The 57,671-nt window shown below is 37.5% G+C and carries 58 protein-coding genes and 1 pseudogene (1 of these 59 only partly in view); 9 read left to right on the forward strand and 50 right to left on the reverse strand.

Going from position 1 to position 57,671, the window contains the following annotated elements; genetic code table 11:
• Positions 1-54: 54 nt before the first annotated feature.
• The 8 genes from larE to MKX82_RS20355 form a co-directional block, all read right to left on the reverse strand.
• A complete protein-coding gene (gene larE / locus MKX82_RS20320) occupies positions 55-882 on the reverse strand; it encodes an ATP-dependent sacrificial sulfur transferase LarE (RefSeq protein ID WP_341079710.1) in 828 nt (275 codons plus the stop codon).
• 58 nt (positions 883-940) lie between these two features.
• Positions 941-1,711: an SDR family oxidoreductase gene (locus MKX82_RS20325; protein ID WP_341079712.1), complete on the reverse strand. Its 771-nt coding sequence runs from the start codon at positions 1,709-1,711 to the stop codon at positions 941-943.
• A 19-nt stretch (positions 1,712-1,730) separates the two neighbouring features.
• Positions 1,731-2,999 carry a lactate racemase domain-containing protein gene (locus MKX82_RS20330; protein WP_341079713.1) on the reverse strand — a complete coding sequence of 423 codons (1,269 nt, stop codon included), beginning with the start codon at positions 2,997-2,999 and terminating at the stop codon, positions 1,731-1,733.
• 251 nt (positions 3,000-3,250) lie between these two features.
• Positions 3,251-4,102, reverse strand: a complete 852-nt coding sequence (locus MKX82_RS20335; protein WP_341081561.1) for a sugar phosphate isomerase/epimerase family protein — start codon at positions 4,100-4,102, stop codon at positions 3,251-3,253.
• The gene (locus MKX82_RS20340; RefSeq protein ID WP_341079714.1) at positions 4,102-5,112 is read right to left on the reverse strand and encodes a Gfo/Idh/MocA family protein; all 1,011 of its coding nucleotides are present in this window, start codon (positions 5,110-5,112) and stop codon (positions 4,102-4,104) included. The genes MKX82_RS20335 and MKX82_RS20340 overlap by 1 nt, the downstream gene beginning before the upstream one ends.
• A 26-nt stretch (positions 5,113-5,138) precedes the next feature.
• The gene (locus MKX82_RS20345) at positions 5,139-6,302 is read right to left on the reverse strand and encodes a Gfo/Idh/MocA family protein (RefSeq protein ID WP_341079715.1); all 1,164 of its coding nucleotides are present in this window, start codon (positions 6,300-6,302) and stop codon (positions 5,139-5,141) included.
• Positions 6,302-7,189 carry a sugar phosphate isomerase/epimerase family protein gene (locus MKX82_RS20350; protein WP_341079716.1) on the reverse strand — a complete coding sequence of 296 codons (888 nt, stop codon included), beginning with the start codon at positions 7,187-7,189 and terminating at the stop codon, positions 6,302-6,304. The genes MKX82_RS20345 and MKX82_RS20350 overlap by 1 nt, the downstream gene beginning before the upstream one ends.
• Before the next feature lie 19 nt (positions 7,190-7,208).
• On the reverse strand, positions 7,209-7,985 hold the full coding sequence (locus MKX82_RS20355) for a helix-turn-helix transcriptional regulator (protein WP_251646783.1): 777 nt from the start codon (positions 7,983-7,985) through the stop codon (positions 7,209-7,211).
• On the opposite strand from MKX82_RS20355, the gene MKX82_RS20360 reads away from it, so the two are divergent.
• Positions 7,868-8,305, forward strand: a complete 438-nt coding sequence (locus MKX82_RS20360; protein ID WP_341081670.1) for a hypothetical protein — start codon at positions 7,868-7,870, stop codon at positions 8,303-8,305. The two genes, MKX82_RS20355 and MKX82_RS20360, sit on opposite strands and share 118 nt — an antisense overlap.
• Here MKX82_RS20360 and uxaC read toward each other — a convergent pair.
• Complete coding sequence (uxaC, locus tag MKX82_RS20365) at positions 8,256-9,659, reverse strand: glucuronate isomerase (RefSeq protein ID WP_341079717.1); 1,404 nt, start codon at positions 9,657-9,659, stop codon at positions 8,256-8,258. The two genes, MKX82_RS20360 and uxaC, sit on opposite strands and share 50 nt — an antisense overlap.
• Positions 9,660-9,888: 229 nt before the next feature.
• Here uxaC and MKX82_RS20370 point away from each other — a divergent pair, with 229 nt between their 5' ends.
• Positions 9,889-11,058: an ROK family transcriptional regulator gene (locus tag MKX82_RS20370; RefSeq protein WP_233314838.1), complete on the forward strand. Its 1,170-nt coding sequence runs from the start codon at positions 9,889-9,891 to the stop codon at positions 11,056-11,058.
• Between the two features lie 85 nt (positions 11,059-11,143).
• Here MKX82_RS20370 and MKX82_RS20375 read toward each other — a convergent pair whose 3' ends face one another.
• From MKX82_RS20375 to MKX82_RS20400, 6 genes are all read right to left on the reverse strand, one after another.
• A complete protein-coding gene (locus tag MKX82_RS20375; RefSeq protein WP_445738849.1) occupies positions 11,144-12,550 on the reverse strand; it encodes an MFS transporter in 1,407 nt (468 codons plus the stop codon).
• Between the two features lie 341 nt (positions 12,551-12,891).
• Positions 12,892-13,626, reverse strand: coding sequence for an alpha/beta hydrolase (locus MKX82_RS20380; RefSeq protein ID WP_341079719.1), 735 nt, complete (start codon positions 13,624-13,626; stop codon positions 12,892-12,894).
• Positions 13,627-13,635: 9 nt separating this feature from the next.
• Positions 13,636-14,631, reverse strand: a complete 996-nt coding sequence (locus MKX82_RS20385) for a FecCD family ABC transporter permease (protein ID WP_341081568.1) — start codon at positions 14,629-14,631, stop codon at positions 13,636-13,638.
• A gap of 13 nt (positions 14,632-14,644) precedes the next feature.
• Entirely contained in the window at positions 14,645-15,655 is a 1,011-nt protein-coding gene (locus tag MKX82_RS20390) for a FecCD family ABC transporter permease (RefSeq protein WP_341079721.1), read from the reverse strand.
• A 60-nt stretch (positions 15,656-15,715) separates the two neighbouring features.
• The gene (locus tag MKX82_RS20395; protein WP_341081570.1) at positions 15,716-16,648 is read right to left on the reverse strand and encodes an ABC transporter substrate-binding protein; all 933 of its coding nucleotides are present in this window, start codon (positions 16,646-16,648) and stop codon (positions 15,716-15,718) included.
• 113 nt (positions 16,649-16,761) lie between these two features.
• A complete protein-coding gene (locus MKX82_RS20400; RefSeq protein WP_341079722.1) occupies positions 16,762-18,378 on the reverse strand; it encodes an AraC family transcriptional regulator in 1,617 nt (538 codons plus the stop codon).
• A 121-nt stretch (positions 18,379-18,499) separates the two neighbouring features.
• Here MKX82_RS20400 and MKX82_RS20405 point away from each other — a divergent pair, with 121 nt between their 5' ends.
• Positions 18,500-19,315: an alpha/beta hydrolase gene (locus MKX82_RS20405; RefSeq protein WP_237943231.1), complete on the forward strand. Its 816-nt coding sequence runs from the start codon at positions 18,500-18,502 to the stop codon at positions 19,313-19,315.
• Between the two features lie 143 nt (positions 19,316-19,458).
• Here the strand turns inward: MKX82_RS20405 and MKX82_RS20410 are convergent, their stop codons facing one another.
• The 8 genes from MKX82_RS20410 to MKX82_RS20445 all read right to left on the reverse strand — a co-directional run bounded on the left by MKX82_RS20410 (position 19,459) and on the right by MKX82_RS20445 (position 27,983).
• Positions 19,459-19,611, reverse strand: coding sequence for a hypothetical protein (locus MKX82_RS20410; protein ID WP_233314833.1), 153 nt, complete (start codon positions 19,609-19,611; stop codon positions 19,459-19,461).
• 343 nt (positions 19,612-19,954) lie between these two features.
• A complete protein-coding gene (locus tag MKX82_RS20415; protein WP_341079725.1) occupies positions 19,955-22,036 on the reverse strand; it encodes a TerD family protein in 2,082 nt (693 codons plus the stop codon).
• A gap of 158 nt (positions 22,037-22,194) precedes the next feature.
• On the reverse strand, positions 22,195-23,115 hold the full coding sequence (locus tag MKX82_RS20420) for a hypothetical protein (protein WP_341079727.1): 921 nt from the start codon (positions 23,113-23,115) through the stop codon (positions 22,195-22,197).
• A gap of 148 nt (positions 23,116-23,263) precedes the next feature.
• Positions 23,264-23,938, reverse strand: coding sequence for an aspartate/glutamate racemase family protein (locus MKX82_RS20425; protein WP_341079729.1), 675 nt, complete (start codon positions 23,936-23,938; stop codon positions 23,264-23,266).
• A gap of 25 nt (positions 23,939-23,963) precedes the next feature.
• Positions 23,964-24,845, reverse strand: a complete 882-nt coding sequence (locus tag MKX82_RS20430) for a LysR family transcriptional regulator (RefSeq protein ID WP_341079731.1) — start codon at positions 24,843-24,845, stop codon at positions 23,964-23,966.
• Positions 24,846-24,915: 70 nt separating this feature from the next.
• Positions 24,916-26,193, reverse strand: a complete 1,278-nt coding sequence (locus tag MKX82_RS20435; RefSeq protein WP_341079733.1) for a four-carbon acid sugar kinase family protein — start codon at positions 26,191-26,193, stop codon at positions 24,916-24,918.
• 12 nt (positions 26,194-26,205) lie between these two features.
• The gene (locus MKX82_RS20440; protein WP_341079734.1) at positions 26,206-26,847 is read right to left on the reverse strand and encodes a class II aldolase/adducin family protein; all 642 of its coding nucleotides are present in this window, start codon (positions 26,845-26,847) and stop codon (positions 26,206-26,208) included.
• A 56-nt stretch (positions 26,848-26,903) separates the two neighbouring features.
• The gene (locus MKX82_RS20445) at positions 26,904-27,983 is read right to left on the reverse strand and encodes an isocitrate/isopropylmalate dehydrogenase family protein (RefSeq protein WP_341079736.1); all 1,080 of its coding nucleotides are present in this window, start codon (positions 27,981-27,983) and stop codon (positions 26,904-26,906) included.
• A gap of 354 nt (positions 27,984-28,337) precedes the next feature.
• On the opposite strand from MKX82_RS20445, the gene MKX82_RS20450 reads away from it, so the two are divergent.
• A complete protein-coding gene (locus tag MKX82_RS20450) occupies positions 28,338-28,832 on the forward strand; it encodes a PTS sugar transporter subunit IIA (RefSeq protein WP_341079738.1) in 495 nt (164 codons plus the stop codon).
• A 48-nt stretch (positions 28,833-28,880) separates the two neighbouring features.
• Here MKX82_RS20450 and MKX82_RS20455 read toward each other — a convergent pair whose 3' ends face one another.
• The 3 genes from MKX82_RS20455 to MKX82_RS20465 all read right to left on the reverse strand — a co-directional run bounded on the left by MKX82_RS20455 (position 28,881) and on the right by MKX82_RS20465 (position 32,142).
• The gene (locus MKX82_RS20455) at positions 28,881-29,660 is read right to left on the reverse strand and encodes a TerC family protein (protein ID WP_341079740.1); all 780 of its coding nucleotides are present in this window, start codon (positions 29,658-29,660) and stop codon (positions 28,881-28,883) included.
• A 74-nt stretch (positions 29,661-29,734) separates the two neighbouring features.
• Positions 29,735-31,027, reverse strand: a complete 1,293-nt coding sequence (locus MKX82_RS20460; protein ID WP_341079742.1) for a CitMHS family transporter — start codon at positions 31,025-31,027, stop codon at positions 29,735-29,737.
• A 35-nt stretch (positions 31,028-31,062) separates the two neighbouring features.
• Entirely contained in the window at positions 31,063-32,142 is a 1,080-nt protein-coding gene (locus MKX82_RS20465; protein WP_341081572.1) for an isocitrate/isopropylmalate dehydrogenase family protein, read from the reverse strand.
• Between the two features lie 256 nt (positions 32,143-32,398).
• Between MKX82_RS20465 and MKX82_RS20470 the strand changes: the two genes are divergently transcribed.
• A complete protein-coding gene (locus MKX82_RS20470) occupies positions 32,399-33,022 on the forward strand; it encodes an RraA family protein (protein WP_341079744.1) in 624 nt (207 codons plus the stop codon).
• 53 nt (positions 33,023-33,075) lie between these two features.
• Positions 33,076-34,230, forward strand: a complete 1,155-nt coding sequence (locus tag MKX82_RS20475) for an MFS transporter (RefSeq protein WP_341079746.1) — start codon at positions 33,076-33,078, stop codon at positions 34,228-34,230.
• A 38-nt stretch (positions 34,231-34,268) separates the two neighbouring features.
• Here the strand turns inward: MKX82_RS20475 and MKX82_RS20480 are convergent, their stop codons facing one another.
• Positions 34,269-35,054 (reverse strand): class I SAM-dependent methyltransferase, encoded by a 786-nt coding sequence (locus tag MKX82_RS20480; protein WP_341079748.1) that lies wholly within the window; start codon positions 35,052-35,054, stop codon positions 34,269-34,271.
• 339 nt (positions 35,055-35,393) lie between these two features.
• Between MKX82_RS20480 and MKX82_RS20485 the strand changes: the two genes are divergently transcribed.
• The gene (locus tag MKX82_RS20485; RefSeq protein WP_237943248.1) at positions 35,394-36,272 is read left to right on the forward strand and encodes a VanW family protein; all 879 of its coding nucleotides are present in this window, start codon (positions 35,394-35,396) and stop codon (positions 36,270-36,272) included.
• Positions 36,273-36,432: 160 nt separating this feature from the next.
• On the opposite strand, the gene MKX82_RS20490 is transcribed toward MKX82_RS20485, so the two are convergent.
• From MKX82_RS20490 to MKX82_RS20510, 5 genes and pseudogenes are all read right to left on the reverse strand, one after another.
• On the reverse strand, positions 36,433-36,870 hold the full coding sequence (locus MKX82_RS20490; protein ID WP_233314822.1) for a S1 domain-containing RNA-binding protein: 438 nt from the start codon (positions 36,868-36,870) through the stop codon (positions 36,433-36,435).
• Positions 36,871-37,146: 276 nt separating this feature from the next.
• Positions 37,147-38,025 (reverse strand): DMT family transporter, encoded by an 879-nt coding sequence (locus MKX82_RS20495; protein WP_341081574.1) that lies wholly within the window; start codon positions 38,023-38,025, stop codon positions 37,147-37,149.
• Between the two features lie 102 nt (positions 38,026-38,127).
• Positions 38,128-39,036, reverse strand: a complete 909-nt coding sequence (locus MKX82_RS20500) for a D-alanine--D-alanine ligase (RefSeq protein ID WP_251648079.1) — start codon at positions 39,034-39,036, stop codon at positions 38,128-38,130.
• Between the two features lie 4 nt (positions 39,037-39,040).
• A pseudogene (gene pdxR / locus MKX82_RS20505) lies at positions 39,041-40,485 on the reverse strand (MocR-like pyridoxine biosynthesis transcription factor PdxR).
• A 161-nt stretch (positions 40,486-40,646) separates the two neighbouring features.
• Complete coding sequence (locus MKX82_RS20510; RefSeq protein WP_237943252.1) at positions 40,647-41,177, reverse strand: sugar O-acetyltransferase; 531 nt, start codon at positions 41,175-41,177, stop codon at positions 40,647-40,649.
• 223 nt (positions 41,178-41,400) lie between these two features.
• Here MKX82_RS20510 and MKX82_RS20515 point away from each other — a divergent pair, with 223 nt between their 5' ends.
• Positions 41,401-42,144 (forward strand): SDR family NAD(P)-dependent oxidoreductase, encoded by a 744-nt coding sequence (locus tag MKX82_RS20515; RefSeq protein WP_233314818.1) that lies wholly within the window; start codon positions 41,401-41,403, stop codon positions 42,142-42,144.
• Positions 42,145-42,178: 34 nt separating this feature from the next.
• Here MKX82_RS20515 and MKX82_RS20520 read toward each other — a convergent pair whose 3' ends face one another.
• The 8 genes from MKX82_RS20520 to MKX82_RS20555 all read right to left on the reverse strand — a co-directional run bounded on the left by MKX82_RS20520 (position 42,179) and on the right by MKX82_RS20555 (position 48,316).
• The gene (locus tag MKX82_RS20520; RefSeq protein ID WP_251648080.1) at positions 42,179-42,664 is read right to left on the reverse strand and encodes a PTS sugar transporter subunit IIA; all 486 of its coding nucleotides are present in this window, start codon (positions 42,662-42,664) and stop codon (positions 42,179-42,181) included.
• Entirely contained in the window at positions 42,661-43,449 is a 789-nt protein-coding gene (locus tag MKX82_RS20525) for a MurR/RpiR family transcriptional regulator (RefSeq protein WP_233314816.1), read from the reverse strand. The genes MKX82_RS20520 and MKX82_RS20525 overlap by 4 nt, the downstream gene beginning before the upstream one ends.
• Before the next feature lie 80 nt (positions 43,450-43,529).
• Positions 43,530-44,864, reverse strand: a complete 1,335-nt coding sequence (locus MKX82_RS20530) for a 6-phospho-alpha-glucosidase (protein WP_341079758.1) — start codon at positions 44,862-44,864, stop codon at positions 43,530-43,532.
• A gap of 136 nt (positions 44,865-45,000) precedes the next feature.
• Positions 45,001-45,486, reverse strand: coding sequence for a hypothetical protein (locus MKX82_RS20535; protein WP_233314814.1), 486 nt, complete (start codon positions 45,484-45,486; stop codon positions 45,001-45,003).
• A 125-nt stretch (positions 45,487-45,611) separates the two neighbouring features.
• The gene (locus MKX82_RS20540; RefSeq protein WP_233314813.1) at positions 45,612-46,865 is read right to left on the reverse strand and encodes a DUF445 domain-containing protein; all 1,254 of its coding nucleotides are present in this window, start codon (positions 46,863-46,865) and stop codon (positions 45,612-45,614) included.
• Between the two features lie 150 nt (positions 46,866-47,015).
• Entirely contained in the window at positions 47,016-47,183 is a 168-nt protein-coding gene (locus tag MKX82_RS20545; RefSeq protein ID WP_233314812.1) for a hypothetical protein, read from the reverse strand.
• A gap of 36 nt (positions 47,184-47,219) precedes the next feature.
• On the reverse strand, positions 47,220-48,185 hold the full coding sequence (locus tag MKX82_RS20550; RefSeq protein ID WP_341079761.1) for a hypothetical protein: 966 nt from the start codon (positions 48,183-48,185) through the stop codon (positions 47,220-47,222).
• Between the two features lie 5 nt (positions 48,186-48,190).
• Complete coding sequence (locus MKX82_RS20555) at positions 48,191-48,316, reverse strand: hypothetical protein (protein ID WP_282581443.1); 126 nt, start codon at positions 48,314-48,316, stop codon at positions 48,191-48,193.
• A gap of 118 nt (positions 48,317-48,434) precedes the next feature.
• On the opposite strand from MKX82_RS20555, the gene MKX82_RS20560 reads away from it, so the two are divergent.
• Positions 48,435-48,905, forward strand: a complete 471-nt coding sequence (locus tag MKX82_RS20560) for a DinB family protein (RefSeq protein ID WP_233314810.1) — start codon at positions 48,435-48,437, stop codon at positions 48,903-48,905.
• A gap of 41 nt (positions 48,906-48,946) precedes the next feature.
• Here MKX82_RS20560 and MKX82_RS20565 read toward each other — a convergent pair whose 3' ends face one another.
• The 10 genes from MKX82_RS20565 to MKX82_RS20610 all read right to left on the reverse strand — a co-directional run.
• Positions 48,947-49,591: a hypothetical protein gene (locus tag MKX82_RS20565; RefSeq protein ID WP_341079763.1), complete on the reverse strand. Its 645-nt coding sequence runs from the start codon at positions 49,589-49,591 to the stop codon at positions 48,947-48,949.
• Between the two features lie 25 nt (positions 49,592-49,616).
• On the reverse strand, positions 49,617-50,219 hold the full coding sequence (locus MKX82_RS20570; RefSeq protein ID WP_237943258.1) for a hypothetical protein: 603 nt from the start codon (positions 50,217-50,219) through the stop codon (positions 49,617-49,619).
• A gap of 462 nt (positions 50,220-50,681) precedes the next feature.
• The gene (locus MKX82_RS20575; RefSeq protein ID WP_341079765.1) at positions 50,682-51,188 is read right to left on the reverse strand and encodes a kinase; all 507 of its coding nucleotides are present in this window, start codon (positions 51,186-51,188) and stop codon (positions 50,682-50,684) included.
• A 26-nt stretch (positions 51,189-51,214) separates the two neighbouring features.
• Complete coding sequence (locus tag MKX82_RS20580; RefSeq protein ID WP_233314806.1) at positions 51,215-52,078, reverse strand: MurR/RpiR family transcriptional regulator; 864 nt, start codon at positions 52,076-52,078, stop codon at positions 51,215-51,217.
• 173 nt (positions 52,079-52,251) lie between these two features.
• Positions 52,252-53,337 carry a DUF871 domain-containing protein gene (locus MKX82_RS20585; protein ID WP_341079767.1) on the reverse strand — a complete coding sequence of 362 codons (1,086 nt, stop codon included), beginning with the start codon at positions 53,335-53,337 and terminating at the stop codon, positions 52,252-52,254.
• Between the two features lie 18 nt (positions 53,338-53,355).
• A complete protein-coding gene (gene anmK / locus MKX82_RS20590; RefSeq protein WP_341079769.1) occupies positions 53,356-54,504 on the reverse strand; it encodes an anhydro-N-acetylmuramic acid kinase AnmK in 1,149 nt (382 codons plus the stop codon).
• Between the two features lie 16 nt (positions 54,505-54,520).
• Positions 54,521-54,805: a hypothetical protein gene (locus MKX82_RS20595; protein WP_341079771.1), complete on the reverse strand. Its 285-nt coding sequence runs from the start codon at positions 54,803-54,805 to the stop codon at positions 54,521-54,523.
• Positions 54,806-54,835: 30 nt separating this feature from the next.
• The gene (locus tag MKX82_RS20600; protein ID WP_237943264.1) at positions 54,836-56,107 is read right to left on the reverse strand and encodes a PTS sugar transporter subunit IIC; all 1,272 of its coding nucleotides are present in this window, start codon (positions 56,105-56,107) and stop codon (positions 54,836-54,838) included.
• A gap of 35 nt (positions 56,108-56,142) precedes the next feature.
• Complete coding sequence (locus tag MKX82_RS20605; RefSeq protein WP_233314802.1) at positions 56,143-56,451, reverse strand: PTS sugar transporter subunit IIB; 309 nt, start codon at positions 56,449-56,451, stop codon at positions 56,143-56,145.
• 518 nt (positions 56,452-56,969) lie between these two features.
• Positions 56,970-57,671 carry the 3' portion of a hypothetical protein gene (locus MKX82_RS20610; protein ID WP_341079776.1) on the reverse strand. It continues 558 nt past the right edge of the window, so the window shows 702 of its 1,260 coding nt (coding positions 559-1,260); the start codon falls outside the window, past its right edge; it ends in the stop codon at positions 56,970-56,972.

The following is a 57,671-nucleotide window of genomic DNA, read 5'->3' on the forward strand; positions in this document are numbered from 1 at the left end:
GGTTTTTCGATTTAAATTAGAGATGCATACCTTACACATATTGTGCTATCTTTTCTAAATAGAAAAGTTTGAGTTATCCTTTACTGCTAGTGCCTTGTTCATGCTGCCACTCTGGTAGCCTATTAAATCTAAAGTGATATATTTGTAGCCGAATTCCTGCAATGCACTCACGATAAACTTGTTTTTTTCCAGTACGTTCCTCATATCATCTGGCTCTACCTCAATTCTGGCGATATCCTGATGGGTGCGGACTCGCACTTGACGGATTTGAAGTGTTTTTAGAAATGCTTCTGCTTTTTCTACCTTTGTAAGATTTTCCTTTGTGATCCTATCGCCATAGGCAATTCTTGAGGAAAGACATGCAAAGGATGGTTTATTCCAAGTCGGCAGTCCTTGCTCATACGAAAGCTCGCGGATTTCCGCTTTAAACAAATTTGCTTCTTGAAGCGGTCCCCGAATCCCTTTTTCTTTTGCTGCCTTCATGCCTGGTCTAAATTCATTCCTATCATCAGCGATGACCCCATAGATGACATTGTTAAATCCTGCCTCTTCCATAACTGGAATAAGATGATCAAACAAACTGCTTTTACAAAAATAACATCTGTTTTTTGTATTTTCCGAGTAACCGGGAATTGCTAATTCAGAGGTTTCTATAATGATATGTTTAACACCAATATGTACCGCAAGTGACTTCGCCTCTTCCAACTCGCTTGTCGGGTATGTTTCGGAGTCTGCGGTTACTGCAAGAACATTTTCTGTTCCTAGAGCATCTACCGCTGCTTTTAATAGAAAGGTACTGTCCACACCTCCTGAAAATGCAACAACAACCGTTTTCATTTCCTGAAGTATAGACATTAGAAGTTCATATTTTTTTGCAGGCATGTCTTTAGCACCCTTCCTAATCTAGATTTTTTTACAAAAGCATTGATACTCTCTTTCATTAGATTGTCATACTTCCAAATCCGCCATCTACCCTAATCAAAGCGCCTGTCACAAAACTGGACGCTTTATCAGAGGCAAGCCAAACCGCTGTACCTTGAAGCTCTTCTGCTTCCCCGAATCGTTTCATCGGCGTATGCTTCATTATGTCTTCTATCCTTTCTTGATCAAGAATCTTTTTGTTTTGCTCTGCCGGGAAAAAACCTGGAATAATAGCATTGACACGAATTTCATACGGAGCAAATTCACGAGCTAAAAATTGGGTGACACTATTGAGCCCTGCCTTTGAAACCGAGTATGTGAATACTCTTGAGAGGGGTGTTGTGGAAGAAACAGAAGAGATATTGATAATGCTGCCCTTTTTGCCATGTTTTATCATATTCTCAGCAAAAATCTGACAAGTTAACACAATCCCTTTTAGGTTAACATCCATGATTCGATCCCATTCATCCATGTCAATCTCAAAAAAAGGTGTTGCACTATTAGTGCCAGGTGCATTAAGAAGAATATCCCAACAGCCAGCCCATTGTTCTATTTCGTCTGCTGCTTTTAAGAGTGAGTCCTTTGTTAAAACATCTGCAAAAAATGCTTTTGCCTCGCCGCCGTTTTGGATTATTTCGTGGACTATTTCTTCTGCTTTAGCTAAATTGCGGCCAACAATCGCTACCCTTGCACCATGCTCAGCCAATCCCTTTGCCATCGAGGATCCTAACACACCGTTTCCTCCTACTGCAACCGCCACTTTACCGCTTAAATCAAATAGTGTTGACATCAATTTCTCTCCTCACCGTCTAAAATAAATTGCCTTGCTCATTAAAAGGAACTTCATAAAGGCCAGTAATTTGCTCCATATTAGGATGATTGTTCACATATTCAAGTAAGCTTTCAGATACTTCAATCTCACTTAATACTAAGGTGTTTTTAATGCGAACAAGTTTAACATCGTGAAAGTTTAAGATATTGCATGTTTTCACTGCTGCTTGAAGAGCCATTTTATCGTTTGGCAATGTTGTGGCAATTTTTGTTGGTGCTACAACAGTGGAGGTCAGGCCATTAGCATACGTCCCTTCTCTGTCCATCTTGTTGAGCAAACGTTGTGTGGTGAAATCTGCCGTTCCAACACCATTCGCGTTTCCTTCTGATTGTGGAGTGACATCTAGCACAACCATCTTGTTTACATCTGGGCCGCCTGATGCATATGGCGTAGGATAGCGGCCAGTAATATTGGGATCCATTCCGTCACCGCTAATATTCTTGCCGATTTCATCAATCACAAGGACATCAAGCTGGTCAAAAAAAAGTTTAGGCAATAATGACTTTGCTTTTATCTGCAAGGCAGGCTCCGTTTCAATCACTTCTTCTGGTGTCAGCACTTCCACCGTGGCTATTTTATCGAATGCATTTTCCACTGTCGCTACACCGAACAGAAAGGGGGTTTTCTTCATAATGACCTTTGCCATGGCAGGAACGTTTTCTGCCATATATTTAAATCCCATTTGATGACAGGCCTCAGCACCTTTTTGTTTGCCCAGACCAATGCTTATCATCTTCATAATGCCGCTCTCAACAGGTCCACGAAAGGCTGTGTGTGGCTTGATGCGGTTAATCACCACGATGCCGTCTGCTTGCAAGGCATATTTATCTACATATACTGGTAAACCATTTGCTAATTTGCCGACCTGCTCTACTTCCATGGAGGAACGAATCTCTGCTCCTACTGATTCTTTCGAAATACCAAGATGCTCGAGAACGGCTCTCTGGCCCTCTGCCGTTGCTCCACCATGGCTGCCCATGCTTGGGACTATAAAAGGTTTTGCACCTAAACCTTTGAGAAATTTCACTGTTACAGCAGTAAGCTCGGTGATTCGATCTAGCCCCCTGCTTCCGACAGCAACGGCTATTTCCATGCCTGGTTTAATATTTTTTACTATTTGCTCACTTTGTAACTTCTTCATTAAGACGGAACCGAGATCATCTATTTTACTATCATCAAATGAAACCTTCACTTTTGCCATTTTGGGGACTGGTATGTCTTTTAATAATTCTTCAAGAATACCCATCTACATCACTCCTTAGCCCACTGCGTTGTAAACCCTTCCATTTCTCCTTAAAAATATATTAATTTTAGAATCTATTGGTACGTAAATATTAATTTGTTTAGCAAACTAATTAATTAAATGTATATTATCATTATCGGAAATTTGCGTCAATCATTTATTAGATGCTAAATCCGATGTCTAACTAAAACCAAGAAGAAAGAAGTCCAAGATTTAGGACCTCTAACTATTAATTAAGCATGAGGTTCCGATTATCAGAACAAATCTGCATACCCTAATTGTCTTAAATAGTCTCCTGACTCTTTAAGGCAATCAAATGGATCTCTGCCATATGTGTCGTCTTGTTCAATCAGAAAATATTGAACGCCCGCTTTTTTTCCAATCTCCATAATCGCTTTAATGTCCAGATTGCCTGTGCCAAGCTCAGCAAATTCAATATTACCTGTAAATTTGCTCATGAAATCGGACATATCCCTTAAATCTCCTAAATCAATTGGTCCGATGCGATAATCCTTTAAATGAATGAGTGAGACACGCCCGGCAAAACGATTGATGACATCTATCGGGTTTGCTCCTCCTCTTTGGGCCCAGTGAACATCGAGTTCAAAGCCGAGATTGGACGTTTGCTCTCTCATAATATCCAGCAGGCACTTCCCGTCATATTTCTCAAACTCAATATGATGGTTATGGTAATACAGCTCTATTCCATGCTGTTTGAGCCGTTCGGCCATCTTTTCAGCTTCGGTAATATACTCCATCGCCTTGATTTTATCTCCCATTAAATTAACAGGCATCATACCAATTCTAATAAAATTACAATCTAATGTTATACAATCACTGACAATCTTATCAAAATCTGCTGTTAAAGATTCACCTTGGCTCCCTGGCATTGAATCAAGGGGGGCGCTGATCGCTGCGACTTTGATATTAAAGTCTAAGCTTGCTCTTCTCAATTCAGACACATTTTCCTCTGTCATTTGAACTTGTGTGACTTCTACATAGCGGTAGCCCAGCTCATGAATTTTTTTCATTGTTTCATAGACGCCCAATTCGTCTATTTTATTTTTTAAATTGAACATTTGAACACCTATTTTTCCGCTTTTCATCAATTTAGCTCCTCCATTCTGACACGTCTTTTTTCTTCTGATGATTGCCTGATTGCATCAATCATTTTCATGGACATAAAGGCGTCCTTCACATGGGTATACTTGTCGCTGTCTGATGCAATACATTGATAGAACCGATTAATCAGCTTAGCGTGGCTCGCTCCATAATAGAACTTCGTCCCAGTAAGTCTGTCATCTGTTGCTAATTCTATCTTTTTATTCTCTTCATCAGCTCTTGTTAAAATACTGTCCTTTATCGTAAATTTTTCTTCCTTAAATGTGACTTGCAGCTCTACACTGGAGTTTCGTTCATTTGAAATCGTCGCAAAGAACAACCCTGTGGCACCGTTGGCAAATTGAATATGAGCACTTGCTGTATCCTCCACCTCTATTTCATAATCAAGTAATTGACCGATTGATCCTCTGATTGAATCTATGTCTCCCCCGAGGAGCTGCATTAAATCTAAAGTATGAATCGATTGGTTAATCATCACGCCACCGCCGGCATACTTCATCTTGCCTCGCCACGGTTTTACGTCATAATAAGCCTTTGGCCTATTCCATGTAACCAGCCCCTTTATTCCCAGAACTGGACCATAATGGCCGCTTTCAACCATTTCATTCAGCACTTCAACTGTTTTATTGTACCGATTCTGTAAGCACACACAGATTTTCACATGCTTATGTTTTTTTTCTAGTTCCACTAAGGAATAACCCTCTTTATGAGTCAATGCGATAGGCTTTTCGAGAAAGACATTAACGCCCGCTTCCACACAAGCTACTGTTGCAGGATAGTGAAGATAGTGCGGCAAGCAAATATGTACACAGTCCAGCACTTCCTCTGCCAGCATTGCTTCATAATCTTCGTAAAAATTCACATGAGGCACTATTGCTTTACACTTCGGGTCTACATCACATACTGCCGTTAATTCCACATATGGGTTTGCCTGTATGGCGGCAAGATGAATTTTTGAGATATCACCAAGTCCAATTACCGCTGCTTTCAGCATTCCAATCTCCCCTCCTGCAACCCATGTCAGCTTTTAATTGGGTTTAGTTTTTCCGCTTCTATCTTTTTGTTTAACTCAGCTAGATATACCTCTTCATCAATTGGCAGCTCTACTTCTTTGTCTAACCAGCTCGACAGATGAATGGCATTTGCCAGTGCAACCCCATTTATTCCATCAGAGCCAGGGGCAAGGAGCGGCGTGCCGTCTATAATATTAGCTGCAAAGTTTTCCAAAACAGCGATATGCTGCTCTCCCCAAACACTCTCGAATTCTAGCACCTCTTCTGAATAGAGCTCTTGTGTATTGCCGCCCATAAATATTTTTGTCACCTCATGCATGCTCATAGTAGCACTCATTTCTGACTCTGGTTTAACAAGGCGTTTAATCGTTATTTTCTGACTTTCATCAACAACGATTTTCCCCTTGTCTCCCAATATTTCAAAACGGTCCGTCCCTATTACATCATGTGTACAAGTAATGAACACACCTGTCGCACCATTTCCGTAATCAAGCAATGCAGTTACTTCATCTTCCACAGCAATATTGCGCTGAAATCCATATTTCACATTAGAATAAACTTTCTTTGGCATCCCGCAAATCCATTGCAGCAAATCAATTTGATGGGGCGCCTGATTGACAAGGACACCGCCGCCTTCACCATTCCAAGTGGCTCTCCATGCTCCTTGGTCATAATATCCTTGCGGCCTCCACCATGTTGTTATCATCCAGTTTGTGCGGCGGATGTTGCCAATTTCTCCTGTATCTATTAAACTCTTTAAAGTTTGGTAAAGTGGATTTGTCCGTTGATTAAACATAATCCCAAAGGTTAATTCCGGTTTTGTTGCTGCAAAATCATTCATTTCTTTGACTTGTTTTGTATAAACACCTGCTGGTTTTTCAACAAGTGCATGAATATCTCTTTTTAATGCTTCAATCGCCATTTCAGGATGAAGATAATGAGGAACGCATGTGACGATTGCGTCTATCTCACTTCCTTTAAGCATGTCAATATAGTTATCATAAAAAGGAATACCAGGAAACTTCTCAGCTGCTGCTGTCTTTTTTGCTGGATCAATATCACAAATCGCCCCTAGCACCATATTTGCGACTCGCCCCTCTGCCAAAAAGTCAGCATATGCTCCTCCTTGAGCTCCTAACCCAATAACACCTAATCTCACTTTGCTGCCCATTATACTTCCTCCTTACTTGTAATTTGGTTAAGAATGTCTAGCAATGACTCATATTGCAGCTTGTAGGCACTCGCTCCTGTAAGTGCTTCATTGTTTTCGATAAAGTGAAGCGATTCTTCCAGCTCCAAGTCCTTTAGCGAATCAAATAACACAAGATGCGGTTCCAGTGTCAAAAATCCCTGATAGCCTTCGTCCATTGCCAGTTCCAATATTTCTGGAATTCTGCCTTGCCCAGTACCGCATACTACATTCTGTCCAGTTTCTGATACTGCATCTTTTATATGAATATAGACGATGTCATCCTTCAAAAGGTCATAGCATTTTTTTGGTTCCTCACCACACTGTACAAAATTAGCAAAATCAAAAATTGCTTTAAAAGAAGCTGAGCCTACTTCATGCAAAATCTCTTTACAGCGCCGGCCAATATCCCCATAAATATCCTTCTCATTTTCATGGAGCAAAATAATATCATATGATTTAGCAATTGCAGCAAATTCCTTTAATTTACTAATAACATTCTCTCGATATTTGTCTGCTTCTTCCCCTTTCGGAATATAGAAGCTGAAAATTCGGATATACTTACAATCAAGCAAGCTGCAAATCTTGCATATTGTGTGGAGCATTTGCTTTTGCTCTTCAAAGCCGCTGTCGTCATCAATTAGGATCTTGCCTATTGGAGATCCTATAGACGAAACACCGATTTCTGCTTTTTGCAAACGGGGTAAAACATCATCCCTTATTTCGTCTACCGAAAAATCACCAATATTTCTTCCGTCAATTCCACGCAAGGATATATAATGCATGCCAAGCTTTTTAACTACCTCAAGCTGTGTATTAAAGTCAGCTGAAATCTCATCTGAAAACCCTGAAATCAATAGGTTATTCATCTTTATAAAGCCTCCTTAACTATTTTTGGCCAGTCTTTAGTGCTCGATAATTTCTTGCCGTGTTTCCTACCTTTTCTTTGAAGTACCTGCTAAAATGAGAAATACTTTCAAAGCCTGATTTCTGCGCAATTTGAGATAATGGAAGATGTGGCTCCACTTCTAATAAATATTTGGCATGATTAAGACGACAGCCCATTAAGTACTCCATCACCGTAAACCCCGTAATTTCCTTGAAGACATGAGATGTATAATATTTGCTTAAATTTCGTTCTTTAGCTAATCTGTCTAAACTGACTTTTTCCGTAAAATGCTCATCAATCCACGATGCTATCATCTCGGCATGAATTTCCTTTTCTGGTCTTTTTGCCGGAAACATCTGTAAATCTTTTTTGCTCATTTTGTAAATCTCTACAAGCAGCTGTACAAGTTCTAATTTCACTTCTGCCTCTAATATGTCTGGTTGATTATTTTCCTGTTTATGATGGATTGCAAATAGGCTACTGATTTGACTCATTTTCTCTTCCACCAGCTTTGCTGACTTATCATAGCCTGTTCGAAGGAGGCAGTTGTTTAGTTTTCGAAAGGGGTCCAGCAAAGCTTCCATTCCAAGCACATGCAAAATTTCCTGTAAATAAGCTGGTGAAAAATGAATGACACTTCTAATATAGGGGGTTTCTAATGATGGATTCGGTTTATGCAATGTTAATCCGTCCATCAATAAAATATCTCCCGGCTGCAGTTCATAAATCCGGTTATTTATTAGATATTTGCAGTCTCCCGAGTGAAAAAAATATATCTCGTATTCGTGATGTGAATGAAACTCAAAGCCTGCCGTCTCCATTCCTCGCATCCTGTAATAGGCCATTATCCATTGCTCCAGCTAAAACCACCCCATTTGGTAAGCGTTATCATTTTTTTATTAAAGTAAGAACCTGTTTCTATTGTATTGCTTTCTGGAACATAATACATTCTCTAAAAATGCTGAAATCTGCTGTTTTTTTTACTGAAATTGCTTTTTTAAAAGCAGCTTCAGTAAAATTTCTAGAAACACCCTGCATGCTAACAATTACCTTACTAAAAAGTATCGCTCTGCGTTTTGAAATCCAATGTTTCTAATTGTTTCCTCAAGCAGGTCCATATCGTACGGTACCAAACCGGATTCTGCCCAATTACCGAAAAGATTACATACAATCCTGCGAAAATAATCGTGGCGGGCATATGAGAGAAAACTCCGTGAGTCTGTCAGCATTCCAATAAAATGGCTCAACATCCCTACATTCGCAAGATCCTTCATTTGCCTTTCCATACCATCGATATGATCATTGAACCACCAGCCTGAACCAAATTGAATTTTTCCAGACACACCCTTTTCTGAATAATTTCCAACCATGCCGGCAAGTACGGGATTGTCTTTTGGATTAAGATTGTATAAAACGGTTCTCGGCAAAGCACCCTCCTGGTCAAGGGCATCAAGAAATGCAGCCAGCGCTTGCGCATGATTAGCTTCTCCGACTGAATCAAAACCAGTATCTGGTCCAATAAGCTTCTTCATTTTTGTGTTATTGTTGCGCATCGCCCCTATATGTAATTGCATGACCCATTGTTTTTCCGCATACATTTTCCCTAGCTCTTTTAACAAAAAGGAACGATAGCATCCTGTTTCCTCTTCTGTCAGCTCGATACCTTTCATACCTTTTTGAAAGATGCTGTCAATGTCTTCCTTTTTCGCATCTATATATTCCATCTTAGGGATATCATGATCAGATGCACAGCAGCGATTTTGATGAAAAAAATCAACTCTCTCTTTCAATGCAGCTAATAAGCCGTCTAAATTATCAATCTGAATTCCAGAAGCGTCTGCTAATTTTCTTAACCATTCACTAAATGCTGGTCTTTCTATAAATAGTGCCCCATCAGGCCGGAAAGTAGGAGCAATGATCGTTTTAAATGTCTCATCATTATTCAATAATTGATGGTATGTTAACGGGGAAATGGGGTCATCTGTTGTTCCGATAAATGTAACATTTGATCTTTTTATCAATGCTCTTGCAGTGAATTGCGATGTCTTAAGCAATTGGCTGCACTGTTCATATATCTCAGAGGCTGTTTGTGGACTAAGCAGTTGATCAATACCAAAATACATTTTTAGTTCCATATGTGTCCAGTGATATAAAGGATTGCCAATCAGGTATGGCACTGTTTCAGCCCAAGCCTTAAACTTCTCCCAATCACTGGCATCTCCAGTAATAAAATGTTCATCCACACCATGAATACGCATGACTCTCCATTTATAATGGTCTCCACTAAGCCATAGCTCTGTCAGATTCTCGTATGTTTTATCTTCCCAAACCTCTTGCGGATTTAAATGGCAATGAAAATCAAAAATTGGTAAACTGGTAGCCGCATTTTCATATAACTGTTTTGCCGTATTCGTATCTAATAAGAAATCATTATCTAGAAATTTCTTCATATGCTCCCCTCTCCCATTCATATGTTTTCTCAAGTTATTGTAAGCATTTACATTTTATTATTTATTAATTTGTTCACTAAACAAATTAATTCCACACATAATGTAACATGTTTAAATTTGTTCGTCAATGCAGATTACAGATTTAACAGAGGTTTTGTTAAATGTTGCTGGTATAATAAGGGTAGTCTAATATTAAATATATCAATATATAAAACCAATGGAGGATCACATGATTACTGGTGATGCAGCATACATAAAAAGAATTAATCGCTCCTCAATTATAAGAAATATTATTAAAGAAGGTATGATCTCACGAGCAGATTTGTCTAAGGTTACAGATTTAACGAGAGCGACCATTTCTGTTCAAGTGGCTGATCTTTTAGAGGAAGGTTTAATTGTCGAGACACAGCTTGAGCATAATTCAGTTGGCCGAAAACCAATTATGCTTTCCTTAAATGGAAGTGCAGGTTTTGCTCTTGGTATTGATTTGGATAGCGGCAAAATCTCCTTCATTCTTTCAGACCTTCTCGGCCAGCCAGTTTCCACTAAATCTGTTGAATTGAAAACCAATGATTACGCTAAGATTTTACATATCCTCATAGAGGAGATAAAGAATTTCCAAGAAAATACGCCTGTAAGCGAATATGGAATTGTCGGTATTGTGATTGCTATTCACGGATTAGTATCAAAGGATGAAATTATACATTTCGTCCCTCGGCTTAACTGGAGCAACATCCATCTGAAAGAAGATTTAAAAAAGGAAATAGACATTCCTTTATATATAGAGAACAATGCTAATCTCTGTTCTTTTGCAGAAAGGGTCTATCAGCACCATGAAACTGACTATTTATTGTGTACAACTCTATACTCTGGTATTGGCATCGGTATGATGATGAATGATGAGTTTTTCCGTGGGTATGATGGCTTCGCTGGGGAAGCCGGCCATATGATTATCGTTCCTGGCGGAAAGCCCTGTAATTGTGGAAACAAGGGCTGCTGGGAGAAGTATGCTTCTGAAGCAAGTATATTTGAACAGCTTTCTTCAGCCAGAAATCTGGAGGATTTAACGTATGACCAAATCCAAGCTTGGATTGAAAGCGGCGACCAAGAGGTAATTGACTTAATGGAACAGCTTCTTTACTACCTTTCCATCGGTCTGAATAATTTAATTAACATGTACAATCCTGATACACTTGTGCTGGAAAGTGAATTGCTGCATATCTATCCTGATTCGCTCGAAAAAATTAAAGCGAATCTGACCTCTTCCACCAGCCATTATCAAGGGCTGTTAATCTCCCCATTAGGAAAAGGTGCTGTAGTTTTAGGTGCGTGTGCATTAGCAATTAAAAACTTTCTCGATGTGCCAATGCTCAATTTTTCTCTTGAAAGCAATGCTTAAGACTAAACGAAGCCTCACCTAAGTTGGGGCTTCGTTTGCTTTTGGCAAAAAAAAGATAGCTGCAATCCAGCTATCCTTCCCATATTTATTTAGCAGCATTCCTTCTATCAGCAAGATCCCCTGCAAGCTGTAGCGTTTTCTTTTTGCTGAGCGGGTATAAGAATACAAGCAGCAAGAAAACTAGAAATAAAGAGCTTGCTGTCAACAATGTCGCAAGGGTATGAATGCCCTGCAACGTGCTTTCTGATTGCACGTCTAATGACGCACTATAACCAACTGCAGCAAGTGCAGTTCCACCTAATCCACCTGCAACTGCTTGCCCTACCTTTCGAGCAAATGAATAAATAGAGTAAATCGTCCCATCTTCCTTCATGCCTGTTATGAATTCATGATAATCAATTACATCTGTGACAAATGCCCAAACAACAATCCCAAAGAACGAAAAACCAAACATTCCAACTGCAGAGATTGCAAGGAATTGACTAGCGCTAATATCTGATAAGAAATAGAGCAGCAAATAATCTATTACGGAAAGCAGCAAGCCTGCTGCTGCCACTTCTTTTTTCCCAAATCTTGCAACTAGCGGTTTTGCAATTACTATCGCAATAAACATGGCAGCTGTCGCAATAAGCCCTGAAATACTTAATGCTTTTGCATTATCAAAATAATTTTTGAACAAATATACATCAACAGCTCCCTTTAACATAGAGCTCATAATAAAAACGAGTGAAGCAATAAGGATAATCAGAAGCGGCTTGTTTTTCCCTACCCCTTGCAATGTCCGTTTCAGCGAGGTTTTGCCTTCCTTTCTTGTCTCTGTAATACGTTCCGTTGACATCTTGTAACATGCCATATAACAGGATAGTGAAAGAACTGCAAAAATGATGGCGGCCATAAAAAAACGGCTAGGATCTGCTTTATTATCGACAAATACAATTAACGGTCCTATCACGTTTACAATTAACCCAGCTAAAGTTGCCCCCATTGTTCGGAAACTTGACAGAGACGTACGCTCGACAGGATCACTTGTAATGACAGAAGCCATTGATCCGTAAGGAATGTTTACCGTACTATACAATGTTCCCCATAAAATATATGTCACAAAGGCATATGCTTCATAGAAGCCTGTTGACATGCCGGGAATATGTATAAACATCAACACTCCTGAAAACACGAGAGGAAAAGACATTCTGAAAATCCATGGTTTGAACTTTCCATTTTTACTTGGCTTTCTCGTGTCAATAAAACGGCCCCATGTTACGTCTGCAACTGCATCCCAAAGACGAGCAATAAGGAAAATCGTTCCTACCATTGCAGGACTTAGACCAAAGACATCTGTGTAATACACCATTAAAAACGAACCTACTAGTATAAAAAAGAAATCATTGCCAAAATCACCAAATAAATAACCTAACTGATCTTTAACTCCAAATTTTTGTACTTTCCTGTCTACATCTGGTATTACTAGCTCTCTGTTTGTTTGAGCCATCATTATCCCTCCAACAGAATTGTAATTATAAGACGGAAATTTCAAATAAATCAGTCGGTGCTTATGCAATTATCTTTAGATGTGCTGTAAGCTATGAACATTCAATCCGTTGTTAGCATAGAAAAACATTATTCCTCCCCTCTGCTTCACAATTTGTAACCCCTTACATTTCATAAAACACACTAGACCAAACTAACTGATGATGCCATAATTAATTTGTTTAATGAACTAATTAATTGGTCGTTATTAGATTAACACCCTCTAACTCGTTCGTCAAACACTTTTTGAAAGCGCTTTTTTAAATTTTTATACAAAAAAGAACGATGCTTTTAAAAAGCATCGGTTCATTTCTTATATAGCCAGCGCAATGCCACCATAAATTGCTCAATAAAGTATTCCCGCTGGTGATTAGCAGCTTGCCTTACTTCAAAAAGCAGCTGCTGCTGAGAAAATCCCTTTCGTTCAAGGATGCCATTCGCATTTTGCACAGACTGAACCATTTCCTGCTGTATATTCGTTTTTCCTTTTCCTTCTTCACTGCCAACATATAAATACAGCTTCTTTTTCTCAGGAGAGCACACTTCATTCTCTAAAAATTCGAGCATATTTGGAAACCATAAGGATGGGGATAGTAGACCGTACTTCCCGATTACCTCACTGGTAGAAAACAAGGCAAACAGCGTAATCAGTCCCCCTAAAGAAGCTCCGAGCATACCCGTTTCCTTCATATCAGGTATTGTGCGGAATTGACTATCTATATATGCTTTAATAGACTCTTCCCAAGTATGCAAATATTCCTTTCCTTCCCCCTTAAAATCAGGGAAGGCTGGTACTAAACTCTCCGCAGGCCATGGAGTATATTCATGAAGTCTATCAACAGGCTCCATTCCAATAAGAATCACTTCTTTGATTTCATTTACTTGATAAGACTCTTTTAACTTAGCCAAATTACTGGAGAATAAATAGTGTCCATCATGCACATACACGGCAGGATAATGCTGATCTGTTTGATAGTAGCTTGGAGGCAAGCAGATGTACAGCTTCCTGCCGCCAACTGTTTTTTCAATTAACTCTTCCATTCTTGCCTCCTAAACTTTTGCTTTTACTAATAAAAAGATAAAATATGGTGCTCCGATAATGCTTAGTATAATACCTACAGATATTTCTGCCGGTGCGACAACACTTCTGCCGATATAATCAGCTACTGTCAAAAGCAGCATGCCGACAAGCCCGCAAACTAGCAAGGAATGGCGGTTCTTCAATCCAACTAGAAGCCTAGCGATATGAGGACAGATTAGTCCAATAAATCCAATGCTTCCGGAAACTGCCACACATGAACTTACTAATATAACGGCACCTGCCATCAACAGCCACTTTTCTTTCTCCACTTGTATGCCAAGACCTTTCATGACATTTTCTTGGAGGCGGAATAAATCGAGCTTGTAAGCTTTAAAGAGGATGAAGGGTACGACAAGTAAAAACCATGGAAGTATGGAAATGACATATGTCCATGTAGCATTATAGATGGTCCCATTAAGCCAAACAGTTGCCATTTCAAAGTCCTGTGCTTTCATCTTTAGAGACAGAAACATGGACAGTGATCCAAACCCTGTGCTGATTGCAATTCCTGTTAAGAGCAGACGCTGGGAATCAAGGCCGCTAATTCTGTTCCATGCTAACAGGAATATAATCGTAGCAGCAAACAATCCGCCGATTAAACCAATCAGCGGCATTAACAGCTTCATCAGGAGCTGATCGCCAGAGAAGGTTCCTTGAAAGAGGAGCATATATGCAACAATAAAAGCTCCGGCTCCACTGTTTATACCAAGAATGGCCGGGTCTGCAAGTCCATTTTTTGTAATGCCTTGAAGGACCGCACCGCCAACACCAAGGCCAAAGCCAATCAGCAAGGCAAGCACCAGTCTTGGCAGCCTTAATTCAAATAGTACTAAATCAATATCCTCCTTGGGCTGTATGCGGAACACACTTTCATAAAACTGCGAGAAGGTGATAGGATACACGCCATTTGTGATGCTGTAATAACCGGCTGCTAGGATAAGGACAAGCAGAACAAACACGGTTATGTAAAATCTTTTGTTAAACACGCTGATAGCCTCCTCCCTTTCGCTTAATTAAATAGAGAAAGAAAGGAACACCTATAAAGGATGTAATGATGCCAATCGGTGTTTCAAATGGATAATTGACAAACCTGCTGATCACATCACAGAAAACTAAAAATACTCCGCCTAATATGCCGGCACACGGGATAACGGCCCGATAGTCACTTCCGACAAGATATCTTGTGATATGGGGAATAATCAGTCCGATAAAGCCAATTTTCCCGACTAACGCCACTGATATTCCTGTCATTAAGCCGACAGCTGCCATAGATAACAGCTGAATCCATCTTGTCTTTTGTCCCAATCCTGTCGCGAGATCCTTGCCTAAAGACAGGATTGTCACTGATTTCGATAAAAACATCGATATAATAATTCCAACTAAGGCAAATGGAATAACAAACGTTAATAAAGGTGAATCGATTTGATGAAGCCTCGCATTATACCAAAAGCTCATTGTTTGGGAAACTTGGAAATAGGAGGCGAGACTGGAGGATACACCGCTTAAAAATGTTCCGATAATCGTCCCGATTATCGCAAGCTTGACTGGCGAATAGCCGTTTTTCACGAATGCTGCCAAGCCCATTACAAGTGCCACGCCAAACAGTGATCCAAAAAATGAAAGACATAATAGCTGAAAGGAAGATAAATTAGGCAAAAAGATAAATGAAATGGTAATAAAAAAAGCAGAGCCGTCTGTCACTCCCATTATGGATGGAGATGCTAAATAATTTCTTGTGATGCCTTGCATTAATGCTCCCGAAACAGCTAATAGTATCCCAATCAGTAAGGCACCAACTGCTCTTGGTATTCTTGAACTCCTCACGATTGTCTGCTGCATATTATCTGGATCATAATGGAAAACAGCTGCAAAAATATCCTTAAAGGATGTGTCTGTTGCACCATATCGGATGGAAAGAAGCGTAACGAGCGCAAACAAGATTGGAGATAATATAATAATTAAATAGGTTGCCAGTTTTTTTTGATACATACATATTCACCTTATATACAATTAGTACTTGTCCAGGAGTTCTGGACAAGTACTGTTATTTTACAGCCCTAATTCTTTCTTAAAAGCTGCTAGGAAGTTTGTTTTACTCCAAGCAGTACCGCCTGCTGCCATTGGGTCAATTGCATTTACATATACATGTTCGTCTTTAACTGCATTCAAGTTTGTCCAAATAGCATTGCTTTCGAAATCCTTCAAAGCGTCTTTATTCTCTTGATTTTCAGATTCCTCAAATTGCACAAACAAGTAATCAGGATTCATTTCAGCCAGCTTTTCCAATGAGATTTGTTCTTGGGCTTTAGCTGCTTTTACTTCTTCTGGTACTGTAAGTCCTAAATCAGTGTAAAGTACTGGATTGAAATACACACTCTCTGGGTATACAAAAATGCTACCGCTGCGAATTCTGACCATTACAACTTCTTTATCAGCAATTTTCTCCGCAACTGCTGTCTTTGTTTCCTTTACACTTGCTTCGTAATCAGAAATGTACTTTTCAGCTTCCGCTGTTTTACCCGTAATCTCTGCCAAAACAAGCAGATTATCCTTCCAATGAGTAGAAATATGGGAAATCGGAATCATTGGTGCAACTTTATTTAAGCTTTCCACGACATCTGCTTGAAACTTGCTTGTTCCAAGAATGACATCCGGTTTTAATTGCAAGAGCTTCTCTGTGCTCGGCTGGAATTTGTCACCAATTTCTTGAGCCTCAGACATGGAATCTCCTAAAAATGCAGGAAACTCGCCACCAGTTGCTACTGCTCCTACTGGTTTAACTCCTAACACAGCTGCATCTTCCATTGCTTCCTGACTTGCTGTAACAATTTTAGTACTATTGCTTGGAATTTCATATTCTTTATCTAAAAATGTAATGGTTTTTGTCGTATCAGCACTTGCTTCCTCTGCAGGTTTTTCACTGCTACCTGCAGACTCTTCTTTTCCGCAGGCAGCTGCAATTACAAGCAGGATACCTAACATTATAATAAATGCATATTTTTTCACGAGTATCTTCCCCTTTTATATAGTCTAATTGATATTGATAACCACTTTCAATTAGGATTATACAAAACTATCTTTTATTGGAACATGGATTATTTCCTCTCATTTACTTGTACTTTTTCCGTAATCAATTCTAATAGATTATGAATAACACGAAGATGAGAGCTTGCAGAGCATTCATTCCAAGGATCTGATTGGATGTAATAAACTTGCTGGCGTTTCACAGCTTCAATATTGTTCCAATGCACCGATGTCCTGACAGTCTCCCAATGTTTTAGCGTTTCCTCATCCTGGCGTATATTCATTAAAAGGAAATCTGGCTGCATTTCCATAACAGTATCTATTGATATTTTTTCATTATGCTTCCATTTGTCTTTCTCTTGTGCAGAGCCTATCTGCAGCTCTTCATAGATTACTTCTATAATGGTTCTAGAGCGGTTTAAATAGTAATTATCCTTGAAAAGACTGATGACTAGTCCTTTTTTTCCGCTTAAATATGGAGCTAGCTGCGCAGATGCACTTAATGCCTGATTTTCATAGAAATCCATCCAATCCTTTGCTTCTTTTGTGCAGTTCAAATATTCTGCTATCTGAAAAAACTGATCTTTCCAATTGTCCTGCTCTGAATAATAAAAGACAGGAGCAATTTTAGCTAATTCTGCTTTTTCGTCTGCAGTTATTTCCTGTTTCGCTATAATTAGATGGGGCTTTGCCCTCTTTAGCTTCACAATGTTTTTGCGCCATTCTGTATGCTTTCGATAAGACTCGAGATGGAAGATAATATCATCTTTGTACTGCTCATAATAATCAAGCGTCCATTTCGGATGAATGGGGGCTGCATATGGAAGTATTTGCAACGCCAGCAGATGTCCTGTTGTTGCGAAATCATAGGAAGCTATTTTTCTATGTCTTTTCTCCCGATATGCCGATGGAGAAATGCCGACAGCTTGTTTAAACTTTCTGCTTAAGTAGAATTCATCCGCATAGCCGACAGAACTGGCAATAGAACGAATGCTGTCTTTTGTCATCAGCAATAGTTGTTTAGCTTTATTTACACGTAATCTCGTAATATAATCGCTTATCGTAATACCGTATTGTTTTTTAAACATTTCTGAGTAATATTTAGGACTGAGCTCTGCCTGCTGTGCCAGCATATCAATCTTTAAGCGTTCATGAAAATGAGCTTCCATATACCTTTTTGTTTCCTCGATTGCTAAGAGAGTATCATTAGGTGTGTCGTGCTTTTTATAGGACAATAAATGAAAGAATACTTCATCAAGCCTAGCTCTCTGCAGAAAATGGAGGTAAGGGGTGTCCTCCCCTTCAAGGCGATACATTTCCTCTATTAGTACTGCCGCCTCTTGATGATAAGGTATTACCTGCTGCTGCATACATGCCAAGCTGTCTAAGTAGGGCTGAATCTCTTCCTCCTTGTCTTTCAGAAAAACTTGAAAGGAAATAAGATAATAATCTACATCACTAGCAAATGTAAGTTTATAGGTACTGCTTGGCGGGATGACGAGGAGCTGGTGGCTGGCAAATTGCTTCACTTCTTTATTGATCGTAATGGTTCCTCTGCCAGTCTGAATATATATTAAATCGAAATAAGACGTAATTTTATTTTCCTTGCTTTGCTTGTGAATGCGCTTGATGCTCTTCAAGTCTAAATAGAAATTTTTCCAAATATTATTATTTTTTATGATTGCCACTTGTTTTCCTCACCAGTTCCCTTTAAAATATTTGATGATATTGATAATCATTTTCATTAATAATACCAAAATTTAACCAATTAATAAAGATAGCCTGCACTTAAATGAAACGGAGGAAAGTATGAAGACAGAACCATATACCTTGCCGCATACAGAATGCTGGTCTATCTTGTCACAAGGAAATCAGCAATTATATAAAATATTCGTATCTGTTCCTGATTCACCTGCGCCTGAAGATGGTTTTCCACTTATATATGTACTAGATGGAAACTCTATCTTTGCCAGTTTCACAGAAAGTATGAATCTGCAGACTAGACGGGGAGAGATTACAGGAAAAAAACCGCATATTATTGTGGGCATCGGTTATGAAACAACAGAACCATTTAATGACAGTAGATATTTTGACTATACCTTCTCACCTGAGATAGATTTCTTATCCTACCATCCCATAGACAGGGACTTTCCACCAGGGGGCGGCGGAAGCTTGTTTCTTTCTTTTATTGAAAAACAACTTAAGCCCCAAATTGAACAAAAATATGAGGTTAATACCGAAAAACAGACGATTGTCGGTCATTCTCTTGGCGGTTTATTCGTACTTTCTGCATTATTTACTTCGTCTTCTTCCTTTCAGTATTATGTGGCAAGCAGCCCCTCCATCCATTGGAATGAAGACTTTTTAAATACTGCAAAGCAAAAGTTTATGGAAACTGAGCCGAAAGCGAAGCTCCTTATCACAAGCGGAGAATTGGAAAGAGATCATTTTTCACAAATGAATGAAAAAGCGAAGAAACTTAATGATGAACTTCAAACACATGTTTCTGCTAAGTTTGATAGTGAATTTCTCGAATTTCCAGGAGAGGATCACACGACAGTTCTCCTGCCGCTCATTAACAAAACGATTTTGTTCATGAATGATATTAAACAGCAAATTAAATAAACTATTCTGTTTTGCTTGAATTAATAGTAGCTTGGGTATAATATGTAACTATAAGCATAAACTAGAAAAAGCCAAGGAGCGGGTAACTCCTTGGCCCTGAACTACTGCCATATCGGGCGGTGCGGTCAGGCTAATATATTAGATTAGCGAGAAGAACCACCCTTACGTTTGTGGCGCGGGGTGGTTTTTCTTTGCTCTTTTTTCCTTTTGCCCGCTAAGCGCTGTGCGTAAGCTGCAGCAAAAGCAGTGAAAAATACTGTGACAGTATTCTCCAGCAGAGTCTTTAGAAAATCCATTGGCGTGTTCACCTCCTTCACCATAAGGGAAAGAGTGACCAGCACCACCCGCATCAAATGTATGTAGTTCTCTTTTATTATACACTTTTTTGGTAGGTTTTTCTTTATATTCCAGATAGATTCCTAAATTAGTATAAAACACCCAACAACATAAATAAAGCCAGGCTTATTATGAAGCCTGGCTTTACAAGGAAACTGCCATACCTAAGTTCGATAAAACTTAAGAGTTTAAGAAGGAAGGTATAACATAGCCTTTATATTAATTGGGAAAGCAATCCATCTAACGATTTACAAGATATAAGAGTTAGAAGGAAGATAGATAATAGCCCAATATGTATTAATACTATAGATATTCTGAAACAATGAGATCAAGATCATATGGAGTAATTCCTTTATCCATAGAGAAAATTAAATCTGCTTCCTCTATATTAGCACATAATTCCCCTCTTGCCTCAATATGAAGCTTAAATAAATCATACAAGTTTGGTTTAACAAGGGATGTTAATGCCTTACCCATCAACACCATGCCCATTTGATTTTCTTCTACATTATTAGCATAATCTGGTTCAGTCCGAAGTGCAACATCTGTCCAAATAATTTTATTATCCTGTAAATCAAGTATCATTGGAATACATATCTTAGAATCAGATGTAATATCCATTCTATTCTCGACTGTTTTTGGCTCATATATTTCCCCGGAATTAGGATTTTCTCTGCTCATCCAGCCCATAAAGCATTCTGGAAGCTCATTAAATGCCTCACCGCTAAAAGAATGGATAGAAAAGACAATATACCTTCCGCCGAAATTACGGACCGACTGTATATCCAAATCAATGAACTCACTAGCGCCTGCTGGTGCTGAAGTAATATCACCACTATGACTCGATTTATACTTAGTTGATCTTAAGTTCGTATACGAAACATGTTCCAAATATCCCCAGGCTTCATCATACATAACGGCGGATAAATCGATATCTGTGCCCCAATCTTTCGAGCCGTCTTTCCAATAAAGAAAAGTTCTAATTGTCTTCATGGACTCTGCCACATCTAGCTTAGATCCTCTCACAACAGCTTTAACCGACTTATTAGCGGAGCGCTGGGAAAATGGCACAAGATAATTTTTTAGTGCTTCGTCCAAATAAACCTTTCCAATCGGACCCTTTTGCTTATAAATACTGATTAAACTGTTGTCACAAATGCACACAATTTCCTCACAAACTTCCTCTGCAATGTCAGGGAGATTATTGTCTATCACAAACATCTTCGCTACATTTCCTTTAGGAAAAAATGATCTTTTTTCATTTCCTGCATTCCTGTTTTTAAAATGTTCTCTTACTTGCAACAGCACCGTCGTTTCTACTTTTTCAGCAATTGCCTTAAAATTCTCGATCACAATCTCAGGCTGGTGATGAAGTCTTAATAGGTGATCAAGCTTGCGCGCAAATTCACCTGGTCTTTCAGACAAAAAAGTCATAGCATCATCCATTCGCTTTGTGCACAGTGCCTCTGCAACAAGACCATTAAATGTAGGAATATGCTCATTATTTCTCAGCTTGAAAAAAGCTTCGTTCGCCTTTTTAAATTGCTTATATTCTCCTGGATGGAGCCGCTCTCCTAACCTAATCCATCTGTTCTTATACCTTTTCATATCCTCTTCGATATTGCCGCAGTTTTCAAGAAGCGTTAGAAGTAAACGTCTCTCCTTTCTTTTAAAGCTCTTAAATCGTGTACTTGCAGCTAAGCTGACATCCCCATCCGAAAGAGACACAGCAATCCGCAGGACATCTGTAGCTGTTTTAACATATTGAAACAGAATCTTATGATCTAAGTTGTTCTCCAATAATAACTTTCCAAGTAAAGCAATATTCTCCTTCAAAGGCACTTCTCGCGGTATAAGCTGCCCGGCCATTTCAGGAAAGCTTGAGAAGGCATACTCCAAGTCTGCCTTGTCAGTTGCTGAAAGGGACGTTTTTGAAGAAAGCAAGTTTCGGAAAATCATCAAAAAATCGTCAGTCGAACCAAGGGCTATCACTTTTTGCTCTGTTCTGTCATACAACGGCAGTCTTGTCTGTTGCTCATATTCAGGCAATATTGTCCCCTCTGACAAATAATGTATAAGCGCGTTTACAAATAGTTCTGCATCGCTCGCTTCCATCACCTGCTGCGGAAAGTTCGGATACATTGGCTTATAGGTCTTATTTGCACCCAATAATTCTTTCAAATTATCGATGGTGGATAAATAGAATTCATTAAGCTGGTTTGCGGAATATGTATATAGTGTATCAATGATAGATTTAGAAAATGTGTAGCCTAGTGATTCAAAATTGGCTAAGATGGTGGCTATGTAATGGAGATTAGGCGTATGTTCATTGCCTTTGGTTAGGATGAGTTTATTTTTTCTTCGTAAGTAGATTTGATTAATCATTATTCACCTCTTATAAATAAATACCTTTCTAGTTATATCATCATTTAGTAAAAAAATAAAATAATAACTTACATAATTAATATAATATGGAAACTCAGTTTAATAATAAAGAGAGGCAAACCTTTGAAAGGTTTGCCTTTGTATATGGTAATCTACTACTAAAATTCTTCTTCTTCCTCAACAGCAGTTATATCAAAGAGATAATCAGTTGTTGCTGTACCTTCCCATCCCTCTTGAGTAATATTACCTTGCTCATCTGTCTCTTCACTCATTTTTTTCAGAGCATATGTTGAGATAGAAAAACCTTCAACTGGTAACTGCTTTTCATCTAATTTCTTTATTTCTCCATTTGAAATAACATGAGGTTCATTTTCAGCAAAACCATATTGCGTTCTTTCGCCAAAGCTGTGTATCGCAAAAGTAGACAAACTTCCTTTAGCATTTGTAATGTCTGCAATATTAAGCGCGTTCATATTTACAAAGAAATACTTGGCATCTACTAAAGAAATAAGATTATCCCAGGCTTCAAAATGACTTTTAGAAATTTCATACCTATTCTTATCCACTACATAATTAATACTATAATATACTATGTCAAAGTGATCTTGCTGAATTAAATCCCAGCTTAATTCTGTCGGCTTGCCTGATTTAGTATATTGCAAGTTAAAATTTGTGAGCTTAATTTCACCATCTTTAAGTTTTAATTTCTTCATAACCAAATCGTTCTCTTTATCAAAATTAAGCTTATATACCGAACCAATTTCATGTTCAAGATTTATCGTGCGGCTCTCCCATTTATCTACAGCAATTGGTGTGATCCATTGTACGATTATAAATATAATGAAACCAAAGATGGCTGCTTGACGTTTAATAGGCGTATTTAACTTAGGTCGGAAAAACAGTAAATAAATGATAAAGCCAAGCGGTAAGGCAATTCCATTAAATTTAAATGCAAATACACCTAATATATAATAGCCAATTATTTTTAAAGGAAAATAGGCTTCTGAATCACTCTTTTTCTTGATTAAATACAATAATCCCCCAACTACTAACACTATGTAAACAATAGATGAAATCATCAAGTCCCCCTGTCTGGAATGCTGTCTCACTCCAGATATATGTATTATAATTCCAATACAAGTATAACATGGCAATTATAATTCATTTATAGAAAGTTATTTTGCTAATGAAAAAAGACCTTCATTTCTAATGAAGGTCTCACTTATTTTAGCGGTAAAATGCTTCGATTTCACTAACAATCTTATTAGAACTAATTTCTGGACTAGTTAAAATCGGAATGGCAACATGCTTTAGAGCAGTCTTTGCTCTTGCCATTGAAAGTTGAGCCAGTATGATTAGATCTACTTGATTATTGAGAAGCTTTTCTACACTGCTTGCAATAAGGCTGTCATGCAATTCAAAATCTTTGTTATTTAGAGCAGCAAATGCTTCTGTATTAACTTCCACTAAAACCTCTACCTCTTCTCCCAAGATATCAGCCTTGTCTTTTACTGCTTTTTCCGTAGTCGGACCAGCAGTAGCTACTGTTGCAACGACACCTATTTTACGCCCCAGCTTAACGGCTTGTTCAATCATGGCATCATCTACATTTTCAATTGGAAGCTGCGGAAACCTTTTGCGCATTTCGGTAATTGTCGGACTGTAAGCAGAGCAGGATAGAAGGATTCCATCTACTTCTGTATCCACCGCTCGTTCTAGCAAACTCGCAAAACGTTCTACTAATGCTGCTGTAATTTCTCCTTCTTTCTCTAGCGCTCTGAGCAGTCCCTCATCCATGAAATTAATCGTTTCTATATCAGGAAAATTCTTCGCAAAAGCTTCCAGTATTGGGTTAACAGAATTTAGTGTAGCATGGATTAAACCGACTTTATATTTGTTCATGTTCTACACTCCATCACTTTAAAATTTAATTTTGTTTAGATATCATATCTTGGAAGTTTATTTCGTCCATAAACTCAATGAAGGTTCTTACTAATTTCAAATTATAGTCATCTTGATTGTAGAACATCCAAGTGTGTCTAGTTATTGGATTATTATCTTTATCATTTAAGGGCAGCTGATATAAATTCCCTGTGTTTTTAATAACTAAGCTGGGCATTATCGCATACCCTAAATCATGTGCTACCATTTCCCTGCAAGTGTCTGTTTTATCTACTTTAATTCCAACTTTCGGGGGAACGGAAAAGTTCTCTGACCACCATGTATCTATCATATCTTGAAGTTTAACATCACATATATAATCAATTCGGGGTAATGTTGGAAGTTCTGCCAAATCGATTTTACTATAAGATACTAATGATAAGTTCTCTTCTAGTAATAATCTTTTTCCTCCAATCCACTTGTAATCTCCTCTTACAAATCCAATATGAATTTCGTGATTGTACACTTGATTATATATTTGGCTGCTCCATTTGCTTGTTAAGCTGAAATTAACTTTTGGATGCCTTGATTTAAACTCTTTAAGAACTGGCGGAATTTTTCTTGTAATAAAACTAGAAACACCTAGTCGTAATGTACCAGAAATTTCTTCATCCATATTAGCTAAATGATCCTGTACCTCTATATCTCTTGTAATCATTTCATCTGCATAGTTAACGAGGTATTCTCCTTGAGGTGTGAACTGAATTCCTTTTTTACTGCGATGAACGATTGTTACCTTATATTCTGCTTCCATTTGTTGAATTCTTTTTGTAAGTGCTGGCTGTGACATGAACAGACTTTCTGCAACTTTTGTTATATTTTTTTCCTTGTATAACTTCTGCAATATCTGCCAATCTCGTTTGTCCATGTTATACCCTCCTGAAATCATAACTTCTAGATTAAATTATATAGAACGTTAATTGATTTAGAAAGCGCACTTACGATGTAGTTAATTCTTTTAAATGCGAAACTGCTTTAACAAGAAAGTCCTTCTTACCGAAACTGCCTGACTTCAGTACAATTAACATTTCCTTATCAATTACTAATCCGGAAGGCACACCAGTATCAATTTCCTTCACAATATAATTTCCTTTAATCTCTAAATGCCTGCATACAGTGCCAGAAGTATCTCCGCCAGCAACGACAATTCTTTTTAAATCTAAAGAATCAGTCAATCTTTTAGAAACAGCGGCTAAAAAACCTGATATTTTTTTACTAATAATTAATTCACTAAATCCCTTGAGTTTTCCAATTTCCTTTGTTTCCTTTACGATGATTGGATTATTTTCTGCCATAATCAACACATCTTGCCCGTCTCTTAACCGTAATTTCGCTTCGTTATAGACTTTATCAAGTTCTTCTTGATAATTGCTGTCTAAGATTTTCCTTGAATCAACTACTATGGAGAAAACGCCTGATTCTATTAACTCTTTTGTCTGTTCTTTTGTTTGCGGTGTTAGGCTTCCTGATATAATTAGAACTCCATTTGAATCCTTTATCGATACAGTGCTTGCTAAATTAGGAAACGCTGATTTGGGCAGAACTTTAGGCAGTTCTTCTCCTAATGCCGAGCTGCCAGCAAGTACTCTAAACCCTGCTGCTGCTTGTGCGATTATAGTTAAGTCTTCTTGTGTTTGACCATCAATGATTACGTACTGATAATCATTTTTTGCCTCTTCAATCGCCTTTTTTAATTCTTCAGGACCTTTTCTGACTGTCTCTAAATAAATAGAGGTTACATTTCTTCTTGTCTGTTTTTTCAAAATTGATTCTAGGTTGGACTCTATCATTGGATGAACGGGATCATGGAAGAACTCTGAATCTTCTAGTCTCTTGCCATTAACCTTGTGAATCCCATTTGTGGTTGTACGGCCGTTTTGTGGAAAAGAAAGAGAAATAATTGCAAAATCTTCATTCAATTCATCGAGCATGGCATCAAATTCCACACCTATATTGCCTCTAAACACAGAGCATGTTTTATTATAAAACATCGTACAACCTGCCTTTTGTAAAATCTTTGTTGCTTTAAATACTTTATCATAGGCAGTATTGGGACTGTCTAAGCGGCTGTCTGTATCGATAATAACTACATCTGCATCCCTTACAATTTCCATATTTTCTTCAAAGGTAAGCACCTTTACCTTATAGCCGCTCTTAGAAAACATGATGCCAATATCATTAGCACCAGTTGTATCATCTGCTACTACACCAATCATTTTTAAGCCTCCTTATCGTTTAATCCTTGGCTTATAAAGAGACTCTTCCAAAAACTCCGTCACTTTATAGTCAGGCAGCGAATGTAATTCAACCCCACTGGATTTTGCTGTCAGGATCATTCTGCATGTCATTTCTAATGTTTCTAATCTCATTAAGGCTTCTGATATGGAAGTATCCATCACTACTACTCCATGATTACGCATCATTATTACATCTGATTTATTGGCCTCTTCTGCTATCGCTTCTCCTAGATCTCTTGTTCCAGGATGGTAATAATCTACATAGCCGATATTTTCCAGGTAATAAAAGTTTTCAATAAACAGGTTTGCGAGTATGTGTTCTTTACTGCATGCAAAGAGTGTTGTATAAAATGGTGAGGAATGAATAACCGCTTGTACATCTGGCCTTGTTTTATATATTCCTGTATGCATTGGTGTTTCTTTTGAAGCTTTTCTTTCACTTAAGTTTTTTTCATACTGAAGGTCAAATAGAACAAAATCTTCATCTTTCAAGTCACCCATAAAGGTACCTGAAGCGGTTATAAGCATTGTTTTATCATCAACTCGGCTGCTGATATTGCCTGATGTACCCCATGCCAGCTTATTTTCGAGCATATATTTACCACAGTTTATCAATCCATCACTTATAGTCATGTGTAAATCCTCCTATAGAAAAAACCAAACAGCTACCCGTTTGGTTTTTATTTTGTTTACGCTCGCATTCTCTTGATAACAGCTTCTGTGAATTCTGTAGTAGATGCCGAACCGCCAAGGTCACGGGTAGTTGGTCCTTCGGCAATCGTTTGTAAGACAGCATTTTCGATTATTTCTGCAATAACGTTCAGATTATTATCATCATGATGGTTTGCAAGCCACTGAAGCAGCATCACTGTTGAAAGAAGCATACTTGTTGGATTAGCAACATTTTGTCCAGCGATATCCGGTGCAGACCCATGTGCTGCCTGTGCCATTGCCTGCTCTCCATTTGTATTTAGTGATGCTGACAAACCAAGACTTCCTACTAGTTCACCTGCTAGGTCTGATAGTATGTCTCCGAATAGATTAGTAGTTACAATAACATCAAACTCTTCTGCTCTTCTTACTAGGTGAGCTGTCATGGCATCAATATGGAAATCATTCACTTCTACTTCTGGATAATACTTTTCACCAACCTCATAACAAACATCACGGAATAATTCATAAGCAAACTTGATTACATTTGCTTTATGAACGATTGTTACCTTTTTTCGTCTCGTCATTGCCAGCTTAAATGCTTCATGAGCAATTCTTTCCGTTGCTTGCCGTGTAAATACGCCTGTTACTAATGCGACGTCTTTATTTACCATATATTCTCCTGTCCCTTTATACATATTTCTATCTGACAGGAAACCCTCTGTATTTTCTCTGAAAACAACTAAATCTGCATTACCTACTAAACTAGTCGTCCCAGGCAGGGCACGGCTTGGACGTACATTAGAATATAAATCAAAATGATGTCTAAGTTCACCGCTTGGATTTCGTTTCGAGATTCTATGTTCATCAGGATAAGCAGCTGAATCATGTGGAGCCATTAACCAGCCATTCGTATCCTCCAACCCTTTTTTCGTAATTTCTGGTACAGGGTCATTATATTTTTTAATGCCTTCCCATCCCATCGGCAGCTCTTTGTATTCAAAGGTTGTACCATTATTCGCTTGTTGTGTGGCAGCCTTCAATACTTCTACGGATGCTTTTACAATTTCAGGACCAATTCCATCTCCATATAGAACACCTAATTTATAATTTGCCATCAGATAACCACCTTTATTGTTATATAAACTAACTGGTTAATAATTACTTTCTACATTTATTCTAATACAATTAAACCATAATAAAAAATATACGTTTTTTATTAAATATCATAAAAATAAGTTATGGATACAGGTTTTTAATAACCATTATTTAAGAGTTATGGTTCATAACTTTTCATTATCGCTGTCCATTCTTTTTTAGAATAATAGATAAAACCCTTGGTATCATTAGCTTTATAAGATTGTATATTCCTGTGCTTCCAGAATTGAATTGACGAAGCGTTTCCCACTCGTTACATTTACGATAAAGGTAACAAGAGTTCTTATGTCTCTTGTATGAAAGGAGATTCAATCATGTTTAAAAATAGCCATCAGAAGAAAACAGAAGCACACTCTATTTTCACTCCTGCAGATGGAAGTTTTGTCTCTTTAGAAACTGTGCCAGATCCTATCTTCAGCAATAAGCTTGTTGGTGAAGGCTTCGCCGTGGATCCTTCCAATGGCATAATTGTTTCACCTGTTACTGGGGAGGTCACCCATATTTCTCAAACAAACCATGTTATGACGATTAGAAATGCAGAGGATATTGATGTTTTAATCCATATTGGACTTGAAACCGCTTCTCTAAAAGGGGAGCCTTTTAAAGCTTTAGTACAGATGGGGCAATCGGTGAAAAAAGGGGAGCCTTTAATTGACTTTAACTTAACTTATTTAAAAGATAATGCTTATAGTCCCTTAATATTAGTTATCTTGCCTAATATTAAGAACAAAAATTATTCAATTATATGGCAAGATGAAGTTACTTTAGTTGCTGGAGAAACAAAAATTTTATCTGTTGTAGAAAGATAAGACACTAAAAAAAGTGCCTGTTGAAAAATCGGCACTTTTTTTGTTCTATTAAACTTTTGTTAGCTCTCTTTTCGGTTGCTTGTTAACCTCTTCAACATTCTCCTCCATTTTTTCTGCAAACATAACGTCTATGGACTCCTTTGATTCAATGGAAATTGTTTCATGTGCATTACCAGCAGCTGCCTGTTTGTTTTTATAAATCCCTCCCTCAACTACTAATGCGATCACTACTATTTCAAATCCATATTTCAACAATGGATTTTGGAAGTATGTACTCAAAAAAGGTTCGGCAACGATCATTTTGGAGGCTGTCCATGCTAGGATTGCGGAACCAAACGTAATAATAACAGGAAAACGTTCAATCCATTTCAATATTAAAGTGCTGCACCACATCACAACAGGAATAGAAACTAATAAGCCAATCACTACTAAGAGGATACTTCCATGAGCTGCTCCAGCCACAGCTAACACATTATCCAGTCCCATTAATGCATCTGCAATAATAACTGTTCTTACAGCTCCCCAAAAATTATTGCTTGATTTTATATCACTATGTTCCTCCTTTTCTACTAATAATTTATAAGAAATAAAAACTAGCATTAACCCTCCTGCTAAATGTAAGCCTGGTACTTTTAACAGCCATACGACAGCCAAAGTTGCTGCAATTCGAATGATAATCGCACCAAGAGAACCCCACATGATAACTTTTTTCTGTTGATCTTTAGGCAGATTCCTCGCCGCAAGTCCTATAAGAATAGCATTATCACCTGCTAATACTAAATCAATAACAATAATAGAAAGTAATGCTGTTAAAAATTCGAACTCCATATTGTTCCTCCTTCTCTAATATAAATAGCCCTTTTTTGAAAAGGGCTATTCTATGAAAGTTTAAGCTTATTTAATTACAGTGCCATTGCTCCTGTTAAAATTCCGACAATAATCATGACAACGGCTGTTAAGAGAATCCAGCCCATTGTATATTTTTGTAATTTACCTAGATCACTTCGTATTAATTCTATTAACACCCATAATGGTGCAGATGTTGGCCCAATCAAGTGTATTGTCTGTCCAATTACAGATGCTCGCGCAATACTGACAGAATCTACCCCGTATTGACTGCCTGCTTCTGCTAAGACAGGTAATGCCCCGAAGAAAAAGGCATCATTTGACATTAGGAAGCTAAGCGGCAGACCAATGATTGCAACAATGATGGTATAGTATTCTCCAAACGCACTTGGAATAATAGAAACGATATCATTTGCCATATGGTCAACCATTTCTGTACCTTGAAGGATACCTGTGAATATCCCCGCTCCAAGCACAAGTGATACAACTGGTATGGCATTAGAAGCATGCTGTTTGAGCACCTTTTTTTGTTCTTCGATATTTGGGAAGTTAACCACTAAAGCAATAGCGAACCCAATGATGAAGAGAATATACAGCTCTACTACGTCCAGAATTAAGACGCCCATTATTGCTAGAGTGAGAAATAAGTTAAACCAAATGATTTTAGAATTCTTCTTTTCTCGCACTTCTGCAGTTGCTGCAATCTCTTGATTGTATTTAGCTATAACTTCCGCTCCAAGACGTTTTCGTTCTCTTTTTCCTAAAAAGTACGCAATCGCAAGTGTAGAAATCGCCCCGGCCAACATTACTGGCAACATCGGAATAAAATATTCATTCGCATTAAGACCTAGCACACTAATTGCTCTTGTTGCAGATCCGCCCCACGGTGTGCTCCCTGCAATAATTCCTAAGGACATGATGGAGACAGTTGCTAATATTAATGGGTTCATCCCGATTTTTCTGTAAACAGGCAGCATGGCAGAACAAATAATCATATATGTTGTTGTTCCATCCCCGTCTAATGCTACTAGCAATGCTAGTATCGCCGTCCCCATTGCTATTTTAACTGGATCTCCTTTAGCAATCTTTAAAATCATATTACTAACAGGATCAAATAAGCCTGTATCCATCATGATACCAAAGTACAGAATTGCAAATAACAGTAGTACTGCTGTAGGAGCGGTAAGCTCTACTCCCTGTACCATCATATCTCCCAATTTTGACCCAAATCCCCCGAGTAAGGCAAAAATCACAGGAACAAAAATGATGGCTGTAAATGCAATCAATCGCTTAGACATGACTAAGTAAGTGAAAACCGCAATAGTTAGAAACCCTAGAATTGATAACAAATTTATACCCCCAAACACATTGAATGCGTTTTCATTTATTTGACAGCTAACTCACCAATTCTTGTGATAATCGCTTCTGCAAACTCAGACGTAGATGCTGTCCCTCCCAAGTCTCCAGTCATTGTCCCGTCTTTAAGGCAGCTATTAATTCCTTGTTCAACAAGCTGACCGACTTGGTGTAATTTAGAGTCATGATGTCTTTCACTCAGCCAATCCATCAGCATAACAGTAGACAACATAATGCCGATAGGATTTGCAATATTTTTGCCAGCAATATCTGGTGCCGAGCCGTGAGCTGCTTGCGCCATTGCCTGATTATCATTCGTATTGATAGAAGGAGCTAATCCTAGGCTTCCAACTAATTCACCAGCTAAATCTGATAAAATATCACCAAACATATTCTCTGTTACTATAATATCAAAATCTCTTGCTCTGCGGACTAAGTGTGCTGTCATTGCATCGATATGGTAGTCATCAACCGTAACCTCTGGGTATTGTTGCGCTACCTCTTTACATGTATTTAAGAAAAGGCCTGTTCCCAGTTTAATAACATTTGCTTTATGAACAATCGTCACTTTTTTCCTGCGCTGCATCGCCATTTTAAAGGCAGCGTGTGCGATTCTTTCAGCAGCCTTCTTCGTAAATACACCTGCAGATACGACAACTTCTGGTGTTATTTGCCATTCACCTCCGCCAATATGCATGTTTCTATCTGTATAGAAGCCTTCTGTATTTTCACGGTAAATAATTAAATCTGCTTCCCCAACAACACTTTTTGCCCCAGGCATTGTTTTAGCTGGTCTGATATTTGCATATAAATCTAAAGTGTGGCGAAGTTCACCGCTTGGGTTTCTTTTTGCTTTATGTTCAGGCGGATATGCTGCAGAATCGTGTGGTCCTAAAATCCAACCATCACAGTCATTTAACATTTCCTTCGTATAACTAGGTGTTGGATCATTGTACTTTTCAATTCCTTCCCACCCCATTGGAAGCTCTATCCAATCAAACTTTACATCTAACTCTTGTGCAGCTGCTTTAAAAACCTTTACTGTAGCGCTTACAATTTCTGGCCCAATGCCATCACCTTGTAATACTCCTAACTTATATGCCTTCATCATCTCATCTCCCTATTTCGTTTGTGCTTATAGATTTTCAATATTGAATTTCTACTATCACTGTAATATAAAGCTAACGATAAATGAAATATCGCTTTTTTATGTTTATCCATAACTATTTTTTATTTTCCTATCCACCGGTGTGATCATATTAACCATTACTTTTTTTTATCGATAACAATAACTTATATTGATTTCTATAATATAGTGGATTTTTTGTATAATGGTAGAAAATATAATAACAAGGGAGAGGCTTATGGAGAACATAATAGAGCAATTTAAAGGCATTCCTACTACATCGATTTCCGATTCTATGAATGGATTAAATAATCTGGACCCTTCTATAAAGCCAATTAAGGATGAATATTCTTTTGCTGGCAGAGCACTTACTGTTAAAATTCCAGTTGGTGATAATTTGGCCGTTCTAAAAGCCATCAGAGAGTCAAAACCTAATGATGTTATTATTGTCGATGCTAAGGGAGATACATACAGAGCTGCTGCCGGGGACTTTGTAATTGGTATGGCAAAAACGCTTGGGGCTGGTGCATTTGTTGTAGATGGTGCAATCCGAGATATAAATGGCATTAAAGATCTCGATTTCCCTGTTTTTTGTAAAGGGACAACTGTAGCAGCTGGAGGAAAAGCTGGCATGGGAGAGATTAATATCCCGATTTCTTGCGGAGGTGTTACGGTAAAACCAGGTGATATCATTGTCGGCGATATTGACGGTGTTGTCGTAATTCCACAGGAACAGGAAGAAGAAATATTGGCAAACTCACTTGATAGAGTGGAAAAAGATAAAGCAAGAGAAGAACAAATCTCAGGCAATAAAGAAGAAATTATTAAATATCTTGATCAAATGATTCATTCTGCAAAATAAGTATTCATGAAAGGAAGACATCTGCTCTTCCTTTTTATTATGGGGAGATAAGTATGATGTTGAGAATAATAATATTTTCTGTTTTTGCTTTTCAATTAATTATTAATATTACTCGTCCAATTATTACGTTATATGCATCTGACTTAGGATCAAATACATTTGAAATAGGTATATTAACCGCTGCGTTCGCCTTCTTCCCACTTCTTTTTGCTTTACATGCTGGCAGAATAGCTGATAAGTATGGAGATCGTTATCCGGTTATTTTTGGGATGATTGGATTAGCTGTAGGTATGTTTTTCCCATACTTTTTCACCTCTATTTCGGCTTTGTATATTAGTCAGTTAATTGTAGGGATATCGAATATTTTTATCGCTGTTTCTCTGCAAAATGTTATAGGTACTATAGCTACCGAATCGAATCGAGATCAATATTTCAGTATGTTTGGCATGGCAGTTGCTGCTGCTGCTGTATTAGGTCCGATGCTTGGGGGATATATCTCTGAACACTATAATTATAATAGTGTGTTTCTCATTTCCCTGCTATTATCTATCCTGCCTATTATCATAAGCTTAAAAATACCTGCCATTAAAAAGGATGTGGGTGAGAAGAAAAGCATTATCGAATCAATTGGGTTATTAAAAATACCATTATTGAAGAAGGCTTTATTTTCAAGTGCCTTAGTTTTGTATTCTAGAGATATTTTCGTTGCCTATTTTCCTATTCTTGCAAAGGAGTCACATTTATCCAATTCACAAATTGGGCTCGTTATTTCATTACAAGGATTAGCGATGATTATAATTCGCTTTATTTTACCGAGACTGCTTTTAATTATGGGCAGAGACTATATTTTATTTATCTCTGTTCTGCTGGCCGGTGCATCTTTTCTGCTTATTCCATTTACCGGAAGTCTGACTTTTTATTGTGTCTTTAGCTGCTTGATGGGCTTTGGTCTTGGCTGTGGCCAGCCGTTATCTCTGACTACTACTTATAACGCTTCACCGTTAAACAGAACTGGGGAAGTGCTAGGGTTAAGACTTTCTACCAATAGACTATCCCAATTAATTGCACCAATATTTTTCGGAATAGTAGGCACGTGGATGGGAATTTTATCTGTTTTTCTTTTTAGCGGCTTTTTCTTAATTGGTGGTTCTTGGTTTATTAAAGGAAACAAGACTAATGGTGGAGGTACAGTTAAAATAAACAAATAATAAAAAGATAAGCTGGTGGCAGCTTATCTTTTTCGTGTTCATTTCTTCTCCAAAAGCACCATCCATTCATCGAGTTTAAAGGAGAGCACCTCACTTTCCTCCAATTGAAACCCAAAGTAATCTAGTACATTTACTTCAGTATTATCGATGTACTTTGCAACTTTCTTAATCTGCTCTAGAGAAGATGTTGTTCGTTCTACCCAGCTTTTATATTCCATCTGTTTCTTTCTAACTTTGGATTTCACAAGGACAAGACCAGTCTCGTCAATCCAGCTTTCCCACTCATTCCGCGTATAACAGCGAACATGACTGCTGTCGCGTAATCGTTCTAATGTATTAATAAACTCATCAAATTTACTCTCATCTGGTGCTATATTATCAATTAATAGCAGCTTTCCTCCCGGTTTAAGAACCCGATGTGATTCTTTTAAAAATTCCTTGGCATCCGGAAAATGGTGTGCCGCAATTCTGCATGTCACTAAATCAAAGCTTTCGTCTAAAAACGGCAGATTTTCAGCATCTGCCACAATGAAGTGTATATTGGATGCATCTACATCTAAGAACTGTTTTGCTTCCTTTAACATTTCAACTGTTAAATCTGTTGCATACACTTCTTTAACTTGAGGAGCTAAGAGCTTTGTAACATGACCGCCCCCAGCAGCTACATCTAAGACAGTCCAACTCTCTTTCGGCGCAGTCCATTCTAGCAAAATTTGTAAGTCTTCTCCTTTTGAATGGCTTTTGCTTTCTACATATTTTTTAGCGTTCTTTCCAAATTGTTGCTTTACCTCCGCCTTTACATCATTGAAGTTTTTATCATTCATTCTCATCACCTCTACCTATACTATACAATCATATTAATGAAGATTATCATCGGAAATACTAATGGTTCTCCATAACATTTAATTATTACGCTGCATTTTCTTCTTAAAAACAATAATAAAAAATCCGCATACCCGCAAAAAAGATGCGTTATACCTAATACTATAGCCATTACCACAAATGGCAGGCTTTTCCAAATTCATCCCTCTTACTATTACTTATCAATGGAAGAATGAGAACGTCTACCAATACATGATGACATCCTTGTTAGTATTCGTAGCATTTTAGACTACATAAAATGCAGGCTTTCATTTCATACTTATTATAGGGGGTTTTTGGATATGTATTTTAGTTGGATGCTTGCACTAATCATGTATACGCAACAAATGACGATGACAGATGATTTAATAATTACTAACAAAGGCGAGGAAATGTTTGTAGTTAATCGTTCTAACTTTTCCATGCAATACCCTGTATTGCCTTTTTTAGATACAGATAAGCTGGAGAGTTTTATGGATGAAATAGATCAGCAAATAAGTAAAAAACCTAAAAATGCGATTATTGATACAAACGGCAGTATTATCTCAGAACAGGTTGGCTACCGATTAAACAGGGCCGTTTTTACAGATAAGGTGTATGACTATTTTTTCTCTAACGGTTCAGCTGCTCTGGATATTCCTATAAGAGCCAATTATCCTCGAGTAGATAGTGAATTGCTCGGCAATATTAGAGGAGAAAAAATTGGACAGTATATTACTTTCTTTAATCCATATAACAAAGAACGTAATAACAATATTAATCTTGCTGCAAAAGCAATCAATAATTATGTCCTATTTCCAGGGGAAAGCTTTTCGTTTAATAAAGTGGTTGGTGAAAGAACAATGGAACGAGGTTATTTACCATCTACAGCCATTGTAAACGGGGAATACTCTGAACAATTTGGGGGAGGAATTTGCCAAGTTTCCTCTACTCTATTTAATGCAGTCGATAACGCAGGCTTAAATATTGTCCAGCGATTTACACATAGCAGAGGTGTTTCTTACGTTCCTGTTAAGCGAGATGCCACTGTAAGCTGGGATGGACCTGATTTGGTTTTTAAAAATGATTATAATCAGCCAATACTCATACTTGCTCGATCCATCAATAACCATATTAAAGTGGATATTTATTCTTCTGATGTAATTACATACACACCTAAGCAGGTGCCATATCTTCCTTAGAAAAACAAAAATACTCCCAAGTTAACTAACTTGGGAGTATTTTTTATGAATCAAAGTAACCCATCAAAGATAGATATCAAGTAGACTCTATTGCAGGTGCAAGCGCGCAAGTATAAAGCTCATCATTATTTAACATTAATAAGAGCTAAAACATGCATTATTATCCACGCCTGCCTCCTCGTCCACCTCTTTTACCTTCTGTATTATGTTTAAGAGATGATAAGCTCTCTTCACTGCTCTTTAGGAATTTTGCCATTTTATCTTCAAATGTTTCTTTTGGTTTAAAATTCCCTTTAGAACGGTCATTGTTTCCACGTCCTTGTGCTGGGCGAGTTCGTGGTTTATAAGAAGACTGACCTTCCGGCTTTTCTATCGTTTGCTTAATAGATAAAGCAATCTTTCCTTCTTTTTCACTTAAAACCTTTACTTGTACCATATCACCAATTTTCAGATGATCATTTACATCTTTTACATAGCTGTCTGCCACTTCACTAATATGCACAAGTCCTGTTTTTCCCTCAGGTAACTCAATGAATGCTCCAAAATTAGTAATACCAGTTACTTTACCTTGCAATTTACTTCCTATTTCAATAGACAATATCTTTTGCCTCCTTATCTTATACAAAACAACTAATTATAACAAAAATTCGATTTGTTGACAAGACGCTTTCCCAATGTATCATTTCCTGCTCTGTCATGTCGGCTGCATTTAATATGAATTCAAGTTTAACGATAGAACTGCCATAATATCAGTATCAACACTCTGACTGAAAGTAACGTTAATAATATAAAAACACTTCTCTCATTTTGTTGATTTTCCCTTTTTAATGTCCTAAAAAACCCAATAAAATAGCCGCCAATTGGCAGCTTAAGATTATCCCTTGTCATTTTTAATAAAATTTTTACCATCAGTTGTTTTTTTGCCAATAATTACAGAGAGAACAACGATTACAGCAATCACAATTGTTACAACAGAAATAGTCTCACCTAAGAAAACAGCTGAAAACAATATCATAAAAAACGGTTGCAAATATTGAATTTGACTAACTCTGGCGATCCCGCCGATTGCCATTCCGCTATACCAGGCGACATAAGCTAGAAATTGACTTACAACTGCGAGATAACTTAAACTGAGCCACGCGGTGAATGGTGCGTGAAGCATATCAGCTGTTAAATGCATGGCAACTGGGATAATAAAAAAGGGAGCGCCAATTATAATTGCCCAGGCAATCACTTGCCAGCTTCCTAGTTCTTTTGCGAGCTTTCCGCCTTCTGCATAACTAAATCCGAGCAGTATTACTGCGGCAAGCAGGGCAATGTCAGCTAATTGTAATTGGCCGAACCCTAAATTCAGCGCATAGATAACAACAGCAGCAGAACCTATGAAGCTTGAAAGCCAGAATTTAAGAGAAGGCCTTTCGCCTGCTCTGTATATGGCAAACCCAGCTGTTGCTAATGGCAGCAGAGCTACTTCAACAGCTCCATGAGAAACTGGCAAAGACTCCATTGCCCAGGACGTTAGGAGCGGAAACCCTAACACTGCTCCTAGTGCAACAATAATAAGACTTTTGAATTGGTGAAAGGAAGGGAGCTTTTCCTTGCGGACAATCAATACGATTACAACTAAAATAGCGGCAAAAACTGTTCTTCCTAACCCGACAACTGTCGTTCCAAAGTAATCAACTGCAACACTAGTAGCAGGGAGTGTTAAACTAAAGCAAATGACACCAACTAATCCAAGCAGCATACCCATTTTTTCTCTAGCCAACTATGTTTGCCTGCCTTTCTTTATTACATAATAGTAATTCTTTGTAGTATTCCCTATTTAATGTTGGAGATCGGTAAACTTTATTCATCATGCATGCATTTTCCTTTCCTTAATGGAAGACTCGATGATTAAATCAAGGAGCTTACTGTAGGAAATCCCTGCAGACTCTGCACTTTTTGGCAGCAAGCTGTTCTTCGTCATACCTGGCAATGAATTAACTTCAAGGACATATGGAATCCCACTTTCTAGCATCATATCTACTCGTGCATAAACGCTGCATTTTAAAGACTGATAACAGCTCATCGCAGCAGAAAAAACGCGTGCTTCCATTTCTGGCAACAGCTGGACTACTTCTTCCACAGTAGCTGTGTCATCATATTTCGAGTTATAATCAAAAAACTCTCCTTTATGGCGAATTGATATGACAGGTAAAAGCTCTCCGTTTAGGATGGAACAAGTAATCTCTTCACCCTTGATATGTTTTTCAACAATTGCTTCAGTGTCCCATTTAAATACTTCATTAATGGCGGCTAGTAAGTTTTTTCGGTCATAGACAATTTTCACTCCTACACTTGACCCGCCAGAATTAGGTTTTACAATCACCGGATAACCCATCTGTTCTATTTTCTCTATCTTAAGTTCTGCCTTAGTAAGATGAATCCAGTCTGGCGTTGACACGCCTTCATAGCGGATGATTTTTTTCGAGATATTTTTATCCATGCATAAACTGCTGGAAAGCACACCGCTGCCTGTATAAGGAACACCCATCGTTTCCAGAGTGCCTTGAATAACACCATCCTCTCCAAATTTGCCATGAAGCGCCAGAAGTGCGACATCCAGATTTTTTGCCTTAGCGATTATTTCTTCTTTATGCTCAAGACAAATTGGGATTATCTCATATTTATTTTTGTCTAAATGAGCAATCATTTCTTCCCCTGTCATCAAAGAAACTTGTTTTTCGGATGAAATTCCACCCATTATTACGCCAACTCTCATTCTTCTAACCTCCATAATGTTTTTTTAAGGTTTCTCCTATCAGTTTAATCCCAGTAATAATGTCTTCTTCCTTTAGTCTCGAAAATCCTAACCGCATTGTATGATTTCCGCTGTTGTCTGTATAAAAATCATTTCCAAGGGCAAAAACCACGCCTTTTTGAGAACATTTCTTTAAGAGCTCTTGTGAATCGATCGACTTATCCAATTCAATGAATAGATGGAGACCGCCATCGCCGGTTATTCTTCGCAATGGAATGTATTTATTACAATACTGAACTGCCAATTCATACTTTTTCTTATAAACAGATCTTGCTTTTTTTATATATTTTTCAAAGTAGCCATCATTTAAATACTGATACAATATTGCCTGATCTAGAGTAGATGTATGAATGGTACGAGCTCTTTTCATGCTCTCCAAATAATTAACTCTTTGTCTGCTAAAATCCAGCCGACTCTTAAACCTGGGAACAGTATTTTAGAGAAGCTGCTTGTATAAATGACATTATTGCCGTTCCCCGCGAATGCTGCCAATGGCGCTAAATGTGCGCCAGAGTAACGCAATTCTTCATTAAAACCGTCTTCCACAATTGGAATTTGATATGCTGAGTACAGCTCCATTATTTTCTTTCTTTTTTCAGAAGATGTAACAATTCCGGTTGGGTTATGATAGGACGGTATTAAATAAGCAAAGTCATAATTATTTTTTGCCAAGAGGTCCTCAAGCATATCAATATTGATGCCGTCATCTTCCATGTCAATGCCGTCAATTTCATAGCCATGCATTCTGAATAATTTAAGTGCAGAGTGATGGGTTGGATTTTCACAAATAATCCGGCGCTGCTTCCTGTTTAGAGATGAAAGCAGAATATCGAGACCTTCTGTAAATCCATTTGTAATTAATATATCTTTATCTTTAATATCAACGCCTTTTACTTCCATATAATGAAGCAAGTAGTCGATTAGCGGTTTATACCCTTTGGCATAGCCATAATTCAGGACAACGTCTCCTTCTATAGCCATTCGATTCAGAAAAGCCCGTTTAAAATTTTCGACATCAAACAGCTTTTCGTCAGGTGCGATACTATTAAAGGAAATCACATCTTTGTTACGGCGCACTCCATGCTTCATCAGATCGTGTTTTTCTGCGAGCAGTGTTTGCTCACTCAGTTTTTCTGCCCAATTTACTTGTATAGACGGAGACTTAAAGGTTTCAACTCGGCTAACAAAATTACCCTTTCCCTTTACCGCATAAATAAGTCCTTCCTGTTCTAAATCTGCATATGCCGTTAAAACGGTATTGCGGCTAATGAATAATTCTGAGCTGAGCTCCCGCGTCGACGGCAGCTTTTGATGTTCAACCAAATGCCCGTTAGTTATCATTCTTTTTAAATATTCTTTAAGCTGAATATAGACAGGTCGCCCCTCGACGAGCTTAAAATCATTAAACACTTTATTCATCTCCTTAAGTTACATTTTTACATGCTCACAGCATTTTCAAAAGGTCCACCTAAAGTGTATTTTTAACATTTAGTGGTTCAGGAAGATTTATGTGGCTAAGTAAAATATAAAAAGCCGCCAGAAGGCAGCTATGCTCTACAAAAAATTCAGTATTAGATGTTTTTAATGACTTTAGCTGGATTTCCAGCAACAACTGTATTAGGCGGAACATCTTTTATCACAACAGAACCTGCCGCTACTATAGAATTATCTCCGATATTGACCCCAGCCAAAATTACACAGCTGCCGCCAATCCACACATCGTTGCCTATCGTAATAGGAATTCCATACCCGCTTTTATTCCGATCCTTAGGTTCAATTGCATGACCAGCAGTATATATTCCAACATTGGGGCCAATCATACAGTTATCCCCGACTCTAACTTCTGCCATATCTAAAATAGTGCAATTATAGCCGGCGTAAAAGTTATCACCAACATGAATATTGTAGCCTAAATCACAGTGGAAATTATGTTCAATCGAAGGATTTTCGCCAACACTGCCAAATAACTCCTTTATAACTTTCTCTCGTTTTGCTGAATCTTCCACTGCACTTTCATTAAATTCCCGAACAAGCTTGTGTGCTCGAATAGTCTTTCTTTTTAAATCAGCTGTACCCCGTTCATAGAAGATCTTCTCTTTCATATATATGTCCTCCTATATGGTTTTACTTATTTTAACATAGTATTTAATCGTATTCTCTGCTGAAACTAATATCTATCTAGATTATATGTAGATGTTTTTATTTCTATAAACGAAATATATTAATTTGAGATTCTTTAATTGACAAGTTTCGACAATAGGAGTACTATAAAAGTGTAGATAAGAGATAATAAAAAAACGTAGAAATAAATAGGAGGAATTCTTCATGACAAACTTACAAGACAAAGTGGCAATTGTTACAGGCGGTGCTTCTGGTATTGGACTAGCAACTGTAAAGGCTTTCCTAGATAAAGGAGCAAAAGTTGTTTTAGCTGATTATAATGCAGAAGCAGGAGCAGAAGTTGAAAAAGAACTCAAAGAAAAATATGAGGACGTTTTATTTGTAAAAGCAAATGTAGCTGAAGAAAGTGAAGTTGAAAATTTAGTTGCTGAAACGGTTAAACATTTTGGCAAACTAGATATCATCTTTAATAATGCTGGTGTAGGAGTACAAAAACCAACACATGAGCTAACAGCTGAGGAATATAAACGCGTAATTGCGATTAACCAAGACGGCGTATTCTATGGTGCAAAATATGCAATTCGTGAAATGCTAAAAACTGGCGGAGGTTCTATTATCAGCACTTCTTCTATCTTAGGATCTGTTGGTGAACCAACTTCCATTCCATATGCTGCAAGTAAAGGAGCAGTAAACCAAATTACAAAATCATTAGCTTTAGAATATGCAGATCGCAATATTCGTGTAAATGCAGTAGCTCCAGGATTCATCGAGTCTGGCATGGTTAGCAAAGAAGCTTTAGGTGATTTCTACGATGGTTTAGTTGCAAAACACCCAATTGGCCGTTTAGGCAACCCAGAGGAAATCGCACATGCTGTTGTGTTCTTAGCAGAAAACGACTTTGTTACAGGTACAACAGTGTTTGTTGATGGTGGTTATACTGCAATATAATAAAAATTCACCCTCGATTGTTAGCAATCGAGGGTTATTTATTATCGTAGTTTATAGAAGCTATCTCTAAACCAGCTCTAACTTCCCCAAAGCCCTTCACCAATATTTCTCCGTCCTTATCTTCTAAATTAGGAAAAACAAGCACCGAAATAATTTCCTTCCCTCTTTCTTCAAGAATGGATAGATTAAATATCCCAATATGGTCTCTAGCATGGATCTTCTCCCCAGGCTTAACCAAAATGTGAAAGCCTTCTCCGTTTAACTCTTCTGTTTCTAACCCTAACTGCAGCAATACTTCAAGTCCCTCTTCTGTCATTATGGCAATAGAATGCTTTGCTTCGGAAATTTGGAGCACTGTGCCTGTTATTGGTGCATAAATATCGCCGTTAACAGGAATGATTGCAAGACCCTCTCCGAATACTTTTCTTGAGAATACAGGATCTGGCACACTGTCTAACGGAATGATTTCGCCGCTGATAGGACTATGTATGCAAACCTGTGCTTTTTTCCTTTTCATCATTCAGTCTCCCCTTCCTGCCCCTTACTATTTATATAATCGATATAGCCAAATGCTAACGCTTCTACCACAATGAAAAAAGCCGACGCTGATTGTATCCACCAATTTTTAGGGTTAGGGTTCTTTGAACTTGATGCATATAAATTCAAATCCGAATGCCCTGATAGCCAATTACTCTTAAAATTGGTAAGCGAGATAATTTTTGCTCCTTTTACTGCTGGTATATCCAGTAAGCCTTGCAGATTTGGATTTTCTCCGGACAATGACAGCAATATAATTAAATCATCGCTTGTCAGCTTTTCAATAATACGCTTATATTCATTCGTATGCGACATTCCCGGAATTAGCTGCACTGGTTTGCCAATCAATAAGAACAAACGCTGGAGCTCTGCAGCTTGATTTGTCTGTGCAAAGCCTGTAGAAATAACATAGATATTTTTACTTGCTTCAATCGCTTTATAAATGGGTAAAAGATCGACATTATTTAAATATTGCATCGTTTTTTGAACATCTTGGAGAATTTGATCAAAAAGCTCGTTCTGCTCTGGAGTATCTTCAGAATCATTTATTTCCCATTTTACAAAATTTTTAAATTCACTATAGCCGCTAAACCCTAACTTTTGGGAAAATCTTAAAATGGATGATTTAGAGGCTAAACTATTTTTAGCTAATTCATTAATTCCTAGCTTGCCGATTTTTTCTTTATTTGCAAGCACATATTTAGCAATCGTTAAATCTGTATCACTTAAATAGTCATAGTTATTATTAATTAATTCCTCCAGACTCATCGGAATCTCCTTCCATTGTAAAAAAGTAACAGGGTATGAACTTCTTACCCTGTTACTTCATTTTAGCAATACATCTATTCTTAATGAAGCTCTGTCCAAAAATCCTTGTTTGCTTCAATTAAATCATCCAATATATCTTTTGCAACACTTGCACTTGGCACTGTTCGTGAAAGTGTCAGTGCTTGCCAAAGCTTTTGATATGATTTTTCTAAATATGCTTGTACAACTAATTTTTCAACAGATACTTGCTGCTCAATTAACCCTTTTTGGAACTGAGGAATGGTGCCGATTGATAATGACTCAACGCCTGCTTTGCTTACTAAACAAGGAATCTCAACCATTGCAGTCGGATCGACATTGGCAATCGCTCCATTATTTGGAACAATTAACAACATTCTTTCGTACGTATTGTACGCAAGGGCACCGGCAAGCTGAACAATAAATTCTGCATGCTCTCCTGCTTCAATGCTTGTCCCTTCTGCTGTACCAGCTTCGGCGATACGTTTGCATTCTGCAAATACATTCTTCTCACGATGATTCATTACTTCATTAGCTCTCGTAAAGGATGGATTAGAATGCTCGACAACATAATCTGGGTATAAATAATATTTTAAATAGGTGTTTGGTAAAGTGTCTGGATCTACAGCATATATATCTTTTGCTTTTGTGAATGTATCCATCCAGCTGGATTCAGCTAACAGCGGATTGTTAATGCCGTCATTTTTAGCTCCATAGCCCCATTTTTTAACATGCTCTTTCAGCTGTGGCATTAAGTCATTGCCCGCTTTATCATAAAGCTCTGTCCACCAGCCGAAGTGGTTTAAACCATAGTAACGTTCGATTATATCATTTTCAGATTCCAACCCTAATATGTCTGCCATGGACTTTTTAATAGCTACAGGCATATCGCAAATATTGATAATTTTTGAGTCAGGTCGCAAAATCCGGGTAGCTTCCGCTACAATGGAAGCAGGATTTGAATAATTTAACATCCATGCATTCGGTGAATACTGTTCCATATAGTCGATTAATTCCACTACTTTTGGGATAGACCTCATTCCATATGCAATGCCACCAGGACCGCATGTCTCTTGGCCCACAACTCCATATTTTAAAGGAATCTTCTCATCCTGTTCACGCATTTTCAGACCGCCGGCACGAATATGTGCCATCACAAAATCAACATCAGAAAACGCTGTTTCTGGGTCTGTTGTTGCAACAAACTCCATTTCAGGAGCACGTTCCTTAATGATAATTTCACAAGCATTCGCAATTGTTTCTTGACGTTCTTTATCGTTATCATAAAACTTCAGCTTTCTTAAAGGAAATTTATCCTGGTTTTCAATTAGCATCATCACAATTCCCGCAGTATAAGTACTTCCTCCGCCAGCAATAACAACTGAGTTCTTTTTCATAAAAAATCCCTCACCTCTAGTTTGATTGATTAGTATGAACTAATCCTTAAGGCGAGTATACTCGATTTTTTATTGTAAATAAGTGTTTCGAAGGACATTGGGAAAAGTCCCAGCGGTTGGTTCGTTTTGCTGCTATTTAAAGCTTTGAAGATTTGCCAGTATAAAGTTTTATTTGAATACTTGTACATATAATGATAATTTTTGTTTGCGAAAACAAATCGATTTCATGTGATAACAGCTTATCATCAATTGCGGTAATTTCGTCATAGCCCCACTCATCAATACCTCGCATCCCATCAAAGGCAATGCTATCACTGTTAGCATACACATTTCGTGTAATATCAAAGTCAAAGAAAAACCTTCTAACTTGGCTCCATATTACTTCATACAGTAAGTCATCATAATGCTTAATAATCATTATGATAGTTGTTGGGTCTTCCATATCCTCCTTGCTGTTGTTGTCAAAATGATTAACCAGTTTCATATCCTTGATGCTGGCATCATGAAAGGAATGATTAAGAACGAATTCAGCTGTGTCTGAATCAAAGCGATGGCTAATACTTTGCAAGTTTTGTTGATATCCTGCTAGATCCCAGTGATCTTCTGATATAAAGAACTTCAAATTATATAACTCCCTTTTACTTTTTAGATATGCTTAAACAGATACGCACTTTAATAGGAAAAGGTTTCAGATAACATGCTAGAAAATAGTAAAAAAAGCTGCTTCACGCAGCTTTTTTTCATTGATTACATTAACTGAATTAAACCATGGATACCCGTCAGGATAATCCCAATAATAAACCCGCAAATAGCTCCGTTAACACGAATCCATTGCAAGTCTTTTCCAATATTGTTTTCAATCATGTCAATCATTGTTTCGTTATCAAGCTTATCTAAGTTTTCTTGCACAAGATCACCAATTTTTGCATGGTTCTTTTCAATCAGGATTGTAATTTGCGTTTGTAACCATGCATCAATAGTCTTGCTATTGCTCTGAACCATGCCAAGAAAGTGTAAGCACATTGGAATCAAATAAGCATCAATAAACTCTTCATCGTCCAATTGAAGCAGGATATTTTGCTGTATTTTTTGTAGGCTTTCCATTATAGTGCTGTCTAAATCCCATTCAGAAATCAACTGATTTTTCCACTTGTCGATTCCCTCTATCAGCTGTTCATTCTCATTCATTGCTTCCATTTCTTTGCGAATATACTGGACTAAAGCTTCACGGTTTGGCTGTCCTTTATGCTGCAAGCTTCTTACACCGCTCAACAGTAAATTTTGCACGATGTTGCCAAGTTTCTCCTCGCTGAGCAAGCTTTCAATGGACCTTAACGCAAATTTAAGCATTCCATCTGCTTCAATCCGGTTAATTACATTCATGGAAACACTGCCAAGCTTGCTTTTTGTTTCTTCTTGCCTTAACCAGTTATCGGCTTTTTTTAGCACATGGTCTAATACTTTTTCATCGAAATTTTCATTAACTAATTTTGAGCTTATCGCTTCAATAATTTTTTTGACTTCAACAGTAGATAGTGTCAGTGTTATTTGTGATTTAATAAACGGGACCATTTTTTCAAGCTCTATATTGCTAACAAGCTTCTTAATCCCTTTAATGATTCCAACTCTTAAAGAACCTTTCGTTATAAGATCTGTAATGGTTGGAAGGAGCTTATCTGTAAAAGAGATATCCTTTATCTTATCTTGGATGCTTTCTTTAGAAAGCCAATCGTTTTTCAAGACTGTAACCAATCCATTTGTAACCCTTTTTCGATTATTAGGTAATAATGCAGTATGGGGTATCGGCAGTCCAAGGGGGTGACGGAACAATGCGGTAACTGCGAACCAATCTGCTAACCCACCAACAAGACCGGCTTCAAATCCGCCTTGCAGCAATCTGATCCAAATAGAATCATCAAACGGTGCTGTTGCAATATAACCAATCCCCATAATAATCAAGGAATATACAGCTAATTTTTTTGATTTTGTTTTCATAGACATCTTTTTCCTCATCCTTAAATAATATTAAAATTTATCTATTCTTTTCTTATTATAACCGCCAATCACAGAAAATATCGTATTTAAGAGCAGCACTAAGCAAAAAAGCCGAATTTTTCATCCGGCTCTCTATACAATCTATAAAAAATTCTATTATTTGTCCAGTCGATTGAGTTTTGCAGAGATTTCTCTAAGAATACTGTTTTTTTCTTTTTGTATTTTCAATAGCTTCCAAGCATACCAAACTGCAAATATAAAAATCCCTATTTTCCCTAACCATATAATAGGAATAAATAATAAATTAACATCTACCCAACTCACGTAAAAAACCCCACTTTTCTTGTACAAACCTTTTGGTTAATTATATCTATATTTACTGCTTTTAACAAACAGAAAGAACAAGTATGATTCTATTATTGTTTCGTTTTTAATAGTTCCGTTAATTGTTCTTCTGCATAAAAGAAACCGTATATTTTTTTCCTTTTTTTTTGTTTCCTTCAAAACTTCTGCTATTTTTTGATGCGCTTGTTGTTCATCACCTTTTAACTTTGCTAAAATAGCTTCACTTCTTTTATAACTGACAGGCTCTAGCGGACTCAAGTATTCATGAAGTTTTTTCATCTCTTCAAGATTTTTATTGCCACTGAAAATAGAATCTAACTGTCGGATATGGCTGATAAATTGCAGAGATAATTTATTCTTCTTCGTTACTGGTATTTGCTTATACGGTTCAATTAAAGCACTGGCACAGTCATAGCCATCCTTCAATAACGTGTAGTAAAAAATCATATACGCAATCATAATATTGTCAGAAGAAGGCTTCATTGTTTTTACCCGGTCTATTAATTCTTCGGACCACTCGGAGGGATGTAAGGGAGAATTCAATTCTTTCAGCAACAAAAGCGATACCAGAAATTCTTTCGTTTGTTCTCCCCCTCTTGATAGCTCGAGTAAAACACCTCCATCTGATTTTAACGCCCCATTGGTTGGATATATCGTTACAATGAAAATAGCCAAATTAAACAATCCGAGATATATAGCTAGATCTAAGTCCATTGGTATTCCGATACTTAAACTGATTAAAGCAGCAGCCGCTGAAAAGACTGGTCCCCCTGCTGCAAACAGCTTATGCTGCTTGGCAATTGCAGTCAGGTCGTCTGTTAAAGGGGAACAGCTTGCTGCACCACCAAACAAGAACCAGCTGTCATTCGCTTTAATATGCATTCTGTCACTGTTTTCAATTGTTAGTGGTCCTATCGTTAAAAAGTTGAACCGATACCCTGCCCAAACTCCGAACAACACATGACCTAGTTCATGAATCAATAACGTCAGCAGTAAAAAGCCAAAGGATATCCCTGTAAAATTAGCAAAGATGCGACATTCGTAAATTGAAATGCCAATACAAGTATTCCTAAAACGATTGATACCGGCAATGGTTTTGTTAGTCTGCTCATTCCATTTACTCCCTCCAACACACTAATACGAATCAGTATGAAATAAGTTCCAAGTTTTAGAATTAACTTTAAGTTCCATTATTGTATAATGATAGATATTAGTAAAGGAGGTTTTTAGATGAATTCAATTGACTTAATTCTATTAAACTTTGCAGAAGTCAGAAGAAGAAGTATAAAAGTGTGGACATCTATCCCGTCAGAAAAATTATTCTGGAAGCCGGACAATGAGGCAATGAGCTGTATTGAAATGATTAGACATGTACTTGAAAGCGAGCATTATTATCATTTGGCCATTAAAAACAGGGCAAGTTTAGCTGTATTTGATTCCCCCTTTGAAGGCAGACCATATTCAACTGTTGATGCAGAATTAGAAATTGCTGAGCCTTATCGTAATAGTTTTCTAGATACGATAAAATCCTTTACAGAGGAAGATTTAATTAAAATAAAAATTGACCGCTCTGAATCTGGTTACATAAGAGAGCTAGGAGATATGCTGTTGCGCGTCGCCTATCATGAGTCTGTTCACACCGGTCAGCTCCTGGATTATTTAAGAACAGCCGATATCCCAAGAGTTCGTATCTGGGACTGAGTTTAGGTGGTGCATAAGTATTATGCACCACCAGTTCTGCTCTATTCCCATTCCTTCACAAGTTTATCATTAATTTGTGTAAGCTCTGTTTCCGCTGGTAGATTTTCCATCACCATATTAATGCTTGAATATCTTTTTTCATTAGAAAACAAATAAAAACCATGCCCGTCATGACCAATCGAAATGTAAAAAGAATTTGGTTTTAAAGGAACGACTGCTGTTCTCTTCTTATAATGGAACTGCACATTATTGATGGACGAAATGGCATAAAAATCATTCATGACCGCTTGTATATAGGTATCATTAATAATTTGCGAAAGAGTATCTATATCCATAAACTTCACAGTTATATACGCTGGATGATAGAAACTTCTTATTCTTCCAGAACTATGGTAGATTCTTTTTTCTAATGAATATTGGACATTGTATTCTAAACTTAGTGCGTCAAAGTCAGTTAAGTATTCTTCGACGTTATTAGTTTCCAAATAAAGTGATAGATATAAAGGAAAGGTATTAGCAGCAAATAAGAATTTCTTTAAATAATCTCGCTCACTGTTATCATGTTTTTCATCCACGCTGAGATAGTAAACTTTAGGCGAAGTCTGCAAAAATTCAGTTTTAACAGGCAAAAAATGCTCCTTTAACACCTCCTGCAAATCCTCTTCCTTTAACCATAATTGATCCATTGATTTCACCCTTTACATTCCGCTATTAGTCTATAATCGTTCCGCTCGGCAGATGATCGATTAGCTCATCCAATGATGCATAACGAAAATCATTCGTATAGATAGTAAACCCTTGCCCATCATGCCAAATTACAATAACCGTTGCTGCTTCTTTCATATTAAAGCACGGAACTAGAGATTGCTTTTGTCTGCCAAATAAACCTTTAGTAAGTTTATGCTTAAAGGTGATATTATCTGAAAAAGAAACAGCATAAAACTGATTAGATCCTGCAAACCAAAAGCTTTCCTCTAAAACAAGGTTCAGCGCAGAAGAGTTATTTATTGTAATTCTAAAGACCGGATATCCCTTTTGTTTTGGTTCTACATAGCCTAATGAATATGGAATGCTTTTCTGTCTTAATTTAGATTCCAGTTCTTCTGTACAGTCTTTATATGCTTCAAATACAACAAAAAGGGAGAATTCATTTTGTTTACATAGAAAGTCATATAAAAATTGCTTCGTTTCCTCATCATAATTCTCATATTCCGAAGGACCAATATATATTTTAGACAATACTCGAGCTTCTTCAAATAGTAAATAATCCTCCTCTGAATTAAATGGCTCTGCTGTTATATGAATCTTGGTCAAGAACAAGCCACCTCTTCCTATGTAGTTCTTTGTGTAAGTTTTTTTATAATAGAGGTAATTCCGTTTAAACAAAGCAAAATGATTAGTTGTAGAAAGGAAAATAAAATAATAGCCAAAAATAAATCGAAATACTCCTCGCCTGGCGGTGAATCGGTTGAAATATCTACATTTAATATATTAAAAAAATAGGAAAAACCAATTGAACAGAATAAGCCTAAGTAAATGCTTATCCAGTGACGATAATATCTTATATTCATTAAACCGAAAAAAATAAACATGTGCTTAACCCTATACATATTGTATTAATCAAAATAATTATTAGTAGATGCTATGTTTCAATCTGCATAGAGTTGCTACCTCCAGGGGAAAAATGAGAGTGATATTCTTTGATATAATAAATTCTTCAAAAATAAAAGCCGTCCAACTAGGACGACCTCTTCTATAATATTTCGCTGCAGGCACTCATTTACCTTCTTCTTCCAGATTTCTCACAATTAACTTTACTACCTCTTTATGTGACAATTCATTAGTCAATTTTCTTTCACCAGCCACTCCTAAGTAATCGTTAGGAGTCCACCAGGAGCGCATGGCATCTTCTCCAAACTCCAACTTCTTATCACGGGTATTATGGCGTTTGACTGTTTCTTCGAATGTTAGATCAAAGTAATAGGTAAATGCCTTTCCATCATAGAAATCAATTAGATTATGGAGCATGTTACCGTAGCGGATTTTATTCAGTATCCCTTCGACAATAACATATTTACATTTGCTCTTTCCATATTCAGCAACTTGACGAATCAGATCAATAGATAGGTTCCCTTCTCTATCGTGAACCTTTAGCATATCTCGGCGGATTGTATCCTGGGAAACTAACAGTGTGACAGTACCATAATGGTCTTGAATACTCTTTGCTACAGTAGTTTTACCGCTGCCTGAATTTCCACGCAAAATTATTAACTTAGATTCCATTATTAATGGTCCCCTTTAGATAATATTTATCCTTTATTTTTCTGGGTGAACTCCATTACTGCGTTTCGCGAGTTTACAATTTTTTCAATACTATCATCATAATACTTAGATACGTAGGCATAAAAGATAATATCGATTGTTAGGAATTGGGCGAATATCGAGCTTGTAGCAGCACTGCGGAACTGTGCTTCTGGTGCGCGCACATATTGTAAGGATAATCCAACCTTTTGTGATAAGGTATTATGACCAAAACGGGTTAGTCCAATGGTTTGACAGCCAGACTCCTTTGCGATATCAACAAGGCGAAGTACTTCCGTTGTCTCACCTGTATTCGACACACAGAAGAAGATGCAATTTTTTGAAGCTCCTGAAAGGATGGAAGCATAAATATGGGCATCTTGGATTGCTACAACGACTTTTCCTAAGCGGGACCATTTTTGCATAATATCATTTGCTACAAGAGATGAAGCTCCTAAACCATACACATATACAACATCTGCATGCTTTATACTTTCAATTGCTTTATCAATCATTTCATCATCTAATTCTAAAGCAGTTTCTTTAATAACCTGTACTGAATTCGAGACAATCTTTTCCTTAATGGACTGGGTTGTTTCGTTTTTTTCAATATCAGAAAAGCTGCTTTTCAAAGAATGGGAAAATTGGGATGAAAGAGACAGCTTTAAATCTGAATAACCTTCCACTCCAATGGAACGGCATAAGCGGATGACCGCAGCACTGCTGGCATTTGCATGCATAGCCAATTCATGAACAGACATTCGTACAATATCATTGGCATTTTCTAATATGTATTGTGCGACCTTTCTTTCTGACTTGGGCAGCTCTTCAATAATACTTTCAATTCTCACTAATATATTAACGGAAGTCATAGTTTCCCCCTTTTCAATCTCTCTGTTGTAAAAAATAATCCACTTAGTGTTATAGTACTGAATTTATTTTATCAAGAAAAGCTACCTGACTAATAGGTTTTTGATTAAAACTCTAAAAACTAGCGAAAAGCAAGCCTCAAAGATACAAGATGCTTGAGGCTTGCCACTTTAAACTATTCTAATGTAAATTGAAATTTCCCCCATGGCTGCAGAAAATCTAATAAAAATACTTCCTCAGGAACAATACGGCCAACCACATTTGTCTTTCCCGAGTTTTCCATATCTTGCAGAGCGATTTGCAGCTCTCCTTTGTACTGCCCGTATCGCTCATTTTCTATAAGAATATCTCCGCGGCGAATGTTAGGCGTGTTTGTTGCTTTAAAGTCTTCCTGTTTATATTTCACTCGTGATTGCGTAGACCTGATTAAATAATCGGAAACATCACCCCTGTAAAAATGAAATTCATCTAGCACAATTTTTTTCTCAAGCTCTGTGATCGTGTTATATAATTCTGTTTTGAAGGTCAGTATGTTGCTGTTAAGCTGACTTAGCACCTTCATTTCGGCTTCTGAAGCATAGGCATTAGCAATGACCACTTCGTCTATCAGACCTGTCGCAAATAAGTGTTTAGCCTGTGTTTCTATTGGAAGGTTACGATGCATTTCTAGTGTGCACAACCCTTCAGTAACTGGCCACGGTCCAAATGTTGCTGCTTGTGAATTAATAAAAGCAGCTGTGCTTATATTATGCTTTTTAAACAGATCACAGCATTTGTTGAAATGGGAATAACTTAAACCTGCATAACGATGCGGATAAAAATTGTGGGAACCTACTAAATTATCTCGATTAGGCTGATAAGCGATAATATTATCTAAATAATTAGTAGCATTGCTCATATTAATTTCAATCTTTAGCCCAAAGGGATTATGTGTCATGATTGCTTCTTCATTTCCAGAAAAACCTGCATCTAGGCGAATGCCATAAGCACCCATGTCTGCAAAGAATGACAGTTCATTATAGGAAATTCCTAAAGCAGTTAAAACTCTCGGTGCTATATCGACCATTACTTTCATCTCTAGATCATTTGCAAAAGAACAAATTTCTTTAAAATTTTTCATAATGTCCTTCTGTTGACCATTAACGGACAACAGACATGTAAACACCTTTTCAAAGCCGTACTTATGGGCCAGTTGAAGATATTGTTTATCTTTTTCCATTGTGGAATGCTCAGGATATAGGGATATTCCTAACTTTTTCATGAAAGTTTCCTCTCTATTTTAAAATGGAACTGGTGTAATGTTACCAAGGATAAGTGCCTGCTTAGCTCCTGTTGCTTTAGGAACATTGCTTGGTAAATTATTCATCGTTTCGTTTGCTAAGACAGCAAACGCTATTGCTTCTTTTGCTTCAGATGAAAAACCTAAATCCTCCTGCCTTATTACCTGACAAAACTCTGAAAGCTCTTGTTGTAGCATCACAAGCAGCATTTTATTGTAAGACCCGCCTCCGCCAATAACAACTTCGTCTATTTTAGTAGTGGGAAAGATAAACTTTTTATAGTTTTCAGCTATGGACTTTGCGGTAAACATGGTCATTGTTGTCACAAAATCATGTTCGGAAACTTGCGGATAGGCATTTACTAGGGAGTCTACTAATGCTGTGCCAAATAATTCTCTCCCTGTTGATTTTGGTGGTGAAGCAAGGATAAACGGAATTTCCATACAGTGTTCCAGCAATTCTTTATTAACATTGCCGGTTTTTGCAATTTCTCCTTTATTATCAAAAGGAACCCCGTAAAACTTTTCGCAAAGATAATCTATTATCATGTTTCCCGGACCGGTATCAAACGCCTGCACATCTTCTATGGCAGCAGCCTTCGGCAAAACGGTGGCATTTCCAATACCGCCTATATTCTGAAGAATTATCGATTTTTCCCTGCTGCCATATAAAAGAAGCTCTGTATATGGAACTAGTGGTGCACCTTGTCCTCCTGCCGCCATATCCATTGTACGGAAATTAGATACTACAGCTGTTTTTGTTTGATAGGCAATAACGGCTGGCTCGCCAATTTGTAAGGTAGACGGGCTCAAGCCTTCTGTTTGATAGGGCTGATGATAAATGGTTTGTCCATGTGATCCGATGACATCAAGGTCTTCCAAGGCAAGCTTTGCCTTTTTACAAACATCGGTAACAGCAGCTGCAAAAATTTCACCGAGCTTAAAATTTAAAGAACAGATTAGTGCGCTGTTTGAAGTTTCAATTGAAAATGAATCATGGATTTCCTTTTTTATGTCTTTGGAATAAGGAAACGACATAAATTCAATCAGTTCAACCTTTGTTTTCATACCGCAGCCGTCTATTTTGACTAATGCCACATCAACTCCATCTAATGATGTTCCAGACATAAGGCCTACAACATATGCCAAATAAGTACACCTCCATTTATTCAAATACTAATAAGAAACAACCTAATGAGCAGCCTACTAATAATGCTAGAAATAATGTAATTACATGCTTTTTTTTGTTTAATTTACGTTCAATCCAGACAATCACAAATGTTAAAGCACTGCTGATTCCAATGCTATTGACAATACTTAATGCAGCTTGCTGATTTACTCCAGTAGCACTTAAAAGAGGAACAAAGACAAGATTAAAAATGAGTATTAAGCTAAAGAAAATCGCGGCACTTTTATAGCTAAAAAAGAGCAGATTTTGTGTCTTTCTCATTTGCTTCCCCCCTGTAATAAACACATTACCTTACGCTGCGGATTTTTCTTCGCTTTCTTGGGTGACGAGCTTATTATCATATATTTTAAAGAATGGTAAATAGATAAGCACAGAAAGAACCAGATTAATAAGAACTATTACAATAGCTCTCCAGTCCCCGCCTGTTGCTAAATAGGCACCAATTGGAGCTGGCAAGGTCCATGGCACCATTACATAGGTTGGGCTGACCATTCCGATTGCTGTTGCTATATAGGCAATAGTTGCTCCCACTAATGGCGTAATAATGAATGGAATAATTAATAGTGGATTTAATACAATCGGGACACCAAAGATTACCGGCTCGTTAATATTAAATAAGCTTGGAATAATCGTAGTCTTTGCCATTGCTTTACTATATTTTGATTTTGCTGTTAATAACATCGCAATGACTAATCCTAATGTTGCACCAGATCCGCCAATCCAAATAAACCATTGAAAAAATGTTTCAGGAGCAATATGCGGAATATTGTTTCCAGCCGCAACTGCTGCGGAGTTATTAGCTAAATACACTTCCCAAACGGGGCGGGCAACTGCTCCAACAACGGAGACACCGTGAATTCCAAAGGACCAAAAGAAAGTAATTAAAAATGTTGGCAGAATGACTCCAAGATACGTATCACCGGCTTTAATGAGTGGTGCAACTGCTTTGCCTACAATCGAATGAGTATCTATCCCAAAAACGACAGTAATAAGCGCCATAACGGTTAATACGAGGGTCACAGGTATTAACGCTTCAAACGACCTTGCGACAGAAGGCGGCACAGAACTTGGCATTTTTATCATAATTTTCTTCGATTTGCATAAACGGAGAATTTCTACAGAAAAAATCGAAACGATCATACCAACAAACAGACCATGTCCTCCAAGATTAGCCATCGGCAGGACAAAGCCGACCTCCTCTACCGTTTGGACACCAATCGTAAATAAGAATGCAGCAGTAGAAAGCAGCGCACCAGAAAGAGGATCAATCTTATAGCTTTGAGATAAACTATAGCCTATTCCAAACGTGATATATAAAGTCATGATAAACATTGTTAACCGGTACGGAATTAAGATTTCTGCTGCATGTTTACTCGCCCAAGCTGCAATAGCAGAATCAGCACTCACTGGTGGAAAAGCAATAATCAGAAAGATACTGCCAAAGATTATAAACGGCAATGCGGAAACCACCCCATCGCGGATAGCCCGTAAATGTTTTTGCTCAGATAGCTTTGCCATGGGAGTAGAAAGATTTCTTTCTAAAAAGTCTACAAACTTATCCATTTATATTCCCTCCTAATTGTTCACTAGCTCACCTGTTATTTCTTGGTTAATTCGTGCAGTAGCTTTAATAAAGCTGGTCCGCCAAGGGGGCTGTAGGCTTGTGAAGGGATAACCCCACAAGGAACACCTGCTTCATCAGCAGATTCTTTAAAACTGTCATAACGGTGTCTGACTTGAGGAGCAACCATTGCCACATCCCAACCGTTGCGGATTTCCGAAGCAAAGTCAGTCGCGCCAACTGCTAATACATCCAATATTAAGCCATCATTTTTGGCTTCTTTTTTTAGTGTGTTCACCAAAATGGAACTAGACATTCCACCAGAACATACAAACAAAACTTTCATATTAACCTCTCCTTTACATATCCAAATTTTGATAGCGCTTTCTAAAAATGAGTATAACGTTTTTGTAATAATGTTTCAACTTTTATTTAAATAATATGTTATAAAATTTCAAATATAACTATCTTTATAAAGTGTTGCTAATAGCTGCCGAGAATCCACTAAGAGATGTTTTTGTTGGCTCACAAGCTAATTTTTTAAAAGTTCTCGGCAATCTGGACAGAGTAATGGAAATATGGATACCGCCCAGCCAATATGTAAATAGACCCTCAAATCCCCTGGAAGAAAGTAACTTATACCATGCAGGTTACATGTTACATGAAAGAGGCACAAACAAAGGCTGGATTCGTTCTCAAAACATGTATGTAAAGGCAACAAAACATCCGGCTGCCTTCTCTAATCTCATTAGGTATTGGTACATTTGCATTAGAAGCACTCGTAAATTTTAATCGCGGTAAGCATACTAAATATGAATGACAAAAAGGGTGCAGACATTATCTGCACCCTTATCGTGATAAACATTAACTATTAATCCGTTGAGGCATCACCAGAAAACTATTGGCTTTCCGGGTTTTAAGAATCTTAATCATCTGCTCCTGCAGAGATTTATTACAAGTTACCTGTAATAGTACCTCGCTTTTACGATTAGAGAAAAATTTAATTTTCTTTTTCTTCTTAAGTGCTATTTCAATAAACAAACCTATTAAAAAACCACCAATTAGACCAAGCAAGCCCCAAATAATTGGTCCTAAATACAAGACGAATCCGTAGATAGAGCCTAAAACCATAAAGATAGAACCGCCAAGCATCGCTCCATCAAGAATACTTCTGCCGTCAACGGAATGGATAGAGTCTACTATATGTAATTGATCATCAAGATTTTCCATCGGTAAAGCCACAATATTCTGCGGCTTTACTCCCTGCTTTTCCATTTCATGAATGACCATTTCAACAAAGGGAGAATGTTCAAATGTAGCGATAATTTGGACTGTATTATTATCTAATGTGTTGTGTTCTGACAAGTTTTCATCCCTCACTCTAAGGAAACGAATTTGCTCAATATCATATAATGTATTTGTTTCTATTACTGCTGTATACGCTTGATATATGGCAAAGGCATACATTGACGGTAGAAAAAGAAACCATTGCGAATCAAGAGCAGCTGTTGCACTCGGAAAATCACCGAGAAACGAATGAAGCCAAGCACTAACTGCACTTGCTTG

It is taken from the genome of Niallia sp. FSL R7-0271 (assembly GCF_038005785.1).
Lineage (GTDB): Bacteria > Bacillota > Bacilli > Bacillales > Cytobacillaceae > Niallia.

Excerpts from the sequence above, each read along its gene's own strand:
- larE (WP_341079710.1), bottom strand. The coding sequence starts at position 882 with ATGCCTGCAAAAAAATATGAACTTCTAATGTCTATACTTCAGGAAATG.
- MKX82_RS20325 (WP_341079712.1), bottom strand. The coding sequence starts at position 1,711 with ATGTCAACACTATTTGATTTAAGCGGTAAAGTGGCGGTTGCAGTAGGA.
- MKX82_RS20330 (WP_341079713.1), bottom strand. The coding sequence starts at position 2,999 with ATGGGTATTCTTGAAGAATTATTAAAAGACATACCAGTCCCCAAAATG.
- MKX82_RS20335 (WP_341081561.1), bottom strand. The coding sequence starts at position 4,102 with ATGAAAAGCGGAAAAATAGGTGTTCAAATGTTCAATTTAAAAAATAAA.
- MKX82_RS20340 (WP_341079714.1), bottom strand. The coding sequence starts at position 5,112 with ATGCTGAAAGCAGCGGTAATTGGACTTGGTGATATCTCAAAAATTCAT.
- MKX82_RS20345 (WP_341079715.1), bottom strand. The coding sequence starts at position 6,302 with ATGGGCAGCAAAGTGAGATTAGGTGTTATTGGGTTAGGAGCTCAAGGA.
- MKX82_RS20350 (WP_341079716.1), bottom strand. The coding sequence starts at position 7,189 with ATGAATAACCTATTGATTTCAGGGTTTTCAGATGAGATTTCAGCTGAC.
- MKX82_RS20360 (WP_341081670.1), top strand. The coding sequence starts at position 7,868 with ATGATGGATTCGGTTTATGCAATGTTAATCCGTCCATCAATAAAATAT.
- uxaC (WP_341079717.1), bottom strand. The coding sequence starts at position 9,659 with ATGAAGAAATTTCTAGATAATGATTTCTTATTAGATACGAATACGGCA.
- MKX82_RS20370 (WP_233314838.1), top strand. The coding sequence starts at position 9,889 with ATGATTACTGGTGATGCAGCATACATAAAAAGAATTAATCGCTCCTCA.
- MKX82_RS20375 (WP_445738849.1), bottom strand. The coding sequence starts at position 12,550 with ATGATGGCTCAAACAAACAGAGAGCTAGTAATACCAGATGTAGACAGG.
- MKX82_RS20380 (WP_341079719.1), bottom strand. The coding sequence starts at position 13,626 with ATGGAAGAGTTAATTGAAAAAACAGTTGGCGGCAGGAAGCTGTACATC.
- MKX82_RS20390 (WP_341079721.1), bottom strand. The coding sequence starts at position 15,655 with ATGTATCAAAAAAAACTGGCAACCTATTTAATTATTATATTATCTCCA.
- MKX82_RS20395 (WP_341081570.1), bottom strand. The coding sequence starts at position 16,648 with ATGTTAGGTATCCTGCTTGTAATTGCAGCTGCCTGCGGAAAAGAAGAG.
- MKX82_RS20405 (WP_237943231.1), top strand. The coding sequence starts at position 18,500 with ATGAAGACAGAACCATATACCTTGCCGCATACAGAATGCTGGTCTATC.
- MKX82_RS20410 (WP_233314833.1), bottom strand. The coding sequence starts at position 19,611 with ATGGATTTTCTAAAGACTCTGCTGGAGAATACTGTCACAGTATTTTTC.
- MKX82_RS20415 (WP_341079725.1), bottom strand. The coding sequence starts at position 22,036 with ATGATTAATCAAATCTACTTACGAAGAAAAAATAAACTCATCCTAACC.
- MKX82_RS20420 (WP_341079727.1), bottom strand. The coding sequence starts at position 23,115 with ATGATTTCATCTATTGTTTACATAGTGTTAGTAGTTGGGGGATTATTG.
- MKX82_RS20425 (WP_341079729.1), bottom strand. The coding sequence starts at position 23,938 with ATGAACAAATATAAAGTCGGTTTAATCCATGCTACACTAAATTCTGTT.
- MKX82_RS20430 (WP_341079731.1), bottom strand. The coding sequence starts at position 24,845 with ATGGACAAACGAGATTGGCAGATATTGCAGAAGTTATACAAGGAAAAA.
- MKX82_RS20435 (WP_341079733.1), bottom strand. The coding sequence starts at position 26,193 with ATGATTGGTGTAGTAGCAGATGATACAACTGGTGCTAATGATATTGGC.
- MKX82_RS20440 (WP_341079734.1), bottom strand. The coding sequence starts at position 26,847 with ATGACTATAAGTGATGGATTGATAAACTGTGGTAAATATATGCTCGAA.
- MKX82_RS20445 (WP_341079736.1), bottom strand. The coding sequence starts at position 27,983 with ATGGCAAATTATAAATTAGGTGTTCTATATGGAGATGGAATTGGTCCT.
- MKX82_RS20450 (WP_341079738.1), top strand. The coding sequence starts at position 28,338 with ATGTTTAAAAATAGCCATCAGAAGAAAACAGAAGCACACTCTATTTTC.
- MKX82_RS20455 (WP_341079740.1), bottom strand. The coding sequence starts at position 29,660 with ATGGAGTTCGAATTTTTAACAGCATTACTTTCTATTATTGTTATTGAT.
- MKX82_RS20465 (WP_341081572.1), bottom strand. The coding sequence starts at position 32,142 with ATGAAGGCATATAAGTTAGGAGTATTACAAGGTGATGGCATTGGGCCA.
- MKX82_RS20470 (WP_341079744.1), top strand. The coding sequence starts at position 32,399 with ATGGAGAACATAATAGAGCAATTTAAAGGCATTCCTACTACATCGATT.
- MKX82_RS20475 (WP_341079746.1), top strand. The coding sequence starts at position 33,076 with ATGATGTTGAGAATAATAATATTTTCTGTTTTTGCTTTTCAATTAATT.
- MKX82_RS20480 (WP_341079748.1), bottom strand. The coding sequence starts at position 35,054 with ATGAATGATAAAAACTTCAATGATGTAAAGGCGGAGGTAAAGCAACAA.
- MKX82_RS20485 (WP_237943248.1), top strand. The coding sequence starts at position 35,394 with ATGTATTTTAGTTGGATGCTTGCACTAATCATGTATACGCAACAAATG.
- MKX82_RS20495 (WP_341081574.1), bottom strand. The coding sequence starts at position 38,025 with ATGGGTATGCTGCTTGGATTAGTTGGTGTCATTTGCTTTAGTTTAACA.
- MKX82_RS20500 (WP_251648079.1), bottom strand. The coding sequence starts at position 39,036 with ATGAGAGTTGGCGTAATAATGGGTGGAATTTCATCCGAAAAACAAGTT.
- MKX82_RS20510 (WP_237943252.1), bottom strand. The coding sequence starts at position 41,177 with ATGAAAGAGAAGATCTTCTATGAACGGGGTACAGCTGATTTAAAAAGA.
- MKX82_RS20515 (WP_233314818.1), top strand. The coding sequence starts at position 41,401 with ATGACAAACTTACAAGACAAAGTGGCAATTGTTACAGGCGGTGCTTCT.
- MKX82_RS20520 (WP_251648080.1), bottom strand. The coding sequence starts at position 42,664 with ATGATGAAAAGGAAAAAAGCACAGGTTTGCATACATAGTCCTATCAGC.
- MKX82_RS20525 (WP_233314816.1), bottom strand. The coding sequence starts at position 43,449 with ATGAGTCTGGAGGAATTAATTAATAATAACTATGACTATTTAAGTGAT.
- MKX82_RS20530 (WP_341079758.1), bottom strand. The coding sequence starts at position 44,864 with ATGAAAAAGAACTCAGTTGTTATTGCTGGCGGAGGAAGTACTTATACT.
- MKX82_RS20540 (WP_233314813.1), bottom strand. The coding sequence starts at position 46,865 with ATGTCTATGAAAACAAAATCAAAAAAATTAGCTGTATATTCCTTGATT.
- MKX82_RS20555 (WP_282581443.1), bottom strand. The coding sequence starts at position 48,316 with ATGAGCAGACTAACAAAACCATTGCCGGTATCAATCGTTTTAGGAATA.
- MKX82_RS20560 (WP_233314810.1), top strand. The coding sequence starts at position 48,435 with ATGAATTCAATTGACTTAATTCTATTAAACTTTGCAGAAGTCAGAAGA.
- MKX82_RS20565 (WP_341079763.1), bottom strand. The coding sequence starts at position 49,591 with ATGGATCAATTATGGTTAAAGGAAGAGGATTTGCAGGAGGTGTTAAAG.
- MKX82_RS20575 (WP_341079765.1), bottom strand. The coding sequence starts at position 51,188 with ATGGAATCTAAGTTAATAATTTTGCGTGGAAATTCAGGCAGCGGTAAA.
- MKX82_RS20580 (WP_233314806.1), bottom strand. The coding sequence starts at position 52,078 with ATGACTTCCGTTAATATATTAGTGAGAATTGAAAGTATTATTGAAGAG.
- MKX82_RS20585 (WP_341079767.1), bottom strand. The coding sequence starts at position 53,337 with ATGAAAAAGTTAGGAATATCCCTATATCCTGAGCATTCCACAATGGAA.
- MKX82_RS20595 (WP_341079771.1), bottom strand. The coding sequence starts at position 54,805 with ATGAGAAAGACACAAAATCTGCTCTTTTTTAGCTATAAAAGTGCCGCG.
- MKX82_RS20600 (WP_237943264.1), bottom strand. The coding sequence starts at position 56,107 with ATGGATAAGTTTGTAGACTTTTTAGAAAGAAATCTTTCTACTCCCATG.
- MKX82_RS20605 (WP_233314802.1), bottom strand. The coding sequence starts at position 56,451 with ATGAAAGTTTTGTTTGTATGTTCTGGTGGAATGTCTAGTTCCATTTTG.